The following is a 55,189-nucleotide window of genomic DNA, read 5'->3' on the forward strand; positions in this document are numbered from 1 at the left end:
GCCTGCCGAAGGTGATCCGGACCGACAACGGCAAGGAATTCTGCGGCAGGGCGATGGTGGCTTGGGCGCACGAGCGTGGCGTGGCGTTGCGCCTGATCCAGCCGGGCAAACCGAACCAGAACGCCTACGTCGAATCGTTCAACGGGCGCCTGCGCGACGAATGCCTCAATGAGCACTGGTTCCCGACACTGCTGCACGCGCGGACCGAGATTGAGCGTTGGCGGCGGGAGTACAACGAAGAGCGGCCGAAGAAATCGCTCGGCGGGCTAACGCCTGCCGCCTATGCCCAACAGCTGGCGGTGAAACCGCTACGATAAGAGCCGGACTCCAGACAGCTCCGCTACTGAAAGCGGGGGGACGTCGCTGGTACAACGGCTTCCGCGACTATGACGGGCGTACCGGGACGTACTTGCAGAGTGATCCGATTGGTTTAAGGGGAGGGGTAAATACCCACGGATACGTCGGTGCTAACCCGATCTCGAATGTCGACTTTTTGGGTTTGCAGGGACATCACTATGTCCCTCGTCAGATAATAAATCGCTACAATTTTTCTCTCGAAGCCAGGGGGGTATTCCAGAATTCGACCACTGGAAAGGTGTAGCATTACTTTGATCGAGGTCATCGGTCGTACAACCAGGCAGTTGGAAGTCATGTGTAAAACTTCCTGAGTCGAAATAATATTGACCCTTCGAAGATGACTGCGCAGCAGGCCCAACAGTGCTTGGATGAGGTTAAGGCATCGCAGCAGCCGGAAATTAAAGATTATCTGCAGCACCTAAGAAATGGGGGTGGATTATTTCGTGATCCCATGAGCTGCCTTTTCTGTAGTATTTTGCTACCCAGGCATGAGGAGTCGCCGGAGTACAATGGACCGCCAGTCATCTGACTTCGATTTTGTTGAGAGCCTCTACTTGCGGGGGCTTGCGGGCCGGGCTGATAAGGACCTGTCCAGTCTTCCTGCTCCAGTGCGAGCAGTTGTTACTGCTTGGTGGGCTAAGGGAGTGATAGACAATGGTGGGTTCTCGTATTTGTATGGTTTTCCAGTCGAGATAGACGACATTGAGAGTGCGTTCAGAGAGGTTGGCGCGGATAGTGCAGCAAATGCTTGCGTGAATTATAAATTAATTGTTTCTAGCGGCCGGCTTCTTGGAAGCACATCAACAGGGGTGTCCTTTAAAAATGATGATCTTAAAGGTGCGCGCCTAGAGCTTTTGGAAGAGTGTGATCAAACTATTTGGGGGGACGAAAATTTCGATTCATTAGTGGCAGATTACATCCGATCGCATTGGGATGATTTTTCAGCCTTCGGGTAGCCCATCTTTGCCATTATTGTTTTATTTGCGGTAGTTAGCATTCCACTTTCCTTTTCTTCGTGCTGACGCGAGTCCTGATACGCAACCCTACGGCTCCAGCACCCAATCGTTATGCCTCGGGTGATAGGTCGGGTGCTCCTTCATGTAGGCCTTCACTTCATCCATGGCGTCAGCTTCGCGCTTGAAATCCGCCTTGCGCTTGTCCGGGTCGAGGAACGTGACATAAGTGGGCGCGCCACGGTTCTTCTCCCACTCCTGCTTGAAGTGCGCGAACTCGTCGCGGTGGAAGTCGAAGATGCTGCGGTCTTCCGGCGCCTGGCGGCCGCCCCAGTCGGCGCTCTTGAGTGCCCGGGCGTTCTTGACGTGATCGCTGTGCAGGTTGTCGAACTCGCCCAGCGTGGTGCGTGCGTAGTCGTATTTGACGTTCCAGTCGGACTGCATGACGCCGTCGTCGGCCAGTGCGTTGAACCAGTCGTGCTGTTTGAGCGCCCGGATGACGCGTAACGACGGCAGCTGGCTGGCCTACACCTACGACGGACTGGGGCGGCTGATCGGGAGCACGAGCGGCGATGCCACGCTCGCTTACGGGTACGACTGGTGCGGTAATGGCAAGGGCCGCTTGTGCAACGCCGACTCTCCAACGAGCACCCGTCACTTCGGCTATACCCCTGAGGGCGCCATCGCTATCACACGCGATGTGACGCCGACCTCGGACGATTGGACGCACTACGCCTACGATGCAGTCGGCCGTCTCGGTGGCATTAGCTATGCTAGTGGCACGTCTGTGGGTTACGGCTACCATCGAGGCAGGCTCGCTGTAATCCAGGCCACGATCAGCGGTGTTACCCGCACTGTGGCCGATCAGTTCAAGTACTCGCCAACAGGGGCGATGACGCGAATGGTGTACGGCAACGCCACTGTGAAGGATCGCGAGTACGATCTGGACGGCCGTTTGACGATCACCCACGACCACGGGTGGCTTGGTCACACTTACGGCTACAACGCCGTTGACGAAGTGATCTCTATCCAGAATTGGTCGCGAACGCAGTACAACCAGGACTTCAGTTATGACACGTTGTCCCGGTTGACCAGTATCGCTTCGCCCGCGGGCAACCAGAGCTTTACGTTCGATGCCAACGGCAATCGGACGTATCACCAGTGGCTATCAAATGAGAGCTACACCACGCAGCCGGGCAGCAATAGGCTGTTGTCGTCGGATCATCAATTCACTTACGACGGACGTGGCAACCGGCGGACGAAGTCATGGAATGGATCGAATTCGACTTACCACTATGATGGATTCAACCGTCTGTCATCAGTCTCGCGCGATGTGGGGGTAACCGACACCAATCCGAACTACGTCACCACGACATATCCAGCGGGAACCACGACGTATGTGGTCAATGCTCTTGGTCAGCGGACAGCCAAGAGCGGACCGTTGGGCAGCACTCGATTCGTACACGGCGGGCAAAACACGCTGATGTCAGAGGTGACGAGCGGGCAGTGGACCGATCATATCTGGATGGGCAGCGAGCCGATCGGCTTCGTGCGAGGTGGGCAGCTGTACTTCACGCATGCGGATCGGCTAGGGCGCCCGGAGATAGTGACCGACACGAGCGGCCGACATCGCTGGTATGCCGCAAATTATGCGTATGATCGCGTCGTGCTCGACAGCACGATCGGCGACTACAACTTGGGATTTCCCGGGCAGTACTACGATGCGGAGACCGGCTTCTGGTACAACGGCTTCCGCGACTATGACGGACGTACGGGAACCTACCTCCAGAGCGATCCGATCGGGTTGAGGGGCGGGTCCAATACATACAGTTATGTTTCAGAAAATCCGATTAACGCGATTGATCCCCTTGGTCTCGTGGGATATATATGCAGGAGGGGTGAGAATGTGGGTATTGCAATACCCATTAATTTCAAAGGGGCGATGCCGGAGCAAGTGGGGGAAATTACCAGAAATATCGAGTCGAGATGGTCTGGGAGATTTGGTAGTTTGAACGTAAAAACAGTGGTCTTGCCGCAGGCGGCATGGGACCCGGGGAACACCAACCAAATTGCCGTGAATGCCGGGTCAGATACGTCTTGGGTTGAAACGTCGGACAGAAATTGGGGAGTTTGGTACATGTCAAACTCATGGGGTGGGGCGACCTTTGCGCATGAGGCCGGGCATTTATTGGGTTTGGATCATGGTTCCGGCATTATGAAGGGGAAAGGTCTTTCTGGGGCTTCTGTCAATGAGCAGAATGTTCGTGATGTTCTTGCGTTTGGGAACAGCTATGTGCGGTATAGCTGTGGCTGCCCTTAGGAATTCCCTCAACTGGCCATCTGGGGCCTTCGTTTGCTTATTGATCTTGGTTACTTTGGCTGCTTGCGATACAGGGTTGAATTCTGAGGAGTGCGAGCTTGTTCTTGATCGGGAGGCTGATCTTAGAAGATCTTTATTCGGCGAAGAGGTCGACTATTCCTATTTTGAGCGCAGAAGAGGTGTAAGAATGCGGGGATGCGTGGAGGGGCGAACTTACACCAGGAAGGACTATGTCTGTATAAAGAGCGCCACAGATGAAGAGGCCGTAGGTAAGTGTATGGCTAGGGCTCACGAGAGATCGAATTAATTGCTAAGGGGTGCTGGGCGCGCAAGTTGACTTCGTCGTGCAAGCTTGATTGGCAGGTCGCAGGCTCGGATGGTGGTTGAGTAGCAGTTAAGCCTGTCAACAGCTTGGTCGCGGATTTTCCTTGTTCCTGGAAGTGGAATATTACAAATGGACATTGGCAGTTCACCTGTGGATGGAAGCGCTTTGATCGAGTTCGGCTTCAGGGGGTGTACTTTTAGGGCTGCTTCGCTAGATCTGACAAGAGTATTAATCGGACCATTCCTTTTCCTGCTAATTGGGTCTCGCGCCAGGAGATCGTTTCGTCCGTAATGGCCGCCGTTCTGGCCTCGTCTGCGTGAAAGGTAATCCGAACTCGTCCGTAAAGCTTCTGGATGTGCGGAGTGGGCAGCAACTATCTATGCTATTGGCCTTCGGGAGCAGTCATGAGATTGGAAAGTCGGAGGTCCGAGTACGTGCATGGTCAGATGTTGTGCGCGACTGTAGCTACTGCCGGCGCGGGCGTAGCAACTGGATCTAAGGCCGTGGCGAGCTTGGCATTGGGTGGTGAGGCGGTTGCCACACCGACTTCAAGCGAGTGCGGGTGCGGTCGTTGATGCTTTGGATATATTTATTCTGTGTTTTTCTTCTGCTCGTCATGATGGTGACAAGAGAGGCGGCGGTTTTTCGTCTTCGGACAAGCAGGCGCAGTGATTGGGAGAGGCTTGGAAGCCCTGAGTTATTGGAGAGAGATGTCTTCCTGAAGAAGTTTCCGTATCTCGGTTGGGCCGACGTGTACAGGACCTCAGGCTTGGTTGATCGATTCGTGCTCGTCGTATTCCTGAGTTCTCATGTGCTGTTTGTGATGTTCGCTTTGATCTCACTTGTGATGTTTGCTCGAGCAGGTGGATTTAGCTAGGGTCATGCGCGGCGATCAATGCATGCTTGATGGCGACCGTACGCAAGTACTACTTAATCCGGATGGGCGTCGGTTCTGAGAATCACTGGTCCGGTGGAGGGCAGCAATCGTCCGCACAGTCATCTCGCTCTGCGATCCCACTGGACTTCGGCATGGTCATGCCTCCCCCGATCTCGGTCGAGCGTCGGGGACCATCAATCTGAGCGCACACACCAGATGTAGTGCCGCTGACCAGCCCTAATTAGCGCGGGATGCTATGAGCTCGCAATCAGTCCGATAACGGCGTGGCCTCAGGGCTCCAGCACCCAATCGTTATGCCCCGGGTGATAGGTCGGGTGCTCCTTCATGTAGGCCTTGACCTCGTCCATGGCGTCGGCTTCGCGCTTGAAGTCCGCCTTGCGCTTGTCAGGGTCGAGGAACGTGACATAAGTGGGCGCGCCACGGTTCTTCTCCCACTCCTGCTTGAAGTGCGCGAACTCGTCGCGGTGGAAGTCGAAGATGCTGCGGTCTTCCGGCGCCTGGCGGCCGCCCCAGTCGGCGCTCTTGAGTGCCCGGGCGTTCTTGACGTGATCGCTGTGCAGGTTGTCGAACTCGCCCAGCGTGGTGCGTGCGTAGTCGTATTTGACGTTCCAGTCGGACTGCATGACGCCGTCGTCGGCCAGTGCGTTGAACCAGTCGTGCTGTTCGTTGGCGGTCTTCTTGGCCTTGGCGTTGCCTGTGAACACCGAGATCAGCTCGGAGACGGCGGTGAGCACGAAGCCCACCGGGCCCGCACCGCGTGCGATCGCGCCGGCGATCCGCTGGCCGGCCACCGCGGCGCCTTCGCCGCCGGCGGCGGCCAGGAACCGGTTCACGCCCGGACGCAGTTGGCCGTCCTTGGTCAGTTCGCCGACGATGCCGGTGAGCGCATCGGTCGAGCCGGAAATGACGCCGAGTACGCCGGCGGCCCGGTCGGCATCGGAGTCGGCATCGCCCAGGCCCATGCCGCCGGTGACGACACCGAGCATGCCGGTCGCGTGGCCGTTCAGCTTGGAGGCCACCTTCATTGTCGCGTCTACGCGCCGGTCGAACTTGCTGTCGCTGGCATCGCCCAGTCGGTCCTTGAGGCCGTCGGCGATCTTGTCCTGGTCCGGGACGGCGAGCTTGCCGGGGCCGTGGGGCGCGTCGGCGACTGCGTTGCGATAGGTGCGGGTAGCGTGATTGGTGTGAACGCTCTCCAGCCCCAGGCGCTTGGTGTCCTCGTTGCGCATGCCCAGTAGATCGGTCGCCGAGCCGTCGAGGGTCGAGGCCACGTTCTTGAGCAGGGTGGGCCCGCTTTCAAGCGATGCGGCCATGCCCAGCACGCCACCCACGGTGCCGAGGATTTCCTCGGGCGTTTCGCCCAGCCCGTCGCGCACCAGCGAGCGGATCGTCTGGGTCATGCCGATCGCACCGGTGACGGCCGGCAGCAGGCCGTTCGAGGACAGGTCGCTGACCAGGCTGCGCATGTCGGACTGGGCGCGCTTGTCGCTGGCGAACATGGTGTCGGAGAAGACCTGGTCGATGTCGTCGTGCCCACCGTTGCGCATGCCGTCGAGCAGCTTGGAGAAGTCCTGTTTGACGGTGTCGTCGGCCTTCAGCACGCTGTCGAGCTTGCCTGCCATGTCGAAGGGCAGTTCCGCCTTGCCGATGCCGTTCTTGATCGCACCCAGGCCCGCGTCCACCGCATCCACGCGTGCCTCCGAGCTCACGAGCTCGGGATCGGCGAAGACCGTGTCGATCTCGCCGGCCAGCGCATTGAGCGCGAAGGTCTGACCGGCTTCGCCGGCGCGTTCGGGGTCGATCAGCGCCAGTTGCGAGAGTGCGTCCTCGACGTCGGCTTTCGCCAGTGGGCGTTCGCTTGCGTCGAGCTGGTTGGCTTCCTTCACGTAGTCGGCGCTGCCGACGACCTTTTCCAGGCGATCGGCCAGCTTGTTGCGCTCGTCTTCCGGCACTTTGCCGACGGCCTCGGTGAGCTTGGATTGGTAGAGTTCGGCGACCTGTTCGTTGCGCATCGCCGAATCGAGTTCGCGATTGACCGCGCGCTCGTCGAAGATCTCCTGCATGTCCGCCTGCTCGAGTCGGACAAGGTTCTCGGTGCGAGTCCGGGTGCTCTTGAACGCACCGCTGATGCGGTCCTCGTAGACCGGATGGATCGGGCGTCCGTTGGTGACCGCGCTGCGCGCTTCGACCAGGCGCAGGAACTGGGCCTGGGCGCTGCCGTCGTAGAGGTCGCTGCGCCCTTTGATCTCGTCGATCGTCAGCTTCATCGCGGCCTCGCCGACGCTGAGCTTTTCGCCGTCCTGTTCGACGTCGGTCTTCAGGGCGAACAGGTCGGTGTCCTTGCTCGCGGGCAGGCGCGCGTTCTCGCGGGTCTGGTCGACAGTGCCTTGGCCGTCATCGAGATACTTGCGCTCGGCCAGCGCGTGCAGGTCCGGGGCGTCCGAGGGGCTGACCGCCAGCTTGTCCCCTCCCTTGGTGTCCACGCGCAGCCAGCCGTCGTCGAACTCGCCGGGGTAGGACACTTGCTTGATGTCGTCGTAGACCACGTCCTCCTTGGCCCCGGCCACCTTGTAGCCGTCCTCGGTCACGGACTTCGGGGCGGCCTTGTCTTTGTCCTTGTCGTCGCCGGGGGCCGGCTTGCGTGCGCGCTCGTCGGCCTTGTCGGTATCGATGAACTCCGATGCGCGGCTCTCGTCGATGTGGCCATCGGCATAGCCGCGCTCGACACTGTCGACGACGCGCTTGCGATCGCTGTCGTCGATGCGGCCCTGGTCGACCAGCTTGTCGAGGCGGTCGCTCTGCAGCCAGGAGCCGAGCGCGCCCTTGTCGCGTTCGAACACCACGCCCATGAACCGGCCGCGATCGTTGTCGTCCAGGCCACTGAGGAACCGGTCGTCGGTGGCCAGGGCCGCAAGCCGCTTGTCGTAGTCGTCCTTGCGCGCGCGGCGTTCGCCGACGTCGTGCAGCGACTTGTGCAGGTCGACGAGGTCGTCCTTGCTCGGTGCGTCCGATGGCCGGTCGCTCGCCTTGTCCACCTTGGCGGTGTCGATGAACTCCGACGCCTTGTCCGGCTCCACATGCTGGTCGGCGTAGCCGCGCTCGACGGCATCGACCACCCGCCGCCGGTCGTTCTCGCCGAGCCGGCCGTCGTCGACCAGCTTGTCGAGACGATCGCTCTGCAGCCAGGATTTCAGCGCGCCCTTGTCGCGGTCCAGGATCGCGCCCAGGAAGCGCCCGCGGTCCTCTTGGCTGAGCGTTGGCAGGAATTCGGAGGCCAGCGCCTGCAGGCGGCGGTCGTAGTCGTCCTTCTTGCCGCTGCGCTCGCCGACATCGTGCAGCGCTTTTGCCAGTTCGGTGAGTTCGGCACGGCTGGGTGAGGTGTAGTCGGCCGGTACGCTGGAGGTGTCGGAGACGCGGGCTGCGTTGATACCATCGATCGCCATCGGTTTGCTCCCTGGCAGGAATGGGCAACGCGCCCATCAGGGCGCGTCCTCCATTGTCCAGAGACATGAGGGGCGCGCGAGCTAGGGACACCCCCTAACCCAGACGTCGTAGTTCGCCAAACGCGTCACATTCAGTCTCCGGAACGCGGGCGCAAGGCGGAGGTCCGTCGCAGCAGTGCGAGCCCGGCGAGGCTTGCCGTCGACATGACCAGGGCATACGCCACGAGCGGCCAGGGAGTCGCGCCATTGAACGTCAGCACCGACAAGGTCCCCAATCCGCTGACGATCAGGCTCTGGATGGCGTAGTACAGGGCGACGGCGGTGCCGGCCGCATCCGCGAAATCGCCGAGGGCGCCATTTGCGGTCACGGACACGACCAGCACGATGCCCACGCACATCACCCACATCGGCATGACGAAGCTGACGAAGCCGGGCTCGATCGATGCCGCACACGCGGCCAGGACGATCGCGCCGAAGGCGATGGTGCAACTTCCACGTACAAAGCAGCCCTGGATGCCCCAGCGTCGCACGCATGCCGGGATGGCGCGCGTGGTGAGGATCATCGCCAGCGCTGCCGTGGAGAAGGCCAGGCTGAATTTGATCTGGCTCCAACCCGCGCCCGCCATCAGGACCCGTGGGGCGATGGAGAAGAACACGAAGAAGCTGCCCATGGCGGTGCCGAATCCGAGCGTATAGACCCAGAAGGCCCGGTTGCGCAGGATCGATGCAAGGCGCGGGCCTTGGGTCGACGTGGTCACGGGCCGGGTTTCGTGCCAGCGCGGCCAGGCGCGCACCAGTGCGAGGACCGCCATCGCACCGAGCAGGACGAAGATCGCCCGCCAGCCCAAGGCCAGCGCCACCACGGCGCCCAGAATCGGGCCCAACGCGGGCACGAACGCCAGGATCGCGCTGAACACGCCGTAGAGGGTCGTGCTTTCGGGCTTGTCGGCATACACGTCGCGCACCGTGGCGAACGTGCCCACGAGGGCGGCGGATGCGCCCAGGGCCTGGATCACACGCAGCAGCAGGAATTGGCTCCCGCTACTGGCTACGGCCAGCAACAAGGACGCGAGCGCATAGGCAACGGCCCCGCCGAGCACGACGGGGCGGCGCCCGATCCGGTCCGAGAGTGGGCCGAAGAGGAGTTGGCCCACGCCCAGAATCAGGATGTAGGCGCTGAGCGTGAGTTGGATGATCCCAGGCGATGTGGCCAGCGCGGCCGGCATCTGCGGCACCACCGGCAGGTAGACATCCATCGCCAGCGAGGCGAGCAGATCGAACGGGACCATCAACAGCAACGTCGATGGCACGGAGTAGGCCCAGGTGGGCGAGTTGTTGTCGGACATGGCAAAGCCCCCGCGCAGAGTGGAATCTGGCGGCGATCTGCCTGCTCGTGAATGCGAGATCGAGGAAAGACCGCCGCAACGACTGGTCGAACACGTCGCTGCGGCTTAGCGATCTGTGGAAGGGCCTGCTGCCATGCCGGGGATGCCTGAAGGCGCGATTGAACTGCAGACTCTAGTCAACATCGGTTGCGAACTCCAGGCAGGGGTGTGTGCACCACGGGGACTTCTGTGCTGACGTGGCTGCGGTCGGTCCGCGCCGATGCGACATCGCACCGGCGCGGACTCCGATCACGCATCCGTCCCGGCAGGCTGGCGCTCGCGCCGATGCGCCCAGCGGTACAGCACGGGCAGCACCAGCAGCGTCAGCAGGGTCGAGGACACGATGCCGCCGATGACGACGGTGGCCAGCGGGCGTTGGACTTCCGCGCCGGCGCCGACGTTGAAGGCCATCGGCACGAAGCCGAGCGAGGCGACGAGGGCGGTCATCAGCACCGGGCGCAGGCGGGTCAGGGCGCCGTCGCGGATCGCCGTCGCGAGCGGCAGGCCGTCGGCGCGCAGGCGGCGGATGAAGCCCACCAGCACCAGGCCGTTGAGGACGGCCACGCCCGACAGCGCGATGAAGCCCACGCCGGCAGAAATCGACAGCGGGATGCCGCGCGCCGCGAGCGCCAGCACGCCGCCGGTCAGTGCCAGCGGCACGCCGCTGAACACCACCAGTGCATCGCGCAGCGATCCGAACGCCAGGAACAGCAGGACCAGGATCGCAGCCAGCGTCGCCGGCACCACCAGGCGCAGGCGCTGGCCGGCCGAGACCAGTTGCTCGAAGGTGCCGCCGTAGTCGATCCAGGTGCCGGTCGGCAATGGCACGCGCGCGCGTACCTGCGTCTGCAGGTCTTCGACGAAGCCGCCAAGGTCGCGGCCGCGCACGTTGGCAGTGACCACGATGCGGCGCTTGCCGTTTTCGCGAGTGATCTGGTTCGGGGCCAGCCGGGTTTCGATGTCGGCGACCTCGCGCAGCGGCACGGTGCGTGGTGCGCCCGAGGGCCCGGGGTCGTCGCGGCCGGCTTCGTCGGGCGACGGGGCGGTGCCCAGCGGAATCGGCAGATCGGCGAGCGCGGCCGGGTCCGTGCGTCGGCCCTCGGGCAGGCGCACGACGATGTCGAAGCGGCGGTCGCCTTCGAACAACTGGCCGGCGGTCTGGCCGCCGATGGCGGCGGCGACCACGCGCTGGACGTCGCCGGGATTGAGGCCGTAGCGGGCCATTGCGCGCGGGTCGGGAGCGATCTCCAGCAGTGGCAGGCCGTCGACGGCTTCGGTGCGTACGTCGGCGGCGCCGTCGATGCTGCGCAGCACGGTTTCGACCTGGCCGGCCAGGCGTTGCAGCACCTCGAGATCGTCGCCCTGGATGCGCACCGCCACGTCGCTGCGCACGCCGGAGATCAACTCGTTGAAGCGCATCTGGATCGGCTGGGTGAACTCGTAGTTGCTGCCGGGCATCGCCTGCGCCAGCGCTTCGATCTCGGCCACCAGCGTGGCGCGTGGCTTGCGCGGCTGTGACCAGTCGCTACGCGGATGCAGGATGACGAAGGTGTCGGCGACCGACGGCGGCATCGGATCGTTGGCGACCTCGGCGGTGCCGATGCGCGAGAACACGTGCGCGACCTCGGGTGCTTGCAACAGGCGCCGTTCGAGCGCGCGCTGCATCGCCACCGATTGCTCGATGCCGGTGCCGGGAATGCGCATCGCATGCAGGGCGATGTCGCCTTCGTCCAGGCTCGGCACGAACTCGCTGCCCAGGCGTGTGGCCAGCCAGCCGCACCCCAGCACCAGCACTGCGGCGCCGGCGACCAGCCAGCGGCCATGGCGGAGCGCACCGTCGAGCAGCGGCGCATAGCCGCGTCGGGCGGCACGCATCGCGCGGTTCTCGTGCTCGGCCACGCGGCCGCGCAGCAGCAGGGCGATCGACGCCGGCACGAAGGTCAGCGACAGCAGCATCGCGCCGGTCAGCGCCAGCACCACGGTGATCGCCATCGGGTGGAACATCTTGCCTTCGACGCCGTCGAGTGCGAACACCGGCACGTAGACCGCGGCGATGATGCCCAGGCCGAACAGACTGGGGCGGATGACCTCGGCGGTGGCGCTGGCTGCCATCGCATGGCGCTCGTCGGTGTCGAGCAGCCGGCCCAGCCGTTGTTGTGCCTGGCCGAAGCGGCGCAGGCAGTTCTCGACAATGATCACCGCGCCATCGACGATCAGCCCGAAGTCCAGCGCGCCCAGGCTCATCAGGTTGCCCGAGACGCCGCCCTGGCGCATGCCGATGATGGTGAACAGCATCGTCAGCGGGATCACCAGCGCGGTGAGCAGCGCGGCGCGTGCGTTGCCCAGCAGCAGGAACAACACCACGATCACCAGCAGCGCGCCTTCGATCAGGTTGCGGGCCACGGTGCGGACCGTGCGGTCGACCAGGGCCGTGCGGTCGTACACCGCGGTCGCGTGCACGCCGGCCGGCAGGCTGGCGTTGGCGGCCTCCAGCCGCGCGGCCGCGGCGCGTGCGACGGTGCGGCTGTTCTCGCCGACCAGCATGAACACCGTGCCCAGCACGACCTCGCCGCCGTCCTTGGTCGCGGCCCCGGTGCGCAGTTCGCGGCCTTCGCCGACGTCCGCGACATCGCGCACGCGCAGCGGCACGCCGTCGCGCCGGACCAGCACGATGTTGCCGATCGCCGCGATGTCGGCGACCTGCCCAGGCACGCGTACCAGCAGTTGCTGGCCGTTGCGCTCGATGTAGCCGGCGCCGACGTTGCGGGTATTGGCCTCGATCGCGGCGACGATGTCGTCGAAGCGCACGTCGAGCGCGACCAGCCGCGCCGGGTCGGGCGTGACGTGGATCTGCCGTGCGAAGCCGCCCACGGTGTCGACTTCGGTGATGCCCGGCACGGTGCGCAGCTGCGGGCGGATCACCCAGTCCTGCAGCGTGCGCAGGTCGGTTGCGGTGTAGGCACTGCCGTCGGGCTTGCGGGCGCCCGCTTCGGCCTCGACGGTGTACATGAAGATCTCGCCCAGTCCGGTGGCCGCCGGGCCGAGCGTGGGCTCGATGCCGTCGGGCACCTGGCCGCGCACCTGTTGCAGCCGTTCGGCCACCTGTTGGCGTGCGAAGTACAGGTCGGTGCCGTCCTCGAACACCACCGTCACCTGCGACAGGCCGTAGGCGGACAGTGAGCGGGTGTGGTCGAGGCGCGGCAGGCCGGCGAGTGCGGTCTCGATCGGGAAGGTGATGCGTTGCTCGGTCTCCAGCGGGGCGTAGCCGGGGGCGGCGGTGGTGACCTGCACCTGCACGTTGGTGATATCGGGCGTGGCGTCGATCGGCAATCGCAGGAAGCTCCAGACGCCGGCGGCGATCAGCGCAAGCGTGGCCAGCAGGACCAGCCAGCGATGGCGAATGGCCAGGTGGATCATCGACTCAAGCATCCGGGCGCGCTCCGTGCAGGGCCGATGCGGCGGCGGGCGCGGTCGCTCGCTGCGCGTGTCCGCGAGTGCGGCGCAGCGTGGGATGCATCGTGTCAGTGCGCATGGGTCGCCCCCGCTTTTTCGAGGTCGGCCTTGAGCGTGTAGCTCTGCGCGACCACCACGTCGTCACCTGCGGCGATGCCGTCGAGAATCTCGACCTGCTGTGCATCGCGGCGGCCCAGCGACACCGGTCGCGCTTCGTAGCGCTCGCCTTCGCGCACGAACACCACATCGCGCGCGTCCATGCGTTGCAGTGCGCTCAGTGGGACCACGAGCGCGGCCTGCTGCAGGGAGACGGTGACCTGCGCGCGGACCGCGGCGCCTGGGCGCCATTGGCCGTCGGCGTTGTCCAGGCGCGCGCGCGACACCGTGCTCTGGCTGGCGGTCGCGGTGGCGGGCAGGACGCGCTCGATGCGGGTCTGCGCGGTCGCACCGTCGCCGAGCCGGGTGATCGTGACCGGCGAGCCGGGCGCGAGGTGTTCTGCATCGCGGCCGTAGACGTGCAGGTCCACCCACAGCGTCGACAGGTCGGCGATTTGGTAGAGCACCGCGCCTTCGCTGGCGACCTGTCCGACCGCGGCGTCGCGCGCGAGCACGGTGCCTCTGATCGGCGCGGTCACGGTGTAGGACGACAGGCTGAGGTTGCTGTCGATGGTCGCCAGCGGCTGGCCGGCACGCACGACATCGCCCAGTTCGGCATGCAGGCGGCGGATCGGCCCGGGAAAGCGGGCGGTGACGCGGGCATTGCCGGTCTCGAGCGTGGTCAGCAGGCCCTGCACTTCGTGCTGGTCGGCGATCGTGCCGGGCCCGGCCGGTGCGGTGCGCAGGCCGATGTCGCGTGCGATCGCGTCGGGCACGACGATGGCGGTGTCGTGGCCGTGCGCGTCTTCGTCGGCTCCAGCGTGCGGGTCGTCGTGGTCGGCAGCGCTCGCGGTGGGGGCGCTGTCGGGCGCGCCGCAACCGGCCAGCGCCATCAACAGCAGCAGGGCCAGCGCGCGGGCGGGCAATCGGGTCGTCATCGAGTGTCTCCGGTGGTGGCAGGCCGCGCGAGCGGCTCGCCGGTCAGGCGCTGGAGTTCGATCAGCGCACGTTGGGCGGCTTCGGCGGCGTCGAGTTGCTGGCGCAGCGCGTCGCGGCGGGCGTCGAGCAGCTGCGCCCATTCGAGGTAGGTGGCCGCGCCCGCGGCCCAGGCGCGTTCGGTCTGGGCCAGGGCGCGCGCCAGCTGCGGCAGCACGTCGGCCTGCAGCCGCTGCACCTGCGTACGCTCGACGAGGTAACGGCCGTGCGCCTCGGCCAGCGTGGCCTGCAGTGCGCGATCGCCGGCCTCGCGTTCGACCGAGAGCAGCGCCAGTTCGGCTTGGGCGGCGCGGATCTCCGGCTGCGCGCGTGCGCCGCTGCCCAGCGGCACCGTGAGGCTGCCCAGCAGCGAGACGTCGCGGGTGTCCTGGCTGCGGCGCACGCCCAACTGCCAGCCGACATCGGGCGTGCGCGCGCTGCGCGCCAGTTGCAGCCGGGCCTCTGCGATGCGGCGCTGGTCGCCGAAGCGGCGCAGTTCGGGCGTGCGCTCGAGCAGGGCGCGCAGGTCGGCGAACGTGGCGATCTCCGGCAGCGCCAGGGGATCGGTGTCGGTCACGGCGAAATCCGCCTCGGGCGTGCCCCAGAGCATCGCCAGGCTGCGTCGTGCGGCGTCGCCTTCGGCTTGCGCGCGCGCGCGGCGCAGCTCGGCCTGGGCTTGCATCGCCTGCGCGGCGAGCGCGACCGCCTCGGGGGCGGCGCCGGCTTCGAAGCGACGGCGTGCGGCCGCGACCACGCGGGCCTGCTCGGCGATCTCGTCGTCGGCCAGGCGGCGTTGTCGCGCCGCGACCACGGCGGTCAGATAGCGGCGCGCGGTCTCGGCGAGCAGGTCCACCCGCGCCGCTTCGCGCTGGAGCGCGAGCGCATCGATCCGGGTTTGCGCCAACGCGCGGCGCGCGTCCGGCTTGCCGCCGCGCTCGAACACGCCAGCCAGCGTCAAGGTCGCTTCCAGGGTGCTTGTGGGCGCGTCGGGCACCAGGTTCTCGATCTCGATGCCCGCTTCCAGCGGTGGACGCTGCGCGGCGAGATCGCGCTCGGCGGCGAGCACCGCGCCGCGGCCATCGACCAGGCGCAGGTCGGGATGGGCCTCGGCGACGCGCACGAACGCCGCGTCCAGGGTCAGGACCTGCACCGCCGCGGGGGCGGGCGTCATCGGGACAGCGAGTGCAGCAGAAGGCGCCGCCTGCGCCGGCACAAGGCACGGCGCGACGGCGAGGGCGGCGCAGGCCGCCAGTCGCAACAGCATGGGACACACTCCGATCGTGAGCGCCGGCCGTGATGGACCGACGGCAACGTAGGGGGCGGGCAGACGCGCATAGACGCGCCCGCTCGGGCCTCAGGACCGCTGGCAGGGACCTCGGGCGAGGTGTCGAGACAGGGTCGGGTGCGGACGTGCGCTCAGGTCGGCGCCGCACTCGTGTGCGCGGCGGCCTGCGGTGGCGCGTCTTGGCGGGAGACGTGACGTGGCCTGTCGGCCCGCGTCACGGCGCCGGACGGCGACGTGCGTCGGGCACCCGATACCGCCCGGCACGTAATGCGCGCGGACGCCAGCGGGCTCAGGCGGCGATCGGGGGACGCAGCAGGCGTTCGTGCCGGCGGGTCGGGGCGTCGCCGGAGTGCGGATAGGCAGGTCGGACCACGACCAGCGGGGCCAGGGCGGGCAGTACCGGTGGCAGCGCCGGGGTATGCGCGCCGCAACCGGCGCAGTGGGCGACCGCATGCAGCAGGTCGCCATCGTCGGCGTGGGCGTGTGCGGTCGCGTCGTGCTCGGTGGCGGTCTCGCCGCGGACGAGCTCGTAGGTAGTGCCCATCGCCACCATCACCGGTGCGATTGCCAGGCCCAGCACCAGCAGCGCCAGCAGCAGCCGGCGCGACCAGGACAGGCGGTTTCGGGACAGGGGCATCCGCGCAGCCTAGAGGCAAGGCGCGGCGTTACACAATTCCAGGCTCAGTCGCGCGGACCGCGCAGTCGTTCGAGCACGCCGTCGAGCGCTTCGAGGTTGCCGTAGTGGATCACCAGCCGGCCCTTGTTGCCGCGGCCGTTGGCGATCGAGACCCGCGTGCCCAGGGTCTCCGACAGTTCGTTCTCCAGCGAGACGATGTCGGCCTGCGGGCGGACCTTGCTGCGTGCGGCGCTGCGGCCGTTGCCGCCCGGCACCCGGCCGGCGGCGAACTGCTGCGCGCGGTGCTCGACCTCGCGCACCGACCAGCCGTGCTCGACCGCCTCGCTGGCGAGCTTGCTGGCCAGCTCCGGCGAAAGCGTGAGCAGTGCGCGCGCATGCCCCATCTCCAACTGCTTGGACTCGACCAGGATGCGGATCGCCGGCGGCAGTTCGAGCAGGCGCAGCAGGTTGGACACCGCCGCGCGCGAGCGACCGACGGCCTCGGCGGCCTGGGCGTGGGTGAGGTCGAACTCGTCGATCAGTCGCTGCAGCGCCTGGGCTTCCTCCAGCGGGTTGAGGTCCTCGCGCTGGATGTTCTCGATCAGCGCCATCGCCACGACCGTGCGGTCTTCGACGTTGCGCACGACCACCGGCACGTCGGCCAGGCCGGCCTGTTTGGAGGCGCGCCAGCGGCGTTCGCCGGCGATGATCTCGTAGGTGCGGTCGGGCAGCTCGCGCACGACGATGGGCTGGATCACGCCCTGGGCGCGGATCGATTCGGCCAGTTCGGTGAGCTTGTCCGGGTCCCAGTGCTTGCGCGGCTGGTAGCGGCCTGCGGTCAGCGCATCGATCGGCAGCGTGCGCAGGGTGTCGGTCTCGGTGGCCTCCAGGCTCGGCGCCTCGGCGGCGGCCTTGGGACCGAGCAGCGCTTCGAGGCCGCGTCCCAGGCCGCGCTTCTTGGCGGGCGTCTTGGCGGTACTCATGCCGGCGTATCCATGGCGGTGGATTCCTTGTGCGTCTGGGTCCGCTCGCGTTCGCGGCGGAGGATCTCGCCGGCCAGGCCGAGGTAAGCGATGGCGCCGCGCGATGACCGGTCGTAGCCGACGATACTCTGGCCGTGGCTCGGCGCCTCGGCAACGCGCACGTTGCGCGGCACGATGGTCCGGAACACCTGATCGCCGAAATGCCCGGTCAGCTCGGCGGAGACCGCATTGGCCAGGTTGTTGCGCACGTCGAACATTGTGCGCAGCACGCCTTCGATCTCGAGCGAGGGGTTGAGGTTCTGCTTGAGGGCGTCGATCGTCTGCAGCAGCGCCGACAGGCCCTCGAGCGCGTAGTACTCGCACTGCATCGGCACCAGCACCGAATCGGCTGCGGTCAGCGCATTGAGCGTGAGCAGCGACAGTGCTGGCGGGCAGTCGATGATGATGAAGTCGTAGCGCGGGCGCAGCGGCGCCAGCGCGCGCTTGAGGCGCTGCTCGCGGTCCCCGGCGTCCATCAGCTCGACCTCGGCCGCGGTCAGGTCGGTGTTGCCGGGAATCAGGTCGACCTCTTCCTCGGTCTGCACGATCGCGTCCATCGCCTCGACCTCGCCCAGCAGCACGTCGCAGGTGGAGACCGGCACGATCGACTTGTCGATGCCGCAGCCCATCGTTGCGTTGCCCTGCGAGTCGAGGTCGACCAGCAGCACGCGCTTGGGCGTGCGGGCCAGCGCTGCGGCCAGGTTGACCGCCGTGGTCGTCTTTCCGACGCCGCCTTTCTGGTTGGCGATGGCGATGATGCGGGCCATGGGCTCCGGGCGCGGTTGAGGACGGGAGCCGGGCGCCGCGGGCGGCGTCCGGAGGGGGATTATGCCCTAAGGCGGGCAGGGGTCGGCCGCGCCGGGCGGCGCGGAAGCGGGTCAGGGGGCCCCGGCGCCGGGCGCGCGGGCGACCACGACAAGGTGCCGGTCGGCGTCCAGGCCGGGCACTCGCAGCGGGTGCACCGCCTCGAGTTGCCAGCCGGCGGGCAGTGCGGCGATCTCGTCGTCGGGCCGTTGGCCCTTCATCGCCAGCAGCCGGCCGGCGTCGGCCAGCAGGTGGCCGCCGGCGGCGAGGATGTCGGGCAGTGTGGCGAGCGCGCGTGCGGTGATCGCGGCGAATGCGCCAGGCCGGTCGACCGCCTCGATCCGGGACTCGGCCACCTCGGCGTTGCCCAGCCCGAGTTGGCGCACCGCCTCGCGCAGGAAGCGCGCCTTCTTGCCATTGGATTCGACCAGGGTCACCCGCAGCGCGGGCAGCGCGATCGCCAGCGGGATGCCGGGCAGGCCGGGACCGGTGCCCAGGTCGGCGAGCGTCGGCAGCTCGGCCGCGTAGGGCGTCATCGCCAGCGAGTCGAGCAGGTGGCGCACGACCATCTCGCGTGGCTCGCGGATCGCCGTGAGGTTGTAGGTGCGGTTCCAGCGCGCGAGCAGCGCGAGGTAGTCGAGCAGCGGCCCGGCCAGGGTCGGGTCCAGGGCGAGGGCGCGCAGGCCGGCGTCGAGTTCGGCGCGCAGCGCGGGGTCGTGGGCGGTGGTCATGGCCGGCATTGTAGAAGCCGCGGCCGCCAGGCCAGCGTCGCCAGGTAGCCGGGCAGCGGCGAGAACGCCTGGAGGCGCCAGTCGCCCGGACGGCCGAGTGCGGGATCGCAGGCCACCAACGACCAGTACCCCTCGACGGCCGCGAACGTCAGCCGGTCCAGGCCGAACGACAGCCCGTGGCCGTGGGCCTTGAGCACGGCTTCCTTCGCGCACCACAGGCGCACGAAGGCGGTTTCGGCGTCGTCAGGCGGCAGACGGGCGAGTGCGGCGGCCTCTTCGCGGGCGAAGAACCGCCGCGCCAGCGCCATCGCCTGTGGCCGCGGACGCAGCCATTCGATATCGATGCCGACATCGACGCCGTCGCCCAGCGCGACCGCGAGCGCCTCCCCGCTGTGGCTCCAATTGATGTCGAATCGGGTCGGGGGGTCGCCAGACGCGTCGGTGGCGACCCGCAGCTGCGGCCGGCCGCGGGCGTCGCGGCTCAGGTCGATCCGGGCAGCGTCGATCGCCAGCTCGGTGGCCAGCCACGGGCGGAGCAGAGTTTCGGCCGATTGGCCGCGGCGGTAGTCGCGCCAGGCGCAGCGGACGGGGCCTGTACGCAGGCTGCTATATGGGCTGAACATCCGCACTTGGCATGCCGCGGGGCGTCCAGCGTAAGCTAAAACGTCGGATACGCGATGCCGCCGGGGCGCGCGGGCCAGGTCACGAGGAGCGCAGCGCGGATGTCGGCAGTCGTTTGGGAACAGGGGGGCGTGGGGGAGGCGCAGGCTGCCGGGCAGCTGCCGCTGGCCGTCGGCGAGGGCGCGCGCGCGGTCGCGTTCGGCGGACAAGGCCCGGTGCCGCTGGCGACGTTCCTGGCGCACGTGCGCGGCGTGGCCGCGATGCTGCCCGACGCGCCATGCGCGCTGAACCTGTGCGAGGACCGCTACCGCTTCCTGGTCGCATTCTGCGCGGTCGCGCTGCGCGGGCAGACGACGCTGCTGCCGCCTTCGCGCACGCGCGGGGCGATCGACGACGTGCGGGCACGTCATCCCGACAGCTACTGCGTCGGCGATCGCGGCGACTGCGGCTGCGAGGCCGACGGCGCCACCTCGGGCGCTATGCCGCCGCATTACCTGCGCCTGCCCGAGGTCCTGCCCCTGGCGTTCGCCGACGACATGCCCACACTCGTTGCCGATGCGGTGGTCGCGATCGGTTTCACCTCCGGCAGCACCGGCGTGCCGACCGCCAATGCCAAGACCTGGGGCAGCTTTTACGCCAGCACCAAGCAGAACCTGGCGGCGCTGGCCGACCTGCACGACGCCACGCTCCCCGTTGTCGCGACGGTGCCGCCGCAGCACATGTACGGCATGGAGATGTCGGTGCTGCTCCCGTTGCTGGGCGACGTGGCGGTGCATGGCGCGCGGCCGTTCTTCCCCGAGGACATCGCCGCGGCGCTGCGCGATGCGCCGGCGCCGGCGCTGCTGGTGACCACACCGGTCCACCTGCGCACGCTGGTCGACTCGGGCGTGGCGCTGCCGCCGCTGGCCGCGATCGCCACTGCGACCGCGCCGCTGCCGCAGGCGCTGGCCGCGCAGGCCGAGGCGCGCTTCGGCTGCGAGGTGCGCGAACTGTTCGGCTCGACCGAGACCTGCATCTTCGCCCGCCGCCGGACCGCCTGCGAGACCGCTTGGACGCCGTTCGCCGGCGTGCGCCTGCAGCCGGTGCCCGACGGCACGCTGGTGACCGCGCCGCACCTGCCCGAGCCGCGGATGCTGGCCGACATCGTCGAACTCGACGCGCAGGGGCGGTTCGTGTTGCGCGGGCGTCAGGCCGACATGATCGAGATCGCCGGCAAGCGCGCGTCGCTGGCCGACCTCACCCGCCGGCTGCTGGCGATCGAAGGCGTGCGCGATGGCGTGATCTGCCAGGCGGCGACCGCCGACGCCTACGGGGTGCGGCGGATCGCGGCGGTCGTAGTCGCCGATCCGGCGCTCGACGACGCCACGCTGCTGGCCGCGCTGCGCGAGAGCACCGATCCGGTGTTCCTGCCGCGGCGCTTGCGCCGGGTGGATGCGCTGCCGCGCAACGAGACCGGCAAGCTGCCGCGCGCCGCGCTGGACGCTCTGCTCGGCGACGCAGTGGCCTAAGCGCGTCGTCTGTGTGCTGACGGCCGCCGGCGAGCCCGGCGGTTCCCTTTCGCAGTTGGAGGTTGGCTGGCATGGAACCGACGTCGTTCTGGTCCTGGGTGTTCTATCTGTTCGTCGGCGGCATCGCCGGCTGGTTGGCGAGCCTGCTGATGCGCAGCCGCGGCCAGGGCATCGTGCTCAATCTGGTCGTCGGCATCGTTGGCGGCTTCATCGGCGGCTGGCTGTTGCCCAGGATCGGGCTGAACGTCGGCGGCGGCTGGCTCGGCTTCCTGGTCACCGCCTTCCTCGGCGCGGTGATTTTGCTGGCGATCGTCAACCTGTTCCGCCGCTGACCCCACAACCAGGGTCAGAGTCGATTTTTAAAACCGGGGTCAGAGTGCAATTCTGCGAGGCGAAATTGCACTCTGACCCCGGTTTTGGAGCCGTGTCGGTGCGGCGCGTGTTGTCTGCGTCTTCGCGCGGCTACGGGTCCAGCCGCAGCTCGACCCAGGCCGGTGCGTGATCGCTGGGCCGGTCCCAGGTGCGCGGCTCGCGGTCGATCCCGGAGGCCAGCGCGCGGTCGCGCAGGGCGTCGGAGACCAGGGTCAGGTCGATGCGCAGGCCGAGGTCGCGGCGGAACGCGGCCTGGCGGTAGTCCCACCAGCTGAAGATCCCGCCCTGCGCGTGGTGCAGCCGGAACGCATCGTGCAGGCCCAGTGCCTGCAGCCGGCGCAGGGCCTCGCGCTCGGCGCTCGAGGTGAGGATGTGGCTGTCGTTCCAGACCTCGGGGTCGTGCACGTCGCGCGCATCGGGCGCGATGTTGAAGTCGCCCAGCACCACCAGCTGCGGATGGGCTGTCAGTTCGCGTGCGACCCAGTCGTGCACCGCCTCGAGCCAGCGCAGCTTGTAGGCGTACTTTTCGGTGCCTACGTCCTGGCCGTTGACGACATAGAGGTCGATCACGCGCACGCCGTCGATCGTCGCCGCGATCGCACGCTTCTGGTCGTCCTCGAAGCCAGGGATGCCGATCTGGACGTCGGCGATCGCGCGCTCGCGCGCCAGGAGTGCGACGCCGTTGTAGGTCTTCTGGCCGGAGAACACGCTGCGGTAGCCGAGTGCGGCGAGCGCCGAGTCGGGGAACTTCGCATCCTCGAGCTTGGTTTCCTGCAGCCCGACGATGTCCGGCTGCGCCTCGCGCAGCCACTGCTCGAGGTGCGGCAGGCGGACATTGAGCGAATTGACGTTCCAGCTGGCGATCTTCATTCAGTGGGTCACTTGTTGATGTCTTGGAGAGGCCGGGGGCCTGGTGCGACAACGCGAGCGCGACATCCTATGCGCCAAGCACCATAAAGCATAATTATCGGGATTGGCTAATAATTTCTAAATATGCGCTGATTCCGATATTGCCAAGTTATCGCGATTGGCGCATAGTCTTGAGCCAAGGAGACCGCGATGCACGACCTGGCCCGTACCCCCAAGCAGATCGGCGCCACCATCCGCCGTCACCGCAAGCGCCTTGCCATGAGCCAGCGCGCGCTGGGTGAGCGCGTCGGCCTGCGACAGGAGACGATCTCGTTGATCGAGACCGGCAATCCGGCGACCCGGCTCGACACGGTGCTCGCCGTGCTGGCGGCACTCGATCTGGAACTGCGGATCGCCGCCCGCAGCCGTGGGGCCGACCCCCTGGACCTGGTCTGAGCATGGCCCGGGCACGCCGACATCCGCCGCTACGCGTCTACCAGAACGACCGGCTGGTCGGACATCTGCAAAAAGAGCCCAGCGGCGCGATCGAGTTCCGTTACGACCGCGCGTGGCTGGACCGCGGCAGCAAGGCCTTCCCGGTCTCGCTGTCGCTACCTTTGCGCGAGGACCCCTGGCGGGGTGAGCCGGTCGTCGCGGTGTTCGAGAACCTGTTGCCGGACTCGGACGAGCTACGAAAGCGCGTGGCCGAGAAGGTCGGTGCTGACGGCATCGATGCCTACAGCCTGCTGGCCGAGATCGGCCGGGACTGCATCGGCGCCCTGCAGTTCATCGCCGGTGATGCGGCGCCGATCGATACGTCGCGGCTTTCGGGCGAAGCGGTCGACGAGGCGGCCATCGAACAACTGCTCAAATCGCTGGCGCAGGCCCCGTTGGGGCTGCGCCGGGATGACGACTTCCGGATCTCGGTTGCCGGCGCGCAGGAGAAGACAGCGCTGCTGCAGTTGGACGGACAATGGCTGAAGCCGCATGGCACCACGCCGACCACGCATCTGATCAAGCCGCAGATCGGCCAATTGCCCAATGGCATCGATCTGTCCAACAGCGTCGAGAACGAGTTCTACTGCCTCCGCTTGCTCGGCCACCTCGGTTTGCCGGTCGCCCATGCGGAGATCGTGACGTTCGGTCAGACCAAGGCATTGGTCGTCCAGCGTTTCGACCGCGTCTGGAGCCAAGGCCGCCTGGTTCGTCTGCCGCAGGAGGATTGTTGCCAGGCGTTGTCCGTTCCGCCGGCGCGCAAGTATCAGAGTCACGGCGGTCCTGGCTTCGTGGCAATCGCGGACCTATTGAAGGGCGCCGACGCGCCCGCCGACGATCACCGCACATTGCTCCAGGCGCAATTGATCTTCTGGCTGATGGGTGCAACCGACGGCCACGCCAAGAACTTCAGCATCTTCCTGCACCCGGGCGGCGGCTATGCGTTGACCCCGATGTACGACGTGCTCACGGCGCAGCTCAGCCTCGATGCGAGGCAGATCGAACGCAAGCAGATGAAGCTCGCCATGTCGGTCGGCCACCACAATCATTACCGCATCGACGAGATCCAAACCCGGCACTTCTTCCAGACGGGCGACGCGGCGGGACTGGCGCCCTCGCTGGTGCGCCATGCGATCGAAGACATCGCCGCCCGAGTGGATGCTGCGCTGGCGTCGCTCGAACGCGCACTGCCCGCGGACTTTCCGGCGGCGCTGCACGCGTCCGTCAGCGGAGGCGTCGGGCGCCGGATGCGTGTGCTACTCGCGGGTCTGAACAGCTAGGACACGCGTAGGGGCGTGGCACTGCCGCATCAGGCCGTGCCGTGGCGCCGTGCATCGCCCACCGCTGGTTCGCACCGTGCGGTTCAGCGGACCGTGCGAATGCCGCTCAACGCGCGCTGTCGGACGCGTGCATGCGCAGCGTTGCGGTGGTGCCGCCGCCCGGCGCCGAGTCGATCTCCAGCGCCCAGCCCAGGTGTTCGCAGACGCGGGCGATCAGTTCCAGGCCGATGCCGTCGCCCACGGGGGCCGCGCTGCGCGCCATGCGCGAGTAGATCGTGCTGATCTGCTCGGGCGACATGCCGTGGCCCGGGTCGCGGATGACGACGGTCGCATCGGCATGCAGGACGATTTCGATGCGGCCGTCGTCGCTGTGTTCGATCGCGTTGCGCAGCAGGTTGCCTACCGTCGCGCGAACCACGCCGGGCGGGGCGAGGATCGTGCACGGTTGCGGCACGTGCACGACGATCTCCAGGGCCTTGTCGCGGGTGAGGTGGCGGTGGTCGTCGACGATCGCCGGCAGCAAGGCCGACAGCTCGATCGGTTGCCCGGCCTGCAGCAGGCGCGCCGGATCCTTCGCCAAGGCCAGCAGCAGTGCGATCAGGCGGTCCATGTCGTGGGCCGTGTGCCGGATGCGCCGCAGTTGGTGCGCAGTCGTGGCGGGCACGTCGGGGACATCGAGTGCCAGTTCGGCGGCCCCCGACATCACCGCCACCGGCGTGCGCAACTCGTGGCTGGCGGTACGGATGAACGCCCGCTCGCGCTCGACGAAGCGCTCGTTGCGCTGCAGGTAGTCGTTGAGCGCGGCGGCGATGACCTCCAGTTCCGAGCTGGCCTGCGGCCCGGGCACGACACGTTGTCCGGCGCGGTCGGGCGACAGTTCGGCGATGTCGCGCGCCAGCGTCGTCAGCGGGCGCAGAGCGCGTCCCAGTCCGACGGCCGTCACTGCGCCCATCACCAGCACCATGAGCACCGATGAGCCGAGGATCAACAACGTCAGCCGGTCCTCTTCGCGTTCCATCTCGGTGATGTCCAGCGTCAGCACATGGCGCACGCCATCGACATGCTCCACCAGTGCCAGCATCTCGGCGCCGTCCGCGAACTTGATCTCGTGGATCCCATCGGGCAGCCCACGTGTTTCCGGCAGCGCGTCGGCCTCGTCCACGTACAGCCGCAGGCTGTCGGAGTCGCTCCACCGATAGTCCGGGTCGCTGCTGCGTCGCTTCAGGTGCTGGGTGAACTCGGTGCGCAGCATCGAATCCCAGAGCAGGCTCTCGGCGTACTCGTTGACCAGCAGGCCGTGCAGCGACACGGCGGCGGCCAGCAGCAGCGCATAGGCCGCCAGCCAGTAGAGGATGCGGGTGCGCAGGCTGCGGGTCCGGCTCATCCGGGCACGCACGCATCCGTCGGTGCGACGAGCCGGTAGCCGTAGCGCGGGAGCGTGCGGATCAGCTTGACCGCGAATGGGCCGTCGACGCTGCGGCGCAGGTCGTAGACGTGCGAACGGAGCATGTCGCCATCGGGCGGTGCGTCCCCCCACAGCGCGTGCTCCAGGAGCCGGCGCTCGACCGCCGCGGGGCTGGCCTGCATCAGCATCTCCAGCAGTTTGCGCCCGGCCGGGTACAGGTGCAGGACCTGGCCGGCACGTGTGGCCTCCAGGGTGTCCAAGTCCAGGCGCAGGTCGTGGATCTGCAGCGCACGCGGACTGCGCCGGCCGCCTGCGCGCGCGAGCACGGCATCGAGCCGGACCTCGAGCTCGGGCAGCGCGAAGGGCTTGGTCAGGTAGTCGTCGGCGCCAGCGCGAAAGCCGACGAGCTTGTCGTGCAGGTCGTCGCGCGCGGTGAGCATGATCACCGGCGTGTCGATCGCATGCTCGCGCAGCCGCTGCAGCAGCGTGCAGCCATCCAGTCGCGGCAGCATCCAGTCCAGGATGATCGCGTCGTAGCGCTGGGTCACCGCCAGATGCAGACCGACGATGCCGTCCGGCGCGGCGTCCATCTCATGGCCACGCGGCTCGAAATACTCGAACAGGTTGCCGACGAGGTTGCGGTTGTCCTCGACCACGAGCAGTCGCATCGGTTCTTCCCACGGCAGCGAGTCCTGCATTCGCGTCCGATGATACGGCCGGCGGCCGCCGGGTTACGACAGATTTCCGACATCTTTCCCATGCGCTTCCGACAAGCGGGTGGCGATCCTAGATCGACCGCCTCTCCCTTTGGCGGATGGAGTCGTTATGACAAGGCTGCGCGGGACGCTGACCCGGCTCCGCCCCGTGCTGGGGATCTGCGCGCTCGGCATGCTGGTGTTGAGCGTATCGCGCCTCGGCCTGGCGGGCTGGCACCACGCCAGGGTCTCCGATGTCGACGGTTGGGGGCCCGTGCTGCTGCAGGGCGTGCGCGTGGACATCGCCAGCATCTGCCTGCTGTTCGGCCCGCTCGCCGCGCTGCTGGTGCTGCTGCCCGCGCGCGTCCTTGCCTGGCGCGCGCTGCGCTGGGCGGCGATCGCTTGGCTGGCCGCAGGGGCCACGCTGCTGGCCGGTCTGGAGTTGGCGACACCGGGCTTCATGCAGGAGTACGGGCTGCGTCCCAACCGATTGTTCGTCGAGTACCTGGTGTATCCGCGCGAAGTATTGTCGATGCTGGTCGGCGGCCGCCTGATGGAATCCATCGGGGTGCTGGTGCTGACCGGCCTGGCGGCCTGGGGCAGTACCCGCCTCGCGCGCCGTTGGTGGCTGCGGGACGAAGTGCCGTCGGCCGGTCTGCCGGCACGTGCGCTGCTGGCGCTGCTGGTGCTCGTGCTCGCGGCTTTGGGGGTGCGCTCGACGCTGGGCCATCGGCCGATGAATCCGTCGATGCTGGCCTTCAGCAGCGATCCCACGGTCAACACATTGCCTCTGAACTCGTTCTACTCGCTGGGCGACGCCGTGCGCGGGTGGCTGCGCCACGAGGACAGCGCACAGGCGCTGTATGGCGACCTGCCCGATGCGGAGGTGCTCGCAGCCGTGCGCCGCGGCACCGGCCTGCCGGCGGACGCGTTCACCGATCCGGCGATTCCCACGCTCGCCGCGCGCACGCCCAGCTGGCAGGGCCGCCCGAAGAACCTCGTCATCGTGCTCGAGGAGAGCCTCGGCGCGCAGTTCATCGGCAGCCTGGGCGGGCGTCCTCTGTCGCCCCACTACGACCGGCTCAGCGGGCAGGGCTGGGCCTTCACCCGACTCTACGCCACCGGTACCCGCTCAGTGCGCGGCATCGAGGCGGTTGTCGCCGGGTTCCCGCCAACCCCGGCGCAGGCCGTGGTCAAGCGTCAACGCAGCCAGCATGGCTTCTTCACCCTGGCCGATGTGCTGCGCCGGCACGGCTACGACACCACGTTCTACTACGGCGGCGAGAGCCACTTCGACAACATGCGCGGGTTCTTCCTGGGCAATGGCTTCGGTCGGGTGATCGAGCAGCGCGACTACCGCGCGCCGACCTTCGTCGGCGCCTGGGGCGTCTCCGACGAAGACCTGTTCGCGCGCGCCGACAGCGAGTTCGCCCGTCTGCATGCCCAGGGCTCGCCATTCTTCGGCTTGGTGTTCACCTCGAGCAATCACGACCCCTTCGAGTTTCCGGAAGGACGCATCACGCCGTACTCCCAACCGGTGCACTCCCGCGACAACGCGGCCAAGTATGCCGACCATGCACTGGGCGGCTTCTTCGCGCGGGCAATGGCGAGCGACTACTGGCAGGACACGGTGTTCCTGGTGGTGGCCGACCACGACTCGCGCGTATTCGGGCGCGACCTGGTGCCGATCGACAACTTCCACATCCCCGGCCTGATCCTGGGCCAAGGCATCGCGCCGCGCCGCGACGACCGCATCGCCAGCCAGATCGACCTGGGGCCGACGCTGCTGTCGCTGATCGGGATCGGCGATGCCACACCGATGACCGGCCGCGACCTTTCCGATCCCGACATGACCCTGCCTGGACGGGCGCTGATGCAGTACGACCGCAACTTCGCCTGGCTGCAGGGCGAGGATGTGGTCGTGTTCCAGCCGGACAAGCCGCCGAGCCAGTACCACTACAAGCCCGGTGCGGGCGTGCTGCGTCCGGCCGCGCTGTCGCCGACGCTGGCCCGCGAGGCGAAAGCGCAGGCGCTATGGGGCTCGCTCGCCTACGATCGCGGCTGGTACCGGCTGCCGCCGGCGCGCTGAGCCCTCGCGCGCGCGGCCCCGGGATCGGGTCGCGATGAGCGTATCGCCGCGTCGGGGCTCTGGCGCGATGGGGCAAAGCCGCGGCCGGGCAGGCATACTCGCGCGATGAACCTGCGCCCTTATCGCACCATCGCGCCGCAGCTCGGCGCCCGCGTCTATGTCGACCCGGCCGCCACCGTGATCGGCGACGTGCACCTGGGCGACGACGTCTCGGTCTGGCCCGGCACGGTGATCCGCGGCGACGTCAACCATGTGCGCATCGGCGCGCGTACCAGCGTGCAGGACGGCACGGTGATCCACGTCAGCCACGCCGGCCCGCATGCCAAGCTCGGCGGCTTTGCGACGATCGTCGGCAGCGACGTCACCGTCGGCCACAAGGCGATCCTGCATGCCTGCACGATCGGCGATGCGGTCCTGGTGGGCATGGGGGCGATCGTGCTCGACGGCGTCGTCGTCGGCCGCCACGCGATGATCGGCGCCGGCGCGGTGGTGCCGCCGGGGCGGGAGATCGGCGAGGGCGAGCTGTGGGTCGGCAACCCGGCGCGCTGCGTGCGGCGGCTGACCGAGGCGCAGATCGAAGGGCTGCGCTACAGCGCGGCGCACTACGTCCGCCTCAAGGACGAGTATCTGGCCGCGATGGCGGCCTGAGCGGGACGACGTACGCGGCATGGCCGGCACGGAGCAGGGGCGCACGGAGGCAGCGGCAGCAGCGCGCGCGCAGGCGCCCGTGGCCCTGCTCGACACCGTGCGCGAGGTGCACACCCCCGAAGGGGTGGCGCTGCAACTGCCGGCCGCCGGCCCGGTGCCGCGTGCAGTCGCCTGGCTGATCGATCTGGGCATCCGCGGCGTCCTGCTGCTGGCCGCCGCGATCGTGCTCGGGCTGCTGGGCCGGGTCGGCTCGGGCGTCTACATGGTCACGCTGTTCGTGATCTTCTGGGGCTACCCGGTGCTGTTCGAGGCCCTCGCCGGCGGCCGGACGCCTGGCAAGCGCGCGTTGTCGCTGCGCGTGGTCTCGGCCGACGGCGCGCCGATCGGCTGGATGGCCAGCTTCGTACGCAACCTGATGCGCACCGTCGACATGCTGCCGATGGGCTACGGCGCCGGGCTGGTGGCCTGTCTGGCCGATCCCTGGAGCCGACGGCTGGGCGACATGGTGGCCGGCACGCTGGTGATCCATGCGCCGCGCGAGCGCACCCTGCCGACTGCGCTGGAACTGCAGCCGCAGGCCCCGGCCGTGCCGCTGCAGGCGCACGAGCAGATCGCGGTGATCGCGTTCGCCGAGCGCGCGCGCACGCTCACGCCCGGGCGCCAGCAGGAGTTGGCCGACGTGGTCGCGCCGGTGACCGGTGCGCGCGGCGAGGTGGGCGTGCTGCGCCTGCTGGGCATCGCGAATTGGCTGCTGGGGCGCCGCGCATGAGGCAGGACAGCTTCGTGGCCCGGCATGCGGCCGAGTGGGACGCCTTCGAGCGCTGGCTCGATGCCCGCGCGGCCAGCCCCTGGCGCGCGCGTCGCCACCGCAGCGGCTGGGACGGCCTGAGCGATGAGGAGATCCCCTCGCGCTACCGCCGGCTGTGCCAGCAACAGGCGCTCGCGCGCCGGCGCGGCTACAGCCCGCAGCTCACCGCCCGGCTCCAGGCGCTGATGCAGCGCGGCCATGCGGTGATGTACCGACCGCCGCCGCCGCCGTGGCGGCGCGCGCTGCTGTTCCTGCTGGCCGAGTTCCCGCGCCTGGTGCGCGCCCAGCGTGGCTGCCTGTGGGCGTCGTTGGCGCTGTTCGCCTTGCCGATGGGGCTGCTGTTCGGGCTGGTGCTGCAGTGGCCGGAGCTGGCCTATACGGTGCTTTCGCCCGGGCAACTGGCGCAGATGGAATCGATGTACGACCCGGCGGGGGCGGACATGGCCTTCCAGCGCTCGGGGCAGACCGACGTGCAGATGTTCGGTTACTACATCTGGAACAACGTCAGCATCGGGTTCCGCACCTTCGCCAGCGGGCTGCTGGCGGGCGTGGGCACGATCTTCGTGCTGCTGTTCAACGGCGTGTTCTTCGGCGTCGTGGCCGGCCACTTGCAGGCGATCGGGCATGGCGGCCCGTTCTGGCGCTTCGTGGTCGGCCATTCGGCGCCCGAGCTCACCGCGATCGTGATCGCCGGTGCCGGTGGCCTGCGGCTTGGCCTGGCGCTCGTCGCGCCTGGACAGCTGCGGCGCGTCGACGCGCTGGTGCAGGCCGGGCGCGATGGCGGGAAGCTGTGCATCGGCATCCTGGTGATGCTGGTGTTCGCCGCGTTCGTCGAGGCGTTCTGGTCGTCGACCGGGACGATTCCCGACCCGGTGCGGTTCGGGGTCGGTGGCGGGCTGTGGCTGCTGGGGCTGCTGTGGCTGTGGCGCGGTGGGCGCGGGGGCGTGGATGCACGTTGAGTCCGTCCAGGTCGAGTTGCGGCCTCGCACCGCCTGGGAAGCGATGGAACTGGGCAATGCGCTGGTGCGGCGGCACGCGGCCGCGATCTGGGGGCCGTGGCTGGCGTGCGCGCTGCCGCTGTTTCTCGCGGTCAATGCCGCGGCCTGGGCCCTCGATCGGCTGTGGCTGGCGGCGCTGGCGCTGTGGTGGCTGGCGCCGCTGCTCGACCGGATCCCGTTGTTCGTGCTCTCGCGCGCGGTGTTCGGCGCCGCGCCGCGGATGCAGCAGACGCTCGCCGCGCAGCTGCGCTGGGGCTGGCGCCCGATGCTCGGCGTCCTGACCTGGCGTCGGTTCAGTCCGTGGCGGGCGGTGGCGCTGCCGGTCGCCTTGCTCGAAGGCCTAACCGGGCCGGCGCTGGCGCAGCGCCGGCGGCTGTTGGTCGACGGCGTCGGCGGGCATGCGCTGTTGCTGGCCCTCGTCGGACTGATGTTCGTCGGCGTGCTGGTGTTGTCGCTGGTCTCGCTGGTGCTGCTGTTCGTGCCGGCCGAGCTGCTGTCGGAGTCGGCGCGCGCGATGTGGGCGCTGATCACCCAGCACCCCCCGCGCTGGGCGCAGGTGCTGGGCAACCTGGCGCTGTGGCTGGCGATCGGTCTGGTTGCGCCATTCCAGGTGGGCGCCGGGTTCGGGCTGTACCTCAACCGGCGTACGCAGCTCGAGGCCTGGGACCTGGAGATCGCGTTCCGGCGGCTGCGCGCGCGAATCGTGCCGGCGGCCTCGACCTTCGCGGTCGCGCTGTTGGCGGGCCTGCTGCTGGCCGCCGGGCCGTCGCAGGCGCAACAGGCTCCGGCCGACGACCCGCTGGCGCCGACCAAGACCTGGACGCCCGAGGACCGGGACCGCAAAACGGACGCGGCGGCGGTCTCGTTGCAGGACGTGTTCGACGACCAGCTCGCGCCGGAGGGGGACTTCGGCGAAGCGGTCGAGCGCGCCTATGCCGATCCGTTGCTCGACCACCGGCGGATCGAGCGTCGCTGGAAGCCCAAGGCGCGCGACGAGGCGGCGCGCGACCGCAGTGCGCTCGACCCCGGCGCATTCGCGGCGATTGCGCAGGCGATCGCGCTGATCGCCGAGTACGGGCTGTGGATCGTGTTCGGCCTGATCGTGCTGGCCTTGGCACTGACCGCACGCCGCTGGTGGCCGTGGATGCGCGACGGGCTCGCGGCGCCGGACGAGGCCAGCGAGATCGTCGTCGATGCGGCGCCGCCGCTGCCCGAAGCCTTGCCCGACGATCTGGTGACGACCGCACGGACGTTGTGGCGCGCGGGCCAGCGGCGGCGCGCGCTCGCGCTGCTCTACCGGGGCAGCGTCGAGGCGATGGCCGAACGGGCCGGCGTGACCCTGGTGCCGGGCGCGACCGAGGCGCAGTGCCTGCGGGCGTCGCGCCGGCTGCCCGACGTCGGCGACCGTGATGCGTTCGCCGGCATGGTGCGGGTCTGGCAGCGCGCCGCGTACGGCGGGCGGCTGCCCGACGACGCCGGCTTCGAGGCGCTGGTCGCGCAGTTGGCGCCGCGCTTCGGGTGGGCGTGCTGATGGGCTGGCCGGCGCGCATCGGTCTGGGGTTGCTGGCGGCGCTCGCGCTGGCGCTGGGCGTGGCGTGGTTTCTGCACACTCACGAGCGCGTGGACGAGGAGCGGACGCTGCCGCCGCGCGGTGAGGCGGCCTACAACCCGCTGTACGCGTTGCGCCAGGCGCTGCACGAGGCCGGGGTGCCGGCGCAGTCGCGCCAGCGCCTGCGCCTGGACACGATCGCGCTGGGGCCGCGTGACACGCTGCTGGTCTACGGCGATCCGGGGGCGATGACCCCGGCGGAGGTCGAGACCGTGATCGGCTGGGTCGACGGTGGCGGTCACCTGGTGGTGCGCACGCCGCCACCGCGGCTGCGCGACGGCGCGACCCGGCCGCGGACCTTGCTCGGCGCGTTGGGCGTACGGCTGATCGACGGCCCCGGGGTCTGCGAGCACCTGCGGATCGAAGGCCAGCCGCCACATACCGAGTTCTGCGGGGGGCGCCGCTTCGAGCTCGACGCGGCCGAGCCGTGGCTGGCCTGGGGCGACGCGGACGGCCATCTCGCCTACGCCCGCTTCGCCGTCGGCGAGGGGTGGGTGGATGTGCTTGCCGACATGGATTTTCTCGCCAATGGCGCGTTGCGCGAGGGCCCGCACTGGATGCTCGCGCGCCAGGTGCTGGCGCCGAACTGGGGCGAAGGGGCCGTGCACCTGGTCTACGCGGCCAGCGTGCCGCCGCTGTGGTACCTGCTGCTGACGCGTGGCTGGATGGCCTGGGGCCCGCTGTTGCTGGCGCTGGCGGCCTGGCTGTGGATGCGCACCCAGCGGCTGGGGCCCTTGCGGCCATCGCCGCCTGCGGCGCGTCGTGCGCTGCTCGAGCACGTGCGCGCCAGCGGCGAGCACCTGGTGCGCTACGGCCGTGCGCCGCTGCTCTACGAGGCGGTTCGCGAGGCGTTCCTGGCGCGCCTGCGACGACGCGATCCGCTCGCTGCCTCGCTCGAGGGCGAGGCCCGCGACGAGGCGATCGCCGCGCGTACCGGCCTGTCCCCGCGCGAGGTCCGCCAGGCCCTGCTCGCGCCCCGTCCCGACGATGCCAAGGCGCTGCGCCAGCGCATCGCCCGCCTGATCCAGATGCGATCGAACCTCACGAGACCCCGACCATGAGCGAACTGCCCGTGTCCCCGCCCGCGCCGATCACCGGCGATGCCCTCGCCGAACGCGCCGCTGCCGTCCGCGACGAGGTCGCCAAGGCCTTCATCGGCCAGCCGGAGGTGCTCGACCAGATCCTGGTCGCCCTGCTCGCCGGCGGCCACGTGCTGCTCGAAGGTGTGCCCGGCCTGGGCAAAACCTTGCTCGTGCGTGCATTGGCCGCCGCGCTGGGCTGCAACTTCGCGCGCGTGCAGTTCACCCCCGACCTGATGCCCAGCGATGTCAGCGGCCATGCGGTCTGGGACACCAAGAGCGAGACCTTCGTGGTGCGCCGCGGCCCGATCTTCACCAACCTGCTGTTGGCCGACGAGATCAACCGTGCGCCGGCCAAGACCCAGTCCGCGCTGCTGGAGGCGATGCAGGAGCAGCAGGTCACGATCGAGGGCCACAGTTTCGAGCTGCCGCCGCCGTTCATGACCCTCGCTACGCAGAACCCGGTGGAGCAGGAGGGCACTTATCCGCTGCCCGAGGCACAGCTCGACCGGTTCCTGCTCAAGGTGCTGATCGACTACCCCGAGCACGAGGACGAGGTCGCGATGGTGACCGCGATCAGCGGCGGCAAGGTCGCCGCCGATTTCGACCTTTCGCAACTGGCGACGGTACTGGCACCAGGCGAAATCGTCGCGCTGCAGCAGGGCACGGCGGCGACCGTCGTCGATGCCGCGGTCGTCGATTACGCGGTGCGCATCGCCGGCGCGACCCGACGCTGGCCGGGCATCGCGCTGGGCGCCGGTCCCCGCGGCAGCCTGGCGCTGATCCGCGCCGGGCGCGCGCAGGCGGTATTGGCCGGGCGCGATTTCGTCACGCCCGACGACATCCGCGAGATCGCCACGCCCGCGCTGCGCCACCGCATCGCGCTTGCGCCGGAGCTGCAGATCGAAGGCCAGGATGCCGACCAGGTCCTGCAGGCGGTGCTGGCCAAGGTCGACGCGCCGCGCCGATGACGTCCGGCGTTCGCCCACGCGGAGTGCGGCCATGAGGCCGACGCCGGTCCTGATCGGGCTGCTGGTGGTCTGGGGGCTGGCCGGGGTGGCGGCCTCGCTCTGGCCGCCGGCGGTGCTGCCGTGGCAGGCGATCGGTGCGCTGGCGTTGGCGCTGTCGATCGGCGACCTGGCGATGCTGGCGCGCCGGCCCACGCCCGATGTCGTGCGCACGGTGCCCGAGGCCTGGCCGATCGGCGTCGCCCGCCCGGCGGTGCTGGAGATCGAGGGCGGCGCGCGCGCGCAGCACCTGGACGTGCACGACCTGCATCCGCCGGACTGGGAGGCGACAGGCCTGCCACGGCGGCTGCGGCTCGCGCCGGGCACGGTCGCCCGGGTCGAATACCGGCTGCGTCCGACCCGGCGCGGCGAGGCCGCATTCGACGGTGTACAGCTGCGCCTGCGCTCGCCGCTGGCGCTGTGGCGGCAGCGGCGCAGCGCCGGCGCGCGGCAACGCGTGCGGGTGTTCCCGAATTTCGCACCGCTGACCCGGCTCGCGCTGCTCAGCGCCGACCAGGCCTCACGGCTGGTCGGCGCCCACATCAAGCGGCGGCGCGGCGAGGGCACCGATTTCCACCAGATGCGCGAGTACCGCGTCGGCGACAGCCTGCGCCAGATCGACTGGAAGGCCAGTTCGCGCGCGCGCAAGCTGATCTCGCGCGAGTACCAGGACGAGAAGAACCAGCAGTTGATCGTCGTGCTCGACACCGGGCGGCGGATGCTCGCCCAGGATGGGGCGCTGTCGCACTTCGACCATGCCCTCGATGCGGCGCTCGTGGTGTCCTATCTCGCGTTGCGCCAGGGCGATGCAGTCGGATTGCTGGCGACCGGCGGCGATGCGCGCTGGATGGCGCCGCAGCGCGGCATGGGCGCGGTCGATACGCTGCTGCGCGTGAGCTACGACCTGCAACCGCAGGCGGTGGCGACCGACTACCTCGCCGCGGCGACCGAACTGTCGCTGCGCCAGCGCCGGCGCGGCCTGCTGATGCTGGTGACCAACCTGCGCGACGAGGACATCGAGGACGTGCTGGCTGCAGTGCGCATGCTGCAGAAGCGGCATTTGGTCGTCGTCGCCTCGCTGCGCGAGCGCGCGCTCGACGAGGTACTCGATGCGCAGGTGCGCGATCACGACGACGCCGTGCGCGCTGGTGCCACCGCGCGCTATCTGGCCCAGCGCAAGGCCGCGCACGATGCGCTGCGCAACCACCGCGTGACCGTGCTCGACGTCACCGGCGAGCAGCTGCCGTCCGCGCTCGTCGAACGGTATCTGGCGATCAAGCGCGACGGCATGTTGTGAGGCGGGCGCCAGTTCACGCGCTGCGCATGCGATCGCGCTACGCTGCCCGCGCGCGCCAGGACGCCGCGCAGGGGGAGGGTCCGGCCGCGATGCCCGCCATCGGAGGAATCGCCATGCTGACCGTTTGTCCCCAAATCCCATCCGCGGCCGCTCGCCGCCCGCGTGCGCTGCGTCTTGTCGCGGCCACTGCGCTGCTCGCCCTGCTGTCGGCTTGTGCGGCCACGGTGCAGCGGCCGGCCGGCGTGCCAGAGGAACCGGTCGTGTTCGGGGGCGACGTGCGCCAGGTCGTGCTGGTGGTCGAGGGCAGCGATACCGCGCGCGCGTCGGACGACTGGTCGCGGTTCCGCGCGCTGTGGGACGAGGCGATCCGCAACGCGACGTCGGCCGCCGGGATGCAGGGCAGCGTGCGCGACAGCCAGCCGGCCACGCTCGATCCGCCTGGGGTCGTGGTGGTACTGCGTGTGGACAGCTACCGCTATGTGTCGACCGGCGCCCGCATCGGCCTGGGCGTGATGACCGGCAACGCGCACATCAAGGCCAGCGCGCAGTTCGTCAAGCAACCCGGGGGCCGGGTCGTTGCCACGCGCAGCTACGACACGACGTCGAGCGCCTGGCAGGGTGTCTTCGCGCCGATGACCCCCAAGCAGGTGCAGGCGATCGCCGACCGCATCGTGGCCGAGGTCCGCGCCGGCAGTTGATCCGCCGGTGCGGTGCCCAGTCGGGTCAGGCGTCGAGGTGGAAGTAGGGCTCGACCGTGCCCTTGAGCTTGACCGTCAGCGGCTGGCCGCGGCGGTCAAGCGCACGGCCGGCGGCGACCCGGATCCAGCCTTCGCTGACGCAGTATTCCTCGACGTCGCGGCGCTCGTTGCCGTTGAACCGGATGCCGATACCGCGGTTCATCGCGTCCGCATCGTAGTGCGGGCTGCGCGGGTCGTTGGACAGGCGGTCGGGCGGTGTATCGGTCATGGCGGTCGAAAATCGCGATCGGAAAGGGCCAAAGGATACCGCCGGCGAACGCCGGCTTCATCTGCGGTGCCGCGCTCAGGGCGCCAGGCCGCGTCCCTGGCGCCGCGCGTTGTCGATGACCGCGCGCACCAATGCGCGGTCGTGGTGACGGGAGATCGGCGTTGCCCCCAACGCGATCGCGCGATCGCGCAACGCGGCGGTGACGTCGTAATGGGCGCCGCTGGTGCGGTTCTGGAACGCGCGGCGCGGGATGCCGAGCTGCGCGGCGAAGGCGTGCAGCTCGTCGAGTGTGTCCGCCAGCAGGTGCGCCCAGCGTTCGCCGCGCCACAGGTGCACCGCATCGTCGACGTAGACGGTCATGGCAGGCCTGCACATCGGCGTCATTGCCGGTTGTTCATGATAGCGCCCGGATGCGGCCGCGCGCCTGTGCGGTCTGCACTTTCCAGCAGCGGAATCGATCGCAACGCGCACGCGTTGCATATCGTTTCGTGCGGCGAAACCCCTCGTTTTTCCCGGCATTTGTGCGCAGTCGCGACATGCAGGATTTGGGGTCGCGCCCGCGAATCGTTAAAATGGCCGATTCGTGTCGATTAAACGAGTGATTCGAGGAGGGCAGACCCGTTGTGATGATGCGTGGTTCCAGATGGTTGTTATGTGGTGTCCTGGCAGGTGCGGTACCTGCGGTGTCGGCCGATGACGGGGCCGACCAGGGGCGCAGTCTCGATCTTGGCGGCGCGGTCCGCTTCAACTACGGATGGCTCGATTACGGGCCGACCAGCGGCCTGCAGACCGAACTGGTCCGGGTCGACGCCAAGGGCCATGCCGACCCGGCGTTCTTCTCCCTGCAATACCGCTGGTACGACGGTTTCGATGCCGTGCATCACGCCTATGCGGGCTGGCGCCTGGAAGATGGTCACGATGGCGGACCGGTGTCCGATATTCGCGCCGGTGTCCAGCAGGTCCCGTTCGGCCTGCTGCCGACCGCCTCGCACAGTTTCTGGTTCGGCTCCGGGTATTACCTGGGCATCGAGGACGATTACGACCTGGGTGTGGTCTGGCAGCGCCAGCACGGCGCGCACCAGTGGCATGCGGGGGTGTTCTCGGGCGACGAGTACGGCACCGGCGCCAATTTCGACCGCTATTCCTTCGATGTCGCGACGACCAAGGACCTGCCTTATCGCGAGCGCGAGCGCGCGATCGTGCGCTACGAGCGCAGCGGCACGAGCGGCGGCTGGGAGACGGCCTATGGCGCGTCGGCATTCGCCGGCCGCATCGAGAATCGCGTCGACGGCCGCAAGCACGATCACACCGGTGCGGCGCTGCACGGACAGTGGCGCCGCGGTCCGTTGACGCTGCAGGCGCAGTGGGCGCGCTACCGCTACGACAACCCCGAGTCGCGGATCGCGATGTCGGCCTTCATGTTCCCGTTCGAGATCGCCTCGCAGGCCGACGTGCCGACGTTCAATGTCGCCTGGGACGTGCAGCGTACGGGCTGGTTCGACAGCATCACCTGCTACAACAATGCCAGCGCGACGCTGCCGGTGGGCGGCGATCCGGGCCTGCGCGACTCGATCCAGAACGTCACCGGCTGCAGCTTCGGCAAGGGCGTAATGCTGACCTACGTCGACTGGATCGCCGGCAAGAACATGTGGTTCGCCGGCGGTCCGGGCATCGGCGTGCGCGACCCGGCCAACGACGGCTGGCATTCCCGGCTCAACATCAACGTCGGCTTCTACTTCTGACCGAGGGCCGGGCGCTGACCCGGCCCGCGTTCCGGCGGTGGCCTTGCCGCCGCTTTCACCTGGACACGGCGGCGCCTGGCACAGGCTGCAACCCGACGCCGTGTCCCGCATAAGGACTTTCCATGAACGACTCTCCCGCGCATCCGGCTGCCGAGCCGGCCGCACCACCGGAACGCTGGCACTCGCGCATTCTCGGCCCGGTCTTCTACCCGTCGGCGCTGATCGTGCTGGCCCTGGTGGTGCTTTCGTTCGTCGTGCCCGAGGCGACCGAGACCGCGTTCGGCCACGCCAAGACCTGGGTCGCCAATGATGCGGGCTGGTTCACTGTGCTCGCGGTGGCGGGCTTTCTGGTGTTCATCATCGGCATCGCGCTCAGCGGCTTCGGCCGGATCAAGCTCGGGCCCGATCACAGCCGGCCCGATTACAGCTACGTCACCTGGTTCGCGATGCTGTTCGCGGCGGGCATGGGCATCGGTCTGATGTTCTTCGGCGTCGCCGAGCCGATCATGCATTATGCCGATCCGCCGGTTGGTGACGCGCAGACCGTCGCCGCCGCCCGTCAGGCGATGCGGATCACCTTTTTCCACTGGGGCGTGCACGCCTGGGCGATCTACGCGGTGGTCGCGCTGTCGCTGGCGTACTTCGCTTACCGACACGGTCTGCCACTGCGGATCCGCTCGTCGCTGTACCCGATCATCGGCGAGCGTATCCACGGCCCGATCGGCCACGCGGTCGACACCTTCGCGGTCCTGGGCACGATCTTCGGTCTGGCGACCTCGCTGGGTCTGGGCGTGATCCAGATCAACGCCGGCCTGAACTATCTGTTCGGCATCGCGGTAGGGACCACGACTCAGATCGTGCTGATCACAGTGATCACGCTGATCGCGACCGGCTCGGTGGTCAGCGGCCTGGATCGTGGCGTGCGCCGGCTGTCGGAACTCAACATGATCATGGCAGTCGCGCTGCTGGCGTTCGTGCTGATCGCCGGGCCGACGGTCTACCTGATGCAGACCTTCGTACAGAACACCGGCATGTACGTGTCGAACCTTTTCTCGATGACCTTCAACCTCTACGCCTACGAGCCGACCAGCTGGCTCGGCGGCTGGACGCTGTTCTACTGGGGCTGGTGGATCGCCTGGTCGCCGTTTGTGGGCATGTTCATCGCGCGCATCTCGCGCGGCCGCACGATCCGCGAGTTCGTCGTCGGCGTGCTGCTGGTCCCGCTGGGCTTCACGTTCCTGTGGATGACCATCTACGGCAACACGGCCTTGCACATGGTCATGGTCGACGGCGTGACCCAACTGGTGGATGCGGTGGCGGCCGACAGTTCGGTGGCGATCTTCCAGTTCCTGGAGAACCTGCCGTTCTCGACGCTGACCTCGGGCCTGGCGACCGCGCTGGTGGTGATCTTCTTCGTGACCTCGTCGGATTCGGGCTCGCTGGTCATCGATATGCTCACCACCAAGGGTGAGGAAGAGTCGCCGGTTTGGCAGCGCATCTTCTGGGCACTGGCCGAAGGCGCGGTGGCGATCGCGCTGTTGCTCGCCGGTGGTCTGGCCGCGCTGCAAGCCGCGACGATCGCCTCGGCGCTGCCGTTCACCGTGGTCATGATCGTGATGTGCTGGGGCATGGTGAAGGCCATGCGGTTGGAGGTCGTGAAGCGCACGAGCATCCGCGACGCGCGCATTGCGCCGGTCGCGGCAGGCGGCGGCGACTGGAAGGTGCGACTGCGCGCATTGGCCCACCACCCGCTGCAGAAGGAGGTGCTCTCGTTCCTGCATGCGCAGGTCAAGCCGGCGTTCGAGGACGTGGCGACGGAGCTGCGCAGGCAGGGCCTGGAGGTATCGGTGGAAGAGGGCGAGGACGGCCGCGTGTGGCTGCAGGTCGGCCATGGCGAGGAGATGGACTTCTACTACTCGGTGCGGCCGGTGTCGTACGAGCCGCCGAGCTTCATGCTCGACGACCCGCGCCGGCGCAAGAAGGACTCCGATCGCTACTACCGCGCCGAGGTGCACCTGCGCGAGGGCGGGCAGGACTACGATGTGATGGGCTGGCGTCGCGACGAGCTGATCCACGACGTGCTCGACCAGTACCAGCGTCACATCCACTTCCTCAACGTGGTGCGCTAGCACTCCGCAGGACCGCAACGCAGAAGGCCGCGCAGATGCGCGGCCTTCTGCTGTCTGGGCTCAGGCCGGTCGGGGGCCGGCCATTGCGCTCAGCGCTGCACGAGCGCCGGGCGCAGCTCGCGTCGCAGCCAGTCGTCGACGAGTTGCTTTTCGTAGCGCAAGGCGTCGCTACTCATGGTGCTGCCGGCGCGCTGCAAGAAACCCATGTCGCGCAACTCGCGTGGCCCTTCGGCGACGATCGTGCCCGATGCGTCGCGCAGCACGAAGTCCAGATCGATCCGCGGCGGGTAGTGATCCTTGACGATGCGCACATGGTCGAGCTGCGGACCGTGCCAGGGTTCGTACATGCCGGCGCGGCGGATGTCGTGGATCGTGACCTCCAGCGTGCTGCCCGGAGGTAATTCACGCTCGGCGCGGCGGCGGATGTGCTCGGCGATCTGCACGACCCAGTTGCCGCGGCGCGCCTCCCAGCGATTGCCGCTCTGGCGGATATCGGAGAATGCATCCGGATCGGTCCATTGCACCGACACCGGGCTGTCGCCGGGCAGCGACCTCGGGATCTGGGGGTCGGTCACGTCGCTGCGTGCCAGCACCGGCGCGGCGATCGCGGTCAGGGCGGCGGCAAGCAGCAGGGGCAGGGAACGGCGGTTCATGGCGGTGACTCCCTCGCGTGCGGGGTCCGCACGTCGCATCGGACTGGAATCGGAGCATGCGCCGGGCGGGCTTAACCCGCAATCAAGGTGCCGGGCTCAGTCGAGCAAGAAGGCGTGCGACCGCGCCTGCGGGCGCTGCAGCACCGGTCGCGCGGCGGCCAGGCAGGCGAGCGTCAGGCCAAAGAGCGTGCCGTTCCGCGCGAGGGCGTGCGCTATCACCGGCGAGCCGAGCATCCGCATCCGGACGTCCTCCTCACTGCGTTGGGTCTTGAGCGGGTCGAGCCGCCATGGCCGGCGGCACGTGGCATCGGTTCATCCGCGGGCGCGGCGCTCGCGGCACGGCCGGCACGAAAAAAGGCCGCCCTCGCGGGCGGCCTCACCTGACCTCGCGGCCGTGGCCGCTCAGCCCTTCACGCACACCACCTGACGCAGGGTGTGCACGATCTCCACCAGATCCGTCTGCGCCGCCATGACCGCTTCGATGTCCTTGTAGGCGGCCGGGCTTTCGTCGATGACCGCCGCGTCCTTGCGGCATTCGACGTGCGCGGTCGCCTCGCGGTGCTGCGCCAGCGTGATCTGCTGCCGGGCGGCCGTGCGGCTCATCACACGTCCGGCGCCGTGGCTGCAGCTGTGGAAGCTGTCGCCGTTGCCCAGCCCACGCACGATGAAGCTCTTCGCGCCCATGCTGCCCGGGATGATCCCGAGTTCGCCGGTCCGCGCGCTCACCGCGCCCTTGCGGGTCACGTACACCGCTTGCCCGGCGTGCGATTCCTTCTGCACGTAGTTGTGGTGGCAGTTCACCGCCAGCGTCTCGAGCTGGAACTTCGGCAGCCGGTGGCGCAGCTCGGCCAGGACCCGCGCCATCATCGCCTCGCGGTTTTCGCGGGCGTAGTCCTGCGCCCACGACACCGCCTCCACGTAGTCCTCGAACAGCGGCTCGCCCTCCATGAAAAACGCGAGGTCGCGGTCGGGCAGATGGAAGCCCAGCACGCGGTGTTCGAGCTGCTTGCGCGCCTGCTCGATGAAGTAGGTGCCGATCAGGTTGCCGGTCCCGCGCGAGCCCGAATGCAGCATGACCCATACGGCATCGGATTCGTCGAGGCACAGCTCGATGAAGTGATTGCCGCCGCCGAGCGTGCCGATCTGGCAGTCCAGCTTGTCGGTGCGGATCCGTCGGTGCTTCTGCTTGATCACGTCCAGGCGCTCAATCAATCCGGATTGCGCGATGCGCGTGCCAATGCTGTCGGGCAGCTTCCGGTGTTCGCCGCCGCGGCCGTTGCCGACCGGCACCGCGCGCTCGATGCCCGAGCGGATCTGGGCCAGGCTGTCGGGAAGGTCTTTCGCGCGCAGCGTGGTGCGCACCGCGGCCATGCCGCAGCCGATGTCCACGCCGACCGCGGCCGGAATGATCGCGCCGCGCGTGGGGATCACCGAACCAACGGTCGCGCCCTTGCCCAGGTGCACGTCCGGCATCACCGCCACCCATGGCCCGACGAACGGGATCGCGGCGATGTTGCGCAGCTGCGCGTGGGCCTGGTCATCCAGCGGCACGCCGCGCACCCAGCCTTTGATCGGCGTGGCGCTGCCTTCGGCATGCAGGAGTTCGAATTGCGATTGGGGACTCATGTCTCTTTCCTTCGATGGTCCCGCGCGCTGCATCCGTGCACCGCGCGGAGGAATGACTACTTCATCGTCACCAGCTGCTTCAGCACGCCGTCCAGGCCGCCGAACACGGTGAGCGTGTCGATCTTCTCGGTCACCTTCTCCAGCGCCTCCAGTTCCTTGAGGCGCATCAGTACCGGGGAGTCCTCGATCAGCTTCGCGGTGTTGAGCAGCGAACGCGTGGCGTTGGCTTCCTCGCGCCTGCGGATCACGTTGGCCTGGGCCGCCTTCTCCGCCTGCACCACCTCGTTGAGGATCGTCTTCATCTCCCCCGGCAGGATCACGTCCTTGACGCCGACGCCGAGCACCTCGACGCCCAGGCCGGCTACCTGGCCGCGCACGTACGCGAAGATGTCCGCGTCCAGCGAGGCCTTGTCGCCCAGCAGTTCGTCGAGGGTGCGCGCGGCGACGACCTTGCGCAGGCCGTACTGCAGCTCGCGGTACAGGTGATCGCCGGACTTCGCGACCTTGGTGCGCGCGGCGACCGGGTCGGTCACGCGTACGCTGGCCGCGAGGTTCACGCGCAGCGACACGCGGTCGCGGGTCAGCAACTCCTGGCCCGACACCTCGACCGGCTGCACGCGCAGGTCGACGACTTCGGCGACCACGTTCTTGTGGAAGTTCCAGAACGCGTAGGCGCCGGGACCGAGCGTTCCCAGCAGCGAGCCGTCGATGAAGACCAGGCCGGCCGCTTCCGCCGGCACGTCGACGACCACGGCGACCTTCGACAGCAGGCCGAGCTGGCGCAGGCGGCGCAGCACGTCCGGGCGCACGGCGAGGCCGTCGGCGAGCGACACACGCTCGACGGCGACATCGACCAGTCCGCGCCAGTACAGCCTGCGCGCGCCGGGCGCCAGCACGTCCTCGAGCTTGCCGTGCCGGAACACGAGGCCGACTTCGTCGGCACCAATGTCGGCGTGCACGAACACCGAGTCCAGCTGTCCGCCGAGGCGCGCGATCAGTGCGTCGGCATCGTGGCCAGCATAGACCGGCGCGGAAATGTCGTAGGTGCGCACCTCGACCCGGTGGAACGGGTCGAACATGCGATGCACGCCGGGCGCGAGGACGCGCTCGAACTGACGGTTGCGATACACCAGGCCGCGCTCGCCGTCACCGATCACGACCCGCCTGGTCCAGAACATGCTGTGGACATGCACGGCACTCTCTCCTTGGTTGTTGGCACTGGTGGTCCGATCCGGATGTCGATGCCGCCGCGATGGATCGGTTAGCGCGGCGGCAGTACGTCGCATCGCGGTGGTGTGCGATGCGGTGCGGGCGGACCCGCGAGGAAGATGGACGCGGCCCTGGCATCGCCGTCGCGGAGCGTGGCGTGCGCGCGGCGCGGAGACGGCGCCCGGGCATGAACGTCGCGATGGATCGCGGCGGTGCGCAGGCGGTCCGCGCGCCTCGGGGACGCTGGCCCGGTGACGGATCCGCTGCGACGGTTCGCGGCATCGACAGGCCGGGGCCTGTCGCGCGCGACACGCCGCGCGGGCCGTGTCCTGGTGTGGAACTTGCGTTCCGGTGTCATGACGTGACAGGTCATGCTTGGAGCGGGAGTCGAACCCGCGACAGTCGGATTAACAGTCCGATGCTCTACCCATCTGAGCTATCCAAAGGTGGACGAACCGGACTCGAACCGGTGGCCGGCGGTGGTTCCGCTGCTCTGCCTCTGAGCTATCGTCCGCTCATCGCACCATCGCCTCGCACGCGCCGGCATACGCCACGGCAGTGCCGCGCGCACCGGACGGGATCGCAACCCGCACCGCAAGCCCGTGTTCGTCGATGGTCCGATCGGCACCTTCCGGCGCCGATCCATTCTGCAGGCTGCACCCGCCCGTCGCCCGTGCCCGGCATCAGGGCACAGCGTTGCCGCCACGCAATGGCGAACGCCTCGCGACATAATCGCCCGATAATCAGGAAACCGGTTTTCCCGGATGCCTCGGGTCGAATGCGAAACCTGCGAATCTATTGCATACGCGTAGTCGAACGCACAAACAAAACGCCCCCGGATGTGGCATCCGAGGGCGTTCGCGTGCCTCGGAGATCGGGGTGCCGATCTCCTTGGAATCGAGGAGATCAGTCGAAGATGTGGCCGGACAGGTCGCGCCGCACTGCCTGCTGCGCGCATGGCGCCGCTTCGCGCTGGACGCGCGGCAGGCGGGGCATGTCGACAGGGGAGAAGGCGGTTTTCATGGTGTCGCGGATGTCGTGGAAACGTCGGGTTGGCCGGATGGGCGCGAACATTACATGGACTTAATCATCCGTGCAAGCGGGTCGGTCGATTTTTCGGCCAATTTGCGGTCGATTATCCCGGGAAGTGGAGGCGAACGCCGCGATCACGAGGGGCGTCACGTCGAGCGCATATGCTGGTCCCATGCGCAAATCGATCTCATGGATGTCCTGCACGATCGGACTGCTGGCCGGCGGCCTTGTCCATGGCGACGATCGCGTCGACAGGCTGGTCGCGTTGGCGCCCGGACTCAATCGCGGGGTGCTCGCGTCCGCCCTGCAGGCACGTGATTGCGCCGCGCGCACGCGCGATGTCGGCCAGCGGCTGGTGGTGATCGATTACTCGCGGCCCTCGACCGAGGTCCGCCTGTGGGTGTTCGATCTGGCGCAGGCGCGGTTGCTGCATGCAGAGCATGTCGCCCATGGACGCGGCAGCGGCGGCAACCGGCCGACCGTGTTCTCCGATGTCGAGGGCAGCTACCAGTCCAGCCTGGGGCTGTTCGCGACGGCCGAGACCTACACTGGCCAGAACGGTTACTCGCTGCGCCTGGACGGCCTGGAGCCGGGCATCAACGGCCGCGCCCGCGAGCGATTGATCGTCATGCACGGTGCCGACTACGTCGACCCCGAACAGGGCCGGCGCCAGGGGCGACTGGGACGCAGCTGGGGCTGCCCGGCGGTGCGCACCGCGGTGGCGCGCGCGGTGATCGACGATCTCAAGGACGGCCAGCTGCTGTTCGCCTATGCCGACGATCCTGGCTGGCGACAGGACTCAGTCTTGCTCCACTGCCCGGCCCGCTGAACGCGCGGCACCGGCTTCACGTGACCGGCGCAGCGGACGCGGAACCATGCCGGCATCCCACGCTGCAGGAGCGCCCCGATGACGCCATCCCGATCCCACCTTGTGCGCTGGATGACCGGCTGCCTGGGGCTGCTGTTGGCCTGCGCGCCGGCGATTGCCCAGGACCGACCACAGGCGGATGTCGAGGCCGCACTGACACCCGAGACGGTCAATGCGGCGACGGCCGACGCCGGCGATGCGACGATGCTGCGCGCGCAGGTGCTGCTCGACCGTGCGCATTTCTCCCCCGGCGAGATCGATGCGCAGGGCGGGACCAACACCACGCGCGCAATCGCCGCCTTCCAGCGTTTCCACGGTCTGGAGGCGAGTGGCACGCTGGATGCGCGCACCTGGCAGGCGCTCACCGCCGATGCTGTGCCAGCGCTGATGGCGCACACGCTGACCGCCGACGAGGTCGCCGGTCCCTTCGTCGCGCTGCCCGAGGACATGATGGAAAAGGCCAAGCGCGAGGCGCTGGGCTTCGAAAGCCTCGCCGAAGCGCTGGGCGAGCGGTTCCATGCCGCGCCCGCGCTGCTGCGGCGGCTCAATCCCAGTGCCCGATTCGAGGCGGGCACGCGCATCGTGGTCCCGAACACGGCCGATGCCCCGGCGCTGGCGAAGCCCGAGCGGGTGGTGGTCAGCAAATCCGATTCGGTGGTGCGGCTGGTCGACGGCGCCGGCAAGGTCTACGCGCAGTTCCCGGCCTCGACTGGCAGCGAGCACGATCCGCTGCCGATCGGCGAGTGGAAGGTCGAGGGCGTGGCCGAGGACCCGACCTTCCACTACAACCCGGACCTGTTCTGGGACGCCGACCCGGGACACGCCAAGGCCACGCTGCCGCCGGGGCCCAACAACCCGGTCGGGACGGTCTGGATCGACCTGTCCAAGCCGCATTACGGCATCCACGGCACGCCGGAGCCGGCGAACATCGGCAAGACCCAGTCGCACGGTTGCATCCGGATGACCAACTGGAGCGCGCGCCGGGTGGCGGGTGTCGTCGGGCCGGGCACCGTCGTAATGCTGGACGAATAGACCATGACCCGTGCCGGCCTGTGGGTCGCGCTCGCGGCGGTGCTCGCGCTGGCGAACGCGGCCGTATTCCTGTGGCGTGGTGGATCCGCGCACGATGTCGCGTCGCCCGTGGTCACCGAGGCCGCGCCGTCGCCGGCGCCAGATCCGGGGCCGTCCGACAATGCGGCGGCACCCCCTGCGTCGGTGCCCGCCGCCCATGTCCCCGGCGCCGAGCCCCCGGCGGCACCCGATGCGACGCCTGCGCCGGACCCGCGCGTCGACGCGCATGCGTCGCCTCGGCTGCTGTTGCCAGTACAGGGCATCCCGTTCGCCGACGTGCGCGACACGTTCGACGATGCGCGTGGCAGCGAACGCCGGCACGAGGCGCTCGACATCATGGCCCCTGCCGGCACGCCGGTGCTGGCGGCCGCGGACGGCACGATCGAAAAGCTGTTCACCAGCGATCGCGGTGGTCTGACGATCTACCAGTTCGAGCCTACTGGCACTTGGTCGTACTACTACGCGCACCTGCAGGCCTATGCGCCCGGCATCGCGGAGGGCACGCAGGTGCGGCGCGGCGATGTCATCGGCCGGGTCGGCAGCACCGGCAACGCCGATCCGGCTGCTCCGCATCTGCATTTCGCAGTGTTCCGGCTGACGCCCGAACGCCAGTGGTGGACCGGTGCGCCGGTCAACCCGTATCCGCTGCTCGAACGGCCCTGACTAAGGCGCGAGCAGCGGACGCAGGGCCGGCCAGACGTGATCGAGGATCTTCGTCTGCGCCTCGGCGGTGGGATGCAGGTTGTCGTCCTGGAAGTTGCCGCGGTCGTCGGCGACCGGCTCGAGCAGGAACGGCAGCAGTGCGACGTCGAACGTGTCGGCGAGCAACCGGTAGTTGGCCTCGAAGCCGCGCGTGTAGTCCGGGCCGAGGTTGGGCGGCATGCGCATGCCCACCAGCAGCACGCGCGCGCCGACGTGCTGCGAGGCGCCGATCATCCGCGCCAGGTTGCGCCGGGCCTCGGCCAGCGGCAGCCCGCGTAGCCCGTCGTTGGCGCCCAGCGCGATGATGACCACCTGCGGGCGCTCGCGCACGACTGCCTGCACGATCCGAGACGCGCCGCCGGCGGTGGTCTCGCCCGAGATGCTCGCATTGACCACTCGCCAATCCGGCGCCTCGTGCTGCAGCCGTTGTGCGAGCAGGCCGACCCAGCCTTGCGCGGCGGACATGCCGTAGCCCGCCGACAGTGAATCACCCATGACCAGGAGCGTCTTGGCCTGCGGATCGGCGGCAGGGCGGGCCGTCGCGGCCTGGGCCTGTGCTAGAACGGGCAGGGCCAGCAGACACGCCAGCATCCAGCGCGCCACGCGCGCTTGCATCGGGCGGCGCATGGCCGCAATTCCCAGTGTCATCTCCCATGTCTCCGGTTGGTCGGCGATGCCGCATCGCGACGGTGCGCCGGACTGGCGCGAACAGCGAAGGATATCTATGCACGACGGTTCCCCCCTGCAAGATGAAGCCGTGCGCGCGGCAGGCCATGCGCTCGACGTCGACGGACTGGGCAAGCGGGTCACGCTGCCGTCCGGTGACCTGACGATCCTGCAGGACGTCGGCTTCCGTATCGGGCATGGCGACACGGTGGCGATCGTCGGGGCCTCGGGCTCGGGCAAGAGCACGTTGCTGTCGCTGCTGGCCGGGCTCGACACACCCAGCGCGGGTCGCGTGCTGCTCGACGGCGCGCCGATCTCCACGCTCGACGAGGACGGCCGGGCGCGCGTGCGCGGCGAGAAGGTCGGCTTCGTGTTCCAGAGTTTCCAGCTGCTGCCGTCGCTGACTGCGCTGGAGAACGTCATGCTGCCCCTGGAGCTGCGCGGCGACCGCGATGTCGAGGCACCGGCGCGCGAGGTGCTGCAGCGTGTCGGTCTGGGCGAGCGCCTGGGCCATTATCCACGCCAGCTCTCGGGCGGCGAGCAGCAGCGCGTGGCGCTGGCGCGCGCGTTCGTGACCCGGCCCTCGCTGCTGTTCGCCGACGAGCCGACCGGCAACCTGGACACCGCCACCGGCCAGGCGATCGTCGACCTGCTGTTCGCGCTCAATGCCGATGCCGGCACCACGCTGGTGCTGGTCACCCACGACGATCGCCTGGCGGCGCGCTGCGCCCGGCGCCTGCGCATCGACAGCGGCCGGCTCGTCGCCGACGAGGCGCTGGCCGCATGAGGACCGCGGGCCTCGCCTGGCGGCAGCTGCGCCGCGACTTCAAGGCCGGCGACATCCGCATCCTGTTCGCGGCGCTGGTGCTCGCGGTCGTCGCGGTGACTGCGGTGGGCTTCGTCACCGATCGCGCCGAGCGCGCATTGGCGATCGAGGCCAACCGCCTGCTCGGCGGCGATGCGGTGGTGCGCGGCGATGCGCCGATCGACGGTGCGATCCGCACCGCCGCCGATGCGCCTGGCCTGCGCGCGGTCGAGACTGTCGAGCTCGACAGCATGATCCGCGTCGGCGAGGGCGATGCGGCCAATCTGCGCCTGGGCGACGTGCGCGCGCTCGGTGACGGCTTTCCGCTGCGCGGCAGCTTCCGGATCGATCGCGGCGATGGCGTCGAACGCGATGCGCAGGCGGTGCCCGAACCCGGGACCGCCTGGATGAGCCGGGCCGGGGCGGACACGCTCGGCGCGGCGGTCGGCGACACCGTGCACTTGGGCGAACGCAGCTTCCGTCTCGCCGCGCTGGTGCTGCAGGAGCCCGATGCGTCGATCGACTATTTCAATGTCGCGCCGAAGGTGTTCCTGCACCTGTCCGATCTGGCGGGCACCGGGCTGATCCAGCCGGGCAGCCGCATCGGCTATCGCCTCGTCGTCGCCGGCGACGCCAACGCGGTCGACGGCTTCACCCGCCTGGCACGTGCGCAGCTGGGCCGCGGCCAGCGCGTGGAGACGATCGGCGACGCGCGCCCCGAAGTGCGCTCCTCGCTCGATCGCGCCGGCCGCTTCTTGGGGCTGGCGGCGCTGGTGTCGGTGATCCTGGCGGCGGTCGCGGTGGCAATGGCCGCGCGCCAGCATTCGGCCCGGCATCTGTCGTCGGTCGCGGTGATGCGCTGCATGGGCGCGCAGCAGCGCACGCTGGTCGGCATCCACGTCGGCGAACTGCTGCTGCTCGGGGTGGTCGCTTGCACCTTGGGGGTCGCGATCGCGTTCGGGCTGCAGTGGGCGGTCGGCCGCTGGCTCGCGTCGCTGCTGGGCTTGTCGATCCCGGCCGCCGGCGTGTTGCCCGCGCTGCAGGGCTACGGCGTCGGTCTGATCGTGCTGCTGGCCTTCGGCGCGCCGCCGGTGCTGGCGCTGCGGCGGGTGCCGGCGCTGCGCGTGCTGCGTCGCGACCTCGGCGGCTTCGAGCCCAGCGCATGGCTGGTCGGGCTGACCGGTTTCGCCGGGCTGGCCGCGCTGTTGTGGTGGAAGGCCGGGTCGGCGGCGCTTGGTGGCGCGATGCTGGCCGGTATCGCGGCCACGTTCGCGGTGCTGGCGCTGCTCGCGTGGGCGCTGATCGCGCTGGTGCGTGCACTGCGTTCGAAGCTGCGAGGCAGCCTGCGCTACGGCCTGGCCAACGTGAGCCGGCGCGCGGGCACCAGCGTTGCGCAGATCAGCGCACTCGGCCTGGGCCTGATGGCGCTGCTGCTGCTGACGTTCGTACGCACGGACCTGCTCGATCGCTGGCAGCTGGCGATCGGCCAGGACGCGCCCAACCGCTTCATCATCAACGTGCAGCCCGACCAGCTCGACCCCGTGCGCGGTTTCATCGCCGAACAGGCGATCGAGCCGCCGGTGCTGTTCCCGATGGTGCGCGCGCGCCTGCTCGCGCGCAATGGCGAGGCGGTACGCGGCGAGGATTACCTGGGACGCAGCGGCGACGAGGCCCAGGACCGCCAGGCCCAGCGCCGGGCCGAGCGCGAGTTCAACCTGTCGATGCAGGGCGCGCTGCGCGATGACAACCAGATCACCGCCGGCAGGTACTGGGGCGATACGGTGCCCGCGTCGCCGGAATTGTCGGTCGAGGAGGGCTTTGCCAAGGACCTGGGCTGGCAGATCGGCGACCGCATCGCGTTCGACATTGCCGGCCAGCGGTTCGAGGCGCCGATCACCAGCCTGCGCAGTATCGAGTGGGAGAGCTTCCGGCCGAACTTCTTCGTCGTCGCCTCGCCCGGCGCACTCGACGGCTACCCGGCCAGCCACATCACCGCGGTGCGCGTGCCCCCCGAGCGGCCGCGCTTTACCGCCGATCTGGTGCAGCGCTTCCCGAACCTGTCGGTCGTCGACATCGACGCGGTGCTGACCCAGGTGCGCAGCACCGCCGACCAGGTCTCGACCGTGGTGCAGGTGGTGTTCTGGTTCTCGCTCGCCGCCGGCGTGCTGGTGTTGCTGGCGGCGGTCAGCGCCAGCCAGGACGAACGCCTGCTCGAAGGCGGCGTGATGCGCGTGCTCGGCGGCCGACGCGCGCAATTGCGTCTGGCGCAGGCCTCGGAGTTCGCGGCGATCGGCTTGCTGTCGGGCGTGGTCGCCGCATTGGCCGCATCGGTGTTGGCCGGTGTCGTCGCGGTGCAGGTGTTCGACCTGCCGTGGCGGCCGAACTGGGCGCTGGCCGCGGCGGGCGGCGGCATCGGTGTCGGCGTGACGCTCGCGGCCGGCCTGTGGGCGACCCGCCGCTTGCTCGACGCACCGCCTTCGGTGACGCTGCGTGAGTTGCAGGAATGAGATGGCCGGGCGGCGCATGGACACTGCCCGACCCGAGGCTCACTCGATCACATCCTCGGCCGCATCGAAGCGGCGGGCGTACTCGCGTTCCGTGCTGACCCGAAGCACTTCCTCGCCCGCCAGTTCGGGTGCGCCGTAGACGGCGTAGGCGACGCGGTCCTGCTTGCGACCGACCAGATGCAGGCGGTAACGCGACTGGCCGCTGCCGGTCTCGGACGGGTAGTGCTTCGGCGGGTCCGTGCCGTCGAGGTCGAGTTCGTTGTTGTCGATGACGCCGCCGACGAACAGTGCACGGATGGGCATCGCGGTCTCCTGTGGGGGGGAAGGCCCGGCCATCGTGCCGACGCGGATGTTCGCGATGCATCAACGTGGCGTTGGCATCGCGATGACGCGGTGCCTTGGTGCGGCATGCGCATGGGGGCCCTGCAGGCTGCTGGCGGCGTTCCGGTCGAGCGGTCCCGGTAGAATCGCCGGCTGTTTACCAGGACCTCCCGCGATGGCCGACCCCGCACTCGATGCGCTGTTCCTCCCGTTCGAGCAGCGGCTGCTGTCGTGGCCGCCGGCCGGTGCGCTGTTCCTGCGCGCGCGTCCGGGTGTGGCGACGACCGGCGGGCGGTGGCCTGGCCTGCTGTGCGAGCAGACCCTGGCGCCCTTGCACACCGCGCTACAGCGCGCCGGCCTGGAGGCGCTGCCGCAGGACGATGGTGATGATCCGGCGCTGCCGGAACGACCGTTGGTATTGGCACTGCCGCCGCGCCAGCGTGACGAGGCGCGGGCGTTGCTGGCACGCGCGCTGGCGGCGGTCGCACCCGGCGGCTGGGTCGTGGCCAGCGTCGCCAACGACGAGGGCGCGAAGTCCGCGCAGGCCGACCTGGCCGCGCTCGCCGGCAACATTGGCGCGCTGTCCAAGCACAAGTGCCGGGTGTTCTGGGCGCAGCGCGATGCGCGCGGCGACGAGGCGTTGCGCGCGCGCTGGGCCGCACTGGACGCGCCGCGCCCGATCCTCGGTGGCCGGTTCGTCAGCCGGCCCGGCGTGTTCGCCTGGGATCGGATCGATCCGGCGTCGGCGCTGCTGGCCGCGCACTTGCCCACGACGCTGGCCGGGCATGGCGCCGATCTCGGCGCGGGCTACGGCTTTCTGGCGGCCGACGTGCTGCAGCGCTGCCCGGGCCTGCGCGCGCTCGACGTGATCGAGGCCGAGGGCCGCGCGCTGGCGCTGGCCCGTCGCAATCTGACCGGGCTACGCGACGATGTGGCGCTGGACTTCCAGTGGCGCGATGTCACTGCGGGCCTGCCGCGGCGTTACGACTTCATCGTCAGCAATCCGCCATTCCATGCCCACGGGCGCGAGGAGCGGCCCGAGCTGGGGCGTGCGTTCATCGCCGCGGCCGCCGACGCCTTGGCGCCGGGCGGCAGCCTGTGGCTGGTCGCCAACCGGCATCTGCCCTACGAGGACGTGCTCGCCGCACGCTTTGGCCAGGTGCGCGAAGTCGCCGCGCAGGGTGGCTTCAAGATCGTGCACGCGGAGCAGGCGCGATGAAGCTGGTCAAGCTGCTCGCCAACCTCGGCTACGGCAGCCGCAAGCAGGTGGCGTGGATGTTCCGCGAGGGGCGCATCACCGATGCCGACGGCGAGGTGCTCTATGCCGACGACCGGGTGGCGCATGCGGCCATTCGCGTCGACGGCGAACCGCTCGATCCGCCGCAGGGCCTGACGCTGCTGCTGCACAAGCCGACCGGCTACACCTGCTCGACCAAGGACACCGGCCGGTTGGTCTACGACCTGTTGCCACCGCGCTTCCGGCTGCGCGCGCCGGCGCTGTCGACGGTCGGGCGCCTGGATCGCGAGACCAGCGGCCTGCTGCTGTTCACCGACGACGGCCAACTGCTGCATCGGATCATCTCGCCGAAGGCGGCGCTACCCAAGGTCTACGACGCGACCTTGGCGCAGCCGCTGCGCGGGGACGAGGCCGCGCTGTTCGCCAGCGGCACGCTGATGCTCGAGTCCGAGACCACGCCGCTGCTGCCCGCCGCGCTCGAGGTCGTCGACCCCACGCATGCGCGGCTGACCATCGTCGAAGGTCGCTACCACCAGGTCCGGCGCATGTTTGCGGCCGTCGGCAACCACGTCGTCGCCCTCCACCGCAGCCGCATCGGCGGCCTGTCGCTGGGCGACCTGCCCGAAGGGCAATGGCGCCCCCTCGACGCCGCCGACCTGACCACGCTCTTCGGCTAACCCGAAACCGGGGTCCGAAACCGGGGTCAGAGTCGAATTTCCCCCGAGAACCAGCAGGCGTGGGACATCCTGGTGGAAATTCGACTCTGACCCCGGTTTCGGTTTCGCTGACCCCGGTTTCGGGCCCTGGTTTTGTCAGGCGTCCCAGCGGCGCAGGGCGAGGCTGGCGTTGGTGCCGCCGAAGCCGAAGCTGTTCGACAGCACGGTGCGCAGCTGGGCGGGGCGGCTTTCGCGGACCAGTGGCAGGCCTTCGGCTTCGGGGTCGAGGGTGTCGACATTGATCGAGCCGGCGATGAAGCCGCGCTCGAGCATCAGCAGGCAGAAGATCGCTTCGTGCACGCTGGTCGCGCCGAGCGAGTGGCCGGTCAGCGACTTGGTCGACGAGAACGGCGGCATTGCATCGCCGAACACCGTGCGCATCGCACGCAATTCGCTGACGTCGCCGACCGGGGTCGAGGTGCCGTGGGTGTTGATGTAGTCGATGTCGCCGTCGAGGCCCTCGATCGCCATGCGCATGCAGGCGATCGCGCCGTCGCCGGAGGGGGCGACCATGTCGACGCCGTCGGAGCTGGCGCCAAAGCCGACCAGTTCGCCCAGGATCGTCGCGCCGCGGGCCTGGGCGTGCTCCAGGCTCTCGAGCACCAGCGCGCCGCCACCGCCGGCGATCACGAAGCCGTCGCGGTCGGCGTCGTACGGCCGCGAGGCGCGCGTCGGGGTGTCGTTGTAGCGGCTCGACAGCGCACCCATGCCGTCGAACAGCATCGCCATGCCCCAGTGCGCTTCTTCGCCGCCGCCGGCGAACACCACGTCCTGCAGGCCGGCCTGGATCTGCTGTGCGGCCACGCCGATGCAGTGCGCCGACGTCGCGCAGGCCGAGGAAATCGAGTAGTTGAGCCCCTTGATGCCGAATGCGGTGGCCAGGCACGCCGAGACCGTCGAGTTCATCGTGCGCGTGACCTGGTACGGGCCGATCCGGCGCACGCCCTTGTCGCGCAGCACGTCGGCCGAGCCGATCAGGTTCTCCGGCGAGCCGCCGCCCGATCCCATGATCAGGCCAGTCCGCGGGCCGGAGATCATGGCGTCGGTCAAACCGGCGTGCGCAATCGCATCGCGCAGCGCCAGGTAAGCGTAGCCCGCGGCATCGCCCATGAAGCGGCGCAGCTTGCGGTCGATCAGCGCATCGAGGTCTACATCGGGCATGCCCGAGATCTGGCTGCGCAGGCCCTTGTCGGCATGGCCGGCGTCAAAGGCGATGCCCGAGCGGCCCTCGCGCAGCGACGCGGCGACGGTGTCGAGATCGTTGCCGATGCACGACACGATGCCCGCGCCGGTGATCACGACGCGGCGTGCGGTCGGATTCAGGCTCATGCGGCCTCGTCGCGCATGAACAGCCCCACGCGCAGGTCGCTGGCAGTGTAGATCTCGCGTCCGTCGACGAGCATGCGCGCATCGCCGATGCCCAGGATCAGGCGCCGCTTGATCACGCGCTTGATGTCGATCTCGTAGCGCACGAGCTTCGCGTCGGGGCCGACCTCGCCAGTGAACTTGACCTCGC

At 68.8% G+C, this 55,189-nt stretch carries 51 protein-coding genes and 2 tRNA genes (1 of these 53 cut by a window edge); 26 read left to right on the forward strand and 27 right to left on the reverse strand.

What is annotated here, in order from left to right; translation table 11 throughout:
• The 3 genes from ABE488_RS14270 to ABE488_RS14280 all read left to right on the forward strand — a co-directional run.
• The coding region (locus ABE488_RS14270; RefSeq protein ID WP_346449043.1) for an integrase core domain-containing protein at positions 1–317 on the forward strand (317 nt) is incomplete at its 5' end.
• Positions 218–601 (forward strand): RHS repeat-associated core domain-containing protein, encoded by a 384-nt coding sequence (locus tag ABE488_RS14275; RefSeq protein ID WP_346449044.1) that lies wholly within the window; start codon positions 218–220, stop codon positions 599–601. The genes ABE488_RS14270 and ABE488_RS14275, both read left to right, overlap by 100 nt.
• A 265-nt stretch (positions 602–866) precedes the next feature.
• Entirely contained in the window at positions 867–1,313 is a 447-nt protein-coding gene (locus ABE488_RS14280; protein WP_346449045.1) for a DUF4375 domain-containing protein, read from the forward strand.
• An 87-nt stretch (positions 1,314–1,400) separates the two neighbouring features.
• On the opposite strand, the gene ABE488_RS14285 is transcribed toward ABE488_RS14280, so the two are convergent.
• On the reverse strand, positions 1,401–1,754 hold the full coding sequence (locus ABE488_RS14285; protein ID WP_346449046.1) for a hypothetical protein: 354 nt from the start codon (positions 1,752–1,754) through the stop codon (positions 1,401–1,403).
• A gap of 52 nt (positions 1,755–1,806) precedes the next feature.
• Between ABE488_RS14285 and ABE488_RS14290 the strand changes: the two genes are divergently transcribed.
• Entirely contained in the window at positions 1,807–3,630 is a 1,824-nt protein-coding gene (locus ABE488_RS14290; protein WP_346449047.1) for an RHS repeat-associated core domain-containing protein, read from the forward strand.
• 1,492 nt (positions 3,631–5,122) lie between these two features.
• Here the strand turns inward: ABE488_RS14290 and ABE488_RS14295 are convergent.
• The 10 genes from ABE488_RS14295 to ABE488_RS14340 form a co-directional block, all read right to left on the reverse strand.
• Positions 5,123–8,296: a hypothetical protein gene (locus ABE488_RS14295; protein WP_346449048.1), complete on the reverse strand. Its 3,174-nt coding sequence runs from the start codon at positions 8,294–8,296 to the stop codon at positions 5,123–5,125.
• Positions 8,297–8,427: 131 nt separating this feature from the next.
• Positions 8,428–9,642, reverse strand: a complete 1,215-nt coding sequence (gene cml / locus ABE488_RS14300) for a CmlA/FloR family chloramphenicol efflux MFS transporter (protein ID WP_346449049.1) — start codon at positions 9,640–9,642, stop codon at positions 8,428–8,430.
• Between the two features lie 288 nt (positions 9,643–9,930).
• A complete protein-coding gene (locus tag ABE488_RS14305) occupies positions 9,931–13,110 on the reverse strand; it encodes a CusA/CzcA family heavy metal efflux RND transporter (protein ID WP_346449050.1) in 3,180 nt (1,059 codons plus the stop codon).
• Between the two features lie 92 nt (positions 13,111–13,202).
• The gene (locus ABE488_RS14310; RefSeq protein WP_346449051.1) at positions 13,203–14,168 is read right to left on the reverse strand and encodes an efflux RND transporter periplasmic adaptor subunit; all 966 of its coding nucleotides are present in this window, start codon (positions 14,166–14,168) and stop codon (positions 13,203–13,205) included.
• Positions 14,165–15,469 (reverse strand): TolC family protein, encoded by a 1,305-nt coding sequence (locus tag ABE488_RS14315; RefSeq protein ID WP_346445122.1) that lies wholly within the window; start codon positions 15,467–15,469, stop codon positions 14,165–14,167. The genes ABE488_RS14310 and ABE488_RS14315 overlap by 4 nt, the downstream gene beginning before the upstream one ends.
• A gap of 310 nt (positions 15,470–15,779) precedes the next feature.
• Positions 15,780–16,127, reverse strand: a complete 348-nt coding sequence (locus tag ABE488_RS14320) for a DUF2946 family protein (protein ID WP_346449052.1) — start codon at positions 16,125–16,127, stop codon at positions 15,780–15,782.
• Positions 16,128–16,171: 44 nt separating this feature from the next.
• A complete protein-coding gene (locus ABE488_RS14325; RefSeq protein WP_346449053.1) occupies positions 16,172–17,089 on the reverse strand; it encodes a ParB/RepB/Spo0J family partition protein in 918 nt (305 codons plus the stop codon).
• Positions 17,086–17,895: an AAA family ATPase gene (locus ABE488_RS14330; protein WP_346449054.1), complete on the reverse strand. Its 810-nt coding sequence runs from the start codon at positions 17,893–17,895 to the stop codon at positions 17,086–17,088. Before ABE488_RS14330 ends, ABE488_RS14325 begins: the two co-directional genes overlap by 4 nt.
• 111 nt (positions 17,896–18,006) lie before the next feature.
• Positions 18,007–18,663, reverse strand: coding sequence for a 16S rRNA (guanine(527)-N(7))-methyltransferase RsmG (rsmG, locus tag ABE488_RS14335; protein ID WP_346449055.1), 657 nt, complete (start codon positions 18,661–18,663; stop codon positions 18,007–18,009).
• On the reverse strand, positions 18,660–19,286 hold the full coding sequence (locus tag ABE488_RS14340) for a 4'-phosphopantetheinyl transferase superfamily protein (protein WP_346449056.1): 627 nt from the start codon (positions 19,284–19,286) through the stop codon (positions 18,660–18,662). Before ABE488_RS14340 ends, rsmG begins: the two co-directional genes overlap by 4 nt.
• A gap of 99 nt (positions 19,287–19,385) precedes the next feature.
• Between ABE488_RS14340 and ABE488_RS14345 the strand changes: the two genes are divergently transcribed.
• Both ABE488_RS14345 and ABE488_RS14350 read left to right on the forward strand, forming a co-directional pair.
• Complete coding sequence (locus tag ABE488_RS14345) at positions 19,386–20,792, forward strand: AMP-binding protein (RefSeq protein WP_346449057.1); 1,407 nt, start codon at positions 19,386–19,388, stop codon at positions 20,790–20,792.
• A gap of 71 nt (positions 20,793–20,863) precedes the next feature.
• Positions 20,864–21,124, forward strand: coding sequence for a GlsB/YeaQ/YmgE family stress response membrane protein (locus tag ABE488_RS14350; protein ID WP_346449058.1), 261 nt, complete (start codon positions 20,864–20,866; stop codon positions 21,122–21,124).
• Between the two features lie 130 nt (positions 21,125–21,254).
• Here ABE488_RS14350 and xth read toward each other — a convergent pair whose 3' ends face one another.
• The gene (gene xth / locus ABE488_RS14355; protein WP_346449059.1) at positions 21,255–22,034 is read right to left on the reverse strand and encodes an exodeoxyribonuclease III; all 780 of its coding nucleotides are present in this window, start codon (positions 22,032–22,034) and stop codon (positions 21,255–21,257) included.
• A gap of 189 nt (positions 22,035–22,223) precedes the next feature.
• On the opposite strand from xth, the gene ABE488_RS14360 reads away from it, so the two are divergent.
• The gene (locus ABE488_RS14360) at positions 22,224–22,469 is read left to right on the forward strand and encodes a helix-turn-helix domain-containing protein (protein WP_337244651.1); all 246 of its coding nucleotides are present in this window, start codon (positions 22,224–22,226) and stop codon (positions 22,467–22,469) included.
• A gap of 2 nt (positions 22,470–22,471) precedes the next feature.
• Positions 22,472–23,788 carry a type II toxin-antitoxin system HipA family toxin gene (locus tag ABE488_RS14365; RefSeq protein ID WP_346449060.1) on the forward strand — a complete coding sequence of 439 codons (1,317 nt, stop codon included), beginning with the start codon at positions 22,472–22,474 and terminating at the stop codon, positions 23,786–23,788.
• Between the two features lie 106 nt (positions 23,789–23,894).
• Here the strand turns inward: ABE488_RS14365 and ABE488_RS14370 are convergent, their stop codons facing one another.
• A complete protein-coding gene (locus ABE488_RS14370) occupies positions 23,895–25,172 on the reverse strand; it encodes a HAMP domain-containing sensor histidine kinase (RefSeq protein WP_346445133.1) in 1,278 nt (425 codons plus the stop codon).
• Positions 25,169–25,861 carry a response regulator transcription factor gene (locus ABE488_RS14375; RefSeq protein ID WP_346449061.1) on the reverse strand — a complete coding sequence of 231 codons (693 nt, stop codon included), beginning with the start codon at positions 25,859–25,861 and terminating at the stop codon, positions 25,169–25,171. The genes ABE488_RS14370 and ABE488_RS14375 overlap by 4 nt, the downstream gene beginning before the upstream one ends.
• Positions 25,862–26,018: 157 nt before the next feature.
• Between ABE488_RS14375 and ABE488_RS14380 the strand changes: the two genes are divergently transcribed.
• The 9 genes from ABE488_RS14380 (at position 26,019) to ABE488_RS14420 (ending at position 36,121) form a co-directional block, all read left to right on the forward strand.
• Positions 26,019–27,977: an LTA synthase family protein gene (locus tag ABE488_RS14380; RefSeq protein ID WP_346445135.1), complete on the forward strand. Its 1,959-nt coding sequence runs from the start codon at positions 26,019–26,021 to the stop codon at positions 27,975–27,977.
• A gap of 105 nt (positions 27,978–28,082) precedes the next feature.
• The gene (locus ABE488_RS14385; RefSeq protein WP_346445136.1) at positions 28,083–28,625 is read left to right on the forward strand and encodes a gamma carbonic anhydrase family protein; all 543 of its coding nucleotides are present in this window, start codon (positions 28,083–28,085) and stop codon (positions 28,623–28,625) included.
• 19 nt (positions 28,626–28,644) lie between these two features.
• The gene (locus ABE488_RS14390; protein ID WP_346449062.1) at positions 28,645–29,394 is read left to right on the forward strand and encodes an RDD family protein; all 750 of its coding nucleotides are present in this window, start codon (positions 28,645–28,647) and stop codon (positions 29,392–29,394) included.
• Positions 29,391–30,392: a stage II sporulation protein M gene (locus ABE488_RS14395; protein ID WP_346449063.1), complete on the forward strand. Its 1,002-nt coding sequence runs from the start codon at positions 29,391–29,393 to the stop codon at positions 30,390–30,392. The genes ABE488_RS14390 and ABE488_RS14395 overlap by 4 nt, the downstream gene beginning before the upstream one ends.
• Entirely contained in the window at positions 30,382–31,962 is a 1,581-nt protein-coding gene (locus ABE488_RS14400; protein WP_346449064.1) for a DUF4129 domain-containing protein, read from the forward strand. Before ABE488_RS14395 ends, ABE488_RS14400 begins: the two co-directional genes overlap by 11 nt.
• The gene (locus tag ABE488_RS14405) at positions 31,962–33,101 is read left to right on the forward strand and encodes a DUF4350 domain-containing protein (protein ID WP_346449065.1); all 1,140 of its coding nucleotides are present in this window, start codon (positions 31,962–31,964) and stop codon (positions 33,099–33,101) included. The genes ABE488_RS14400 and ABE488_RS14405 overlap by 1 nt, the downstream gene beginning before the upstream one ends.
• Positions 33,098–34,090 carry a MoxR family ATPase gene (locus ABE488_RS14410; RefSeq protein WP_346445141.1) on the forward strand — a complete coding sequence of 331 codons (993 nt, stop codon included), beginning with the start codon at positions 33,098–33,100 and terminating at the stop codon, positions 34,088–34,090. The genes ABE488_RS14405 and ABE488_RS14410 overlap by 4 nt, the downstream gene beginning before the upstream one ends.
• Positions 34,091–34,121: 31 nt before the next feature.
• On the forward strand, positions 34,122–35,423 hold the full coding sequence (locus tag ABE488_RS14415) for a DUF58 domain-containing protein (RefSeq protein ID WP_346445142.1): 1,302 nt from the start codon (positions 34,122–34,124) through the stop codon (positions 35,421–35,423).
• A 113-nt stretch (positions 35,424–35,536) separates the two neighbouring features.
• Positions 35,537–36,121, forward strand: coding sequence for a hypothetical protein (locus ABE488_RS14420; RefSeq protein ID WP_346445143.1), 585 nt, complete (start codon positions 35,537–35,539; stop codon positions 36,119–36,121).
• Between the two features lie 25 nt (positions 36,122–36,146).
• On the opposite strand, the gene ABE488_RS14425 is transcribed toward ABE488_RS14420, so the two are convergent.
• On the reverse strand, positions 36,147–36,389 hold the full coding sequence (locus ABE488_RS14425; RefSeq protein WP_241944342.1) for a DUF3297 family protein: 243 nt from the start codon (positions 36,387–36,389) through the stop codon (positions 36,147–36,149).
• A gap of 75 nt (positions 36,390–36,464) precedes the next feature.
• The gene (locus tag ABE488_RS14430) at positions 36,465–36,749 is read right to left on the reverse strand and encodes a DUF4031 domain-containing protein (protein WP_346445144.1); all 285 of its coding nucleotides are present in this window, start codon (positions 36,747–36,749) and stop codon (positions 36,465–36,467) included.
• A gap of 323 nt (positions 36,750–37,072) precedes the next feature.
• Here ABE488_RS14430 and ABE488_RS14435 point away from each other — a divergent pair, with 323 nt between their 5' ends.
• Positions 37,073–38,131: a hypothetical protein gene (locus ABE488_RS14435; RefSeq protein WP_346449066.1), complete on the forward strand. Its 1,059-nt coding sequence runs from the start codon at positions 37,073–37,075 to the stop codon at positions 38,129–38,131.
• Positions 38,132–38,253: 122 nt separating this feature from the next.
• Positions 38,254–40,260, forward strand: coding sequence for a choline BCCT transporter BetT (gene betT / locus ABE488_RS14440; protein WP_346449067.1), 2,007 nt, complete (start codon positions 38,254–38,256; stop codon positions 40,258–40,260).
• A gap of 89 nt (positions 40,261–40,349) precedes the next feature.
• Here the strand turns inward: betT and ABE488_RS14445 are convergent, their stop codons facing one another.
• The 7 genes from ABE488_RS14445 to ABE488_RS14475 all read right to left on the reverse strand — a co-directional run bounded on the left by ABE488_RS14445 (position 40,350) and on the right by ABE488_RS14475 (position 44,822).
• Positions 40,350–40,913, reverse strand: a complete 564-nt coding sequence (locus tag ABE488_RS14445; RefSeq protein ID WP_346445147.1) for a DUF3016 domain-containing protein — start codon at positions 40,911–40,913, stop codon at positions 40,350–40,352.
• Between the two features lie 96 nt (positions 40,914–41,009).
• Entirely contained in the window at positions 41,010–41,153 is a 144-nt protein-coding gene (locus ABE488_RS14450) for a hypothetical protein (protein WP_346449068.1), read from the reverse strand.
• 162 nt (positions 41,154–41,315) lie between these two features.
• Entirely contained in the window at positions 41,316–42,539 is a 1,224-nt protein-coding gene (locus ABE488_RS14455; RefSeq protein WP_346449069.1) for an RtcB family protein, read from the reverse strand.
• Positions 42,540–42,595: 56 nt separating this feature from the next.
• Entirely contained in the window at positions 42,596–43,717 is a 1,122-nt protein-coding gene (locus ABE488_RS14460; protein WP_346449084.1) for a slipin family protein, read from the reverse strand.
• A 403-nt stretch (positions 43,718–44,120) separates the two neighbouring features.
• Positions 44,121–44,192 (reverse strand) — tRNA-Asn (locus tag ABE488_RS14465).
• Between the two features lie 2 nt (positions 44,193–44,194).
• Positions 44,195–44,262, reverse strand: a tRNA-OTHER gene (locus ABE488_RS14470).
• A 392-nt stretch (positions 44,263–44,654) separates the two neighbouring features.
• Positions 44,655–44,822 (reverse strand): hypothetical protein, encoded by a 168-nt coding sequence (locus tag ABE488_RS14475; RefSeq protein WP_346449070.1) that lies wholly within the window; start codon positions 44,820–44,822, stop codon positions 44,655–44,657.
• Between the two features lie 151 nt (positions 44,823–44,973).
• Between ABE488_RS14475 and ABE488_RS14480 the strand changes: the two genes are divergently transcribed.
• The 3 genes from ABE488_RS14480 (at position 44,974) to ABE488_RS14490 (ending at position 47,382) form a co-directional block, all read left to right on the forward strand.
• On the forward strand, positions 44,974–45,609 hold the full coding sequence (locus ABE488_RS14480) for a murein L,D-transpeptidase catalytic domain family protein (RefSeq protein ID WP_346449071.1): 636 nt from the start codon (positions 44,974–44,976) through the stop codon (positions 45,607–45,609).
• Between the two features lie 78 nt (positions 45,610–45,687).
• Positions 45,688–46,680: a L,D-transpeptidase gene (locus ABE488_RS14485; RefSeq protein WP_346449072.1), complete on the forward strand. Its 993-nt coding sequence runs from the start codon at positions 45,688–45,690 to the stop codon at positions 46,678–46,680.
• A 3-nt stretch (positions 46,681–46,683) separates the two neighbouring features.
• Positions 46,684–47,382, forward strand: a complete 699-nt coding sequence (locus tag ABE488_RS14490) for a M23 family metallopeptidase (RefSeq protein WP_346449073.1) — start codon at positions 46,684–46,686, stop codon at positions 47,380–47,382.
• On the opposite strand, the gene ABE488_RS14495 is transcribed toward ABE488_RS14490, so the two are convergent.
• The gene (locus ABE488_RS14495; protein ID WP_346449074.1) at positions 47,383–48,048 is read right to left on the reverse strand and encodes an arylesterase; all 666 of its coding nucleotides are present in this window, start codon (positions 48,046–48,048) and stop codon (positions 47,383–47,385) included.
• A gap of 97 nt (positions 48,049–48,145) precedes the next feature.
• Here ABE488_RS14495 and ABE488_RS14500 point away from each other — a divergent pair, with 97 nt between their 5' ends.
• Both ABE488_RS14500 and ABE488_RS14505 read left to right on the forward strand, forming a co-directional pair.
• The gene (locus tag ABE488_RS14500; protein WP_346449075.1) at positions 48,146–48,874 is read left to right on the forward strand and encodes an ABC transporter ATP-binding protein; all 729 of its coding nucleotides are present in this window, start codon (positions 48,146–48,148) and stop codon (positions 48,872–48,874) included.
• Positions 48,871–51,399, forward strand: coding sequence for an FtsX-like permease family protein (locus ABE488_RS14505; protein WP_346449076.1), 2,529 nt, complete (start codon positions 48,871–48,873; stop codon positions 51,397–51,399). The genes ABE488_RS14500 and ABE488_RS14505 overlap by 4 nt, the downstream gene beginning before the upstream one ends.
• Positions 51,400–51,438: 39 nt before the next feature.
• Here ABE488_RS14505 and ABE488_RS14510 read toward each other — a convergent pair whose 3' ends face one another.
• Entirely contained in the window at positions 51,439–51,696 is a 258-nt protein-coding gene (locus ABE488_RS14510) for a hypothetical protein (protein WP_346449085.1), read from the reverse strand.
• A 199-nt stretch (positions 51,697–51,895) separates the two neighbouring features.
• Between ABE488_RS14510 and ABE488_RS14515 the strand changes: the two genes are divergently transcribed.
• Positions 51,896–52,939 (forward strand): methyltransferase, encoded by a 1,044-nt coding sequence (locus tag ABE488_RS14515; protein WP_346445157.1) that lies wholly within the window; start codon positions 51,896–51,898, stop codon positions 52,937–52,939.
• Positions 52,936–53,634, forward strand: a complete 699-nt coding sequence (locus ABE488_RS14520) for a pseudouridine synthase (RefSeq protein ID WP_346449077.1) — start codon at positions 52,936–52,938, stop codon at positions 53,632–53,634. The genes ABE488_RS14515 and ABE488_RS14520 overlap by 4 nt, the downstream gene beginning before the upstream one ends.
• Positions 53,635–53,769: 135 nt before the next feature.
• Here ABE488_RS14520 and fabB read toward each other — a convergent pair whose 3' ends face one another.
• Positions 53,770–55,002, reverse strand: coding sequence for a beta-ketoacyl-ACP synthase I (gene fabB / locus ABE488_RS14525; protein WP_346449078.1), 1,233 nt, complete (start codon positions 55,000–55,002; stop codon positions 53,770–53,772).
• Positions 54,999–55,189: the 3' portion of a 3-hydroxyacyl-[acyl-carrier-protein] dehydratase FabA gene (gene fabA, locus ABE488_RS14530; RefSeq protein ID WP_183427137.1), read on the reverse strand. The gene runs 319 nt beyond the window's last position; 191 of the gene's 510 nt are visible here — the last part of the coding sequence; its start codon lies beyond the right edge, outside the window; the stop codon is at positions 54,999–55,001. The genes fabB and fabA overlap by 4 nt, the downstream gene beginning before the upstream one ends.

Origin of the sequence: Luteimonas sp. TWI662 (assembly GCF_039673825.1) — a bacterium.
GTDB lineage: Bacteria > Pseudomonadota > Gammaproteobacteria > Xanthomonadales > Xanthomonadaceae > Luteimonas.

What these genes read in the sequence shown, in the direction of transcription:
- ABE488_RS14425 (WP_241944342.1), bottom strand. Translation starts at nt 36,389, where the DNA reads ATGACCGATACACCGCCCGACCGCCTGTCCAACGACCCGCGCAGCCCG.
- ABE488_RS14385 (WP_346445136.1), top strand. Translation starts at nt 28,083, where the DNA reads ATGAACCTGCGCCCTTATCGCACCATCGCGCCGCAGCTCGGCGCCCGC.
- ABE488_RS14485 (WP_346449072.1), top strand. Translation starts at nt 45,688, where the DNA reads ATGACGCCATCCCGATCCCACCTTGTGCGCTGGATGACCGGCTGCCTG.
- ABE488_RS14320 (WP_346449052.1), bottom strand. Translation starts at nt 16,127, where the DNA reads ATGCCCCTGTCCCGAAACCGCCTGTCCTGGTCGCGCCGGCTGCTGCTG.
- ABE488_RS14410 (WP_346445141.1), top strand. Translation starts at nt 33,098, where the DNA reads ATGAGCGAACTGCCCGTGTCCCCGCCCGCGCCGATCACCGGCGATGCC.
- ABE488_RS14395 (WP_346449063.1), top strand. Translation starts at nt 29,391, where the DNA reads ATGAGGCAGGACAGCTTCGTGGCCCGGCATGCGGCCGAGTGGGACGCC.
- ABE488_RS14505 (WP_346449076.1), top strand. Translation starts at nt 48,871, where the DNA reads ATGAGGACCGCGGGCCTCGCCTGGCGGCAGCTGCGCCGCGACTTCAAG.
- ABE488_RS14460 (WP_346449084.1), bottom strand. Translation starts at nt 43,717, where the DNA reads ATGTTCTGGACCAGGCGGGTCGTGATCGGTGACGGCGAGCGCGGCCTG.
- ABE488_RS14405 (WP_346449065.1), top strand. Translation starts at nt 31,962, where the DNA reads ATGGGCTGGCCGGCGCGCATCGGTCTGGGGTTGCTGGCGGCGCTCGCG.
- ABE488_RS14520 (WP_346449077.1), top strand. Translation starts at nt 52,936, where the DNA reads ATGAAGCTGGTCAAGCTGCTCGCCAACCTCGGCTACGGCAGCCGCAAG.
- ABE488_RS14315 (WP_346445122.1), bottom strand. Translation starts at nt 15,469, where the DNA reads ATGCTGTTGCGACTGGCGGCCTGCGCCGCCCTCGCCGTCGCGCCGTGC.
- ABE488_RS14500 (WP_346449075.1), top strand. Translation starts at nt 48,146, where the DNA reads ATGCACGACGGTTCCCCCCTGCAAGATGAAGCCGTGCGCGCGGCAGGC.
- ABE488_RS14445 (WP_346445147.1), bottom strand. Translation starts at nt 40,913, where the DNA reads ATGAACCGCCGTTCCCTGCCCCTGCTGCTTGCCGCCGCCCTGACCGCG.
- betT (WP_346449067.1), top strand. Translation starts at nt 38,254, where the DNA reads ATGAACGACTCTCCCGCGCATCCGGCTGCCGAGCCGGCCGCACCACCG.
- ABE488_RS14365 (WP_346449060.1), top strand. Translation starts at nt 22,472, where the DNA reads ATGGCCCGGGCACGCCGACATCCGCCGCTACGCGTCTACCAGAACGAC.
- ABE488_RS14280 (WP_346449045.1), top strand. Translation starts at nt 867, where the DNA reads ATGGACCGCCAGTCATCTGACTTCGATTTTGTTGAGAGCCTCTACTTG.
- ABE488_RS14330 (WP_346449054.1), bottom strand. Translation starts at nt 17,895, where the DNA reads ATGGCCCGCATCATCGCCATCGCCAACCAGAAAGGCGGCGTCGGAAAG.
- ABE488_RS14455 (WP_346449069.1), bottom strand. Translation starts at nt 42,539, where the DNA reads ATGAGTCCCCAATCGCAATTCGAACTCCTGCATGCCGAAGGCAGCGCC.
- fabB (WP_346449078.1), bottom strand. Translation starts at nt 55,002, where the DNA reads ATGAGCCTGAATCCGACCGCACGCCGCGTCGTGATCACCGGCGCGGGC.
- ABE488_RS14490 (WP_346449073.1), top strand. Translation starts at nt 46,684, where the DNA reads ATGACCCGTGCCGGCCTGTGGGTCGCGCTCGCGGCGGTGCTCGCGCTG.
- ABE488_RS14430 (WP_346445144.1), bottom strand. Translation starts at nt 36,749, where the DNA reads ATGACCGTCTACGTCGACGATGCGGTGCACCTGTGGCGCGGCGAACGC.
- ABE488_RS14380 (WP_346445135.1), top strand. Translation starts at nt 26,019, where the DNA reads ATGACAAGGCTGCGCGGGACGCTGACCCGGCTCCGCCCCGTGCTGGGG.
- ABE488_RS14475 (WP_346449070.1), bottom strand. Translation starts at nt 44,822, where the DNA reads ATGTTCGCGCCCATCCGGCCAACCCGACGTTTCCACGACATCCGCGAC.
- ABE488_RS14340 (WP_346449056.1), bottom strand. Translation starts at nt 19,286, where the DNA reads ATGTTCAGCCCATATAGCAGCCTGCGTACAGGCCCCGTCCGCTGCGCC.
- ABE488_RS14290 (WP_346449047.1), top strand. Translation starts at nt 1,807, where the DNA reads ATGACGCGTAACGACGGCAGCTGGCTGGCCTACACCTACGACGGACTG.
- ABE488_RS14415 (WP_346445142.1), top strand. Translation starts at nt 34,122, where the DNA reads ATGAGGCCGACGCCGGTCCTGATCGGGCTGCTGGTGGTCTGGGGGCTG.
- ABE488_RS14390 (WP_346449062.1), top strand. Translation starts at nt 28,645, where the DNA reads ATGGCCGGCACGGAGCAGGGGCGCACGGAGGCAGCGGCAGCAGCGCGC.
- ABE488_RS14370 (WP_346445133.1), bottom strand. Translation starts at nt 25,172, where the DNA reads ATGAGCCGGACCCGCAGCCTGCGCACCCGCATCCTCTACTGGCTGGCG.
- ABE488_RS14495 (WP_346449074.1), bottom strand. Translation starts at nt 48,048, where the DNA reads ATGCGCCGCCCGATGCAAGCGCGCGTGGCGCGCTGGATGCTGGCGTGT.
- ABE488_RS14345 (WP_346449057.1), top strand. Translation starts at nt 19,386, where the DNA reads ATGTCGGCAGTCGTTTGGGAACAGGGGGGCGTGGGGGAGGCGCAGGCT.
- ABE488_RS14400 (WP_346449064.1), top strand. Translation starts at nt 30,382, where the DNA reads ATGCACGTTGAGTCCGTCCAGGTCGAGTTGCGGCCTCGCACCGCCTGG.
- xth (WP_346449059.1), bottom strand. Translation starts at nt 22,034, where the DNA reads ATGAAGATCGCCAGCTGGAACGTCAATTCGCTCAATGTCCGCCTGCCG.
- ABE488_RS14480 (WP_346449071.1), top strand. Translation starts at nt 44,974, where the DNA reads ATGTCCTGCACGATCGGACTGCTGGCCGGCGGCCTTGTCCATGGCGAC.
- ABE488_RS14295 (WP_346449048.1), bottom strand. Translation starts at nt 8,296, where the DNA reads ATGGCGATCGATGGTATCAACGCAGCCCGCGTCTCCGACACCTCCAGC.
- ABE488_RS14350 (WP_346449058.1), top strand. Translation starts at nt 20,864, where the DNA reads ATGGAACCGACGTCGTTCTGGTCCTGGGTGTTCTATCTGTTCGTCGGC.
- ABE488_RS14310 (WP_346449051.1), bottom strand. Translation starts at nt 14,168, where the DNA reads ATGACGACCCGATTGCCCGCCCGCGCGCTGGCCCTGCTGCTGTTGATG.
- ABE488_RS14285 (WP_346449046.1), bottom strand. Translation starts at nt 1,754, where the DNA reads ATGCAGTCCGACTGGAACGTCAAATACGACTACGCACGCACCACGCTG.
- rsmG (WP_346449055.1), bottom strand. Translation starts at nt 18,663, where the DNA reads ATGACCACCGCCCACGACCCCGCGCTGCGCGCCGAACTCGACGCCGGC.
- ABE488_RS14420 (WP_346445143.1), top strand. Translation starts at nt 35,537, where the DNA reads ATGCTGACCGTTTGTCCCCAAATCCCATCCGCGGCCGCTCGCCGCCCG.
- ABE488_RS14515 (WP_346445157.1), top strand. Translation starts at nt 51,896, where the DNA reads ATGGCCGACCCCGCACTCGATGCGCTGTTCCTCCCGTTCGAGCAGCGG.
- ABE488_RS14305 (WP_346449050.1), bottom strand. Translation starts at nt 13,110, where the DNA reads ATGCTTGAGTCGATGATCCACCTGGCCATTCGCCATCGCTGGCTGGTC.
- ABE488_RS14375 (WP_346449061.1), bottom strand. Translation starts at nt 25,861, where the DNA reads ATGCGACTGCTCGTGGTCGAGGACAACCGCAACCTCGTCGGCAACCTG.
- ABE488_RS14360 (WP_337244651.1), top strand. Translation starts at nt 22,224, where the DNA reads ATGCACGACCTGGCCCGTACCCCCAAGCAGATCGGCGCCACCATCCGC.
- ABE488_RS14325 (WP_346449053.1), bottom strand. Translation starts at nt 17,089, where the DNA reads ATGAGTACCGCCAAGACGCCCGCCAAGAAGCGCGGCCTGGGACGCGGC.
- ABE488_RS14450 (WP_346449068.1), bottom strand. Translation starts at nt 41,153, where the DNA reads ATGCGGATGCTCGGCTCGCCGGTGATAGCGCACGCCCTCGCGCGGAAC.
- cml (WP_346449049.1), bottom strand. Translation starts at nt 9,642, where the DNA reads ATGTCCGACAACAACTCGCCCACCTGGGCCTACTCCGTGCCATCGACG.